Source organism: Azorhizobium sp. AG788, from assembly GCF_004364705.1.
GTDB classification, from domain to species: domain Bacteria; phylum Pseudomonadota; class Alphaproteobacteria; order Rhizobiales; family Xanthobacteraceae; genus Azorhizobium; species Azorhizobium caulinodans.
Window position 1 is genome coordinate 57,494 of sequence record NZ_SOBM01000011.1, and the last position, 57,671, is coordinate 115,164.

General features: G+C 65.6%; 41 protein-coding genes and 1 pseudogene (1 of these 42 cut by a window edge). 24 read left to right on the forward strand and 18 right to left on the reverse strand.

All coding sequences use genetic code 11. The annotated features are described in order from the left end of the window. Positions 1-4,677: the 5' portion of an ATP-binding sensor histidine kinase gene (locus tag DFO45_RS23405; protein WP_133866745.1), read on the reverse strand. The gene continues 477 nt to the left of window position 1, outside the view; 4,677 of the gene's 5,154 nt are visible here — the first part of the coding sequence; the start codon lies at positions 4,675-4,677; the stop codon falls past the left edge of the window. 215 nt (positions 4,678-4,892) lie between these two features. Between DFO45_RS23405 and DFO45_RS23410 the strand changes: the two genes are divergently transcribed. Continuing rightward, positions 4,893-5,783 carry an AraC family transcriptional regulator gene (locus DFO45_RS23410; protein WP_133866746.1) on the forward strand — a complete coding sequence of 297 codons (891 nt, stop codon included), beginning with the start codon at positions 4,893-4,895 and terminating at the stop codon, positions 5,781-5,783. 72 nt (positions 5,784-5,855) lie between these two features. Here the strand turns inward: DFO45_RS23410 and DFO45_RS23415 are convergent, their stop codons facing one another. The 3 genes from DFO45_RS23415 to DFO45_RS23425 form a co-directional block, all read right to left on the reverse strand. Continuing rightward, positions 5,856-6,698: an alpha/beta hydrolase gene (locus tag DFO45_RS23415; RefSeq protein ID WP_012169874.1), complete on the reverse strand. Its 843-nt coding sequence runs from the start codon at positions 6,696-6,698 to the stop codon at positions 5,856-5,858. 553 nt (positions 6,699-7,251) lie between these two features. Next, entirely contained in the window at positions 7,252-8,880 is a 1,629-nt protein-coding gene (locus DFO45_RS23420) for a Na+/H+ antiporter (protein WP_133866747.1), read from the reverse strand. Between the two features lie 239 nt (positions 8,881-9,119). Continuing rightward, on the reverse strand, positions 9,120-10,253 hold the full coding sequence (locus DFO45_RS23425) for a cupin domain-containing protein (RefSeq protein ID WP_133866748.1): 1,134 nt from the start codon (positions 10,251-10,253) through the stop codon (positions 9,120-9,122). A 451-nt stretch (positions 10,254-10,704) separates the two neighbouring features. On the opposite strand from DFO45_RS23425, the gene DFO45_RS23430 reads away from it, so the two are divergent. The 4 genes from DFO45_RS23430 (at position 10,705) to DFO45_RS23445 (ending at position 14,170) form a co-directional block, all read left to right on the forward strand. Continuing rightward, on the forward strand, positions 10,705-11,469 hold the full coding sequence (locus DFO45_RS23430; RefSeq protein WP_166657237.1) for a YoaK family protein: 765 nt from the start codon (positions 10,705-10,707) through the stop codon (positions 11,467-11,469). Positions 11,470-11,535: 66 nt separating this feature from the next. Then, on the forward strand, positions 11,536-12,096 hold the full coding sequence (locus tag DFO45_RS23435) for a redoxin domain-containing protein (RefSeq protein ID WP_081434115.1): 561 nt from the start codon (positions 11,536-11,538) through the stop codon (positions 12,094-12,096). After that, on the forward strand, positions 12,093-12,623 hold the full coding sequence (locus DFO45_RS23440; RefSeq protein WP_133866750.1) for a DsbA family protein: 531 nt from the start codon (positions 12,093-12,095) through the stop codon (positions 12,621-12,623). The genes DFO45_RS23435 and DFO45_RS23440 overlap by 4 nt, the downstream gene beginning before the upstream one ends. 488 nt (positions 12,624-13,111) lie before the next feature. Beyond that, a complete protein-coding gene (locus DFO45_RS23445) occupies positions 13,112-14,170 on the forward strand; it encodes a flagellin (RefSeq protein ID WP_133866751.1) in 1,059 nt (352 codons plus the stop codon). 277 nt (positions 14,171-14,447) lie between these two features. On the opposite strand, the gene cydB is transcribed toward DFO45_RS23445, so the two are convergent. The 7 genes from cydB to DFO45_RS23480 form a co-directional block, all read right to left on the reverse strand. Beyond that, entirely contained in the window at positions 14,448-15,431 is a 984-nt protein-coding gene (cydB, locus tag DFO45_RS23450) for a cytochrome d ubiquinol oxidase subunit II (RefSeq protein ID WP_133866752.1), read from the reverse strand. Positions 15,432-15,433: 2 nt separating this feature from the next. Next, entirely contained in the window at positions 15,434-16,846 is a 1,413-nt protein-coding gene (locus DFO45_RS23455; RefSeq protein WP_133866753.1) for a cytochrome ubiquinol oxidase subunit I, read from the reverse strand. Positions 16,847-16,908: 62 nt separating this feature from the next. Next, positions 16,909-18,645, reverse strand: coding sequence for a ubiquinone-dependent pyruvate dehydrogenase (gene poxB / locus DFO45_RS23460; protein WP_133866754.1), 1,737 nt, complete (start codon positions 18,643-18,645; stop codon positions 16,909-16,911). 272 nt (positions 18,646-18,917) lie between these two features. Next, a complete protein-coding gene (locus DFO45_RS23465; protein WP_133866755.1) occupies positions 18,918-21,218 on the reverse strand; it encodes an FdhF/YdeP family oxidoreductase in 2,301 nt (766 codons plus the stop codon). 188 nt (positions 21,219-21,406) lie between these two features. After that, a complete protein-coding gene (locus DFO45_RS23470; protein WP_133866756.1) occupies positions 21,407-22,351 on the reverse strand; it encodes an HlyD family secretion protein in 945 nt (314 codons plus the stop codon). Positions 22,352-22,414: 63 nt separating this feature from the next. After that, positions 22,415-22,621 carry a DUF1656 domain-containing protein gene (locus DFO45_RS23475; protein WP_012169886.1) on the reverse strand — a complete coding sequence of 69 codons (207 nt, stop codon included), beginning with the start codon at positions 22,619-22,621 and terminating at the stop codon, positions 22,415-22,417. Between the two features lie 9 nt (positions 22,622-22,630). Then, on the reverse strand, positions 22,631-24,688 hold the full coding sequence (locus DFO45_RS23480; protein ID WP_133866757.1) for an FUSC family protein: 2,058 nt from the start codon (positions 24,686-24,688) through the stop codon (positions 22,631-22,633). A 292-nt stretch (positions 24,689-24,980) separates the two neighbouring features. Between DFO45_RS23480 and DFO45_RS23485 the strand changes: the two genes are divergently transcribed. The 3 genes from DFO45_RS23485 (at position 24,981) to DFO45_RS23495 (ending at position 27,738) form a co-directional block, all read left to right on the forward strand. Next, positions 24,981-26,600 (forward strand): ATP-binding protein, encoded by a 1,620-nt coding sequence (locus tag DFO45_RS23485; RefSeq protein WP_133866758.1) that lies wholly within the window; start codon positions 24,981-24,983, stop codon positions 26,598-26,600. Further along, complete coding sequence (locus tag DFO45_RS23490; RefSeq protein ID WP_133866759.1) at positions 26,597-27,253, forward strand: response regulator transcription factor; 657 nt, start codon at positions 26,597-26,599, stop codon at positions 27,251-27,253. The genes DFO45_RS23485 and DFO45_RS23490 overlap by 4 nt, the downstream gene beginning before the upstream one ends. A 98-nt stretch (positions 27,254-27,351) precedes the next feature. Then, entirely contained in the window at positions 27,352-27,738 is a 387-nt protein-coding gene (locus tag DFO45_RS23495; RefSeq protein WP_133866760.1) for a response regulator, read from the forward strand. 212 nt (positions 27,739-27,950) lie between these two features. Here the strand turns inward: DFO45_RS23495 and DFO45_RS23500 are convergent, their stop codons facing one another. Together DFO45_RS23500 and DFO45_RS23505 are read right to left on the reverse strand one after the other, a co-directional pair. Further along, a complete protein-coding gene (locus DFO45_RS23500; RefSeq protein WP_133866761.1) occupies positions 27,951-31,070 on the reverse strand; it encodes an efflux RND transporter permease subunit in 3,120 nt (1,039 codons plus the stop codon). After that, positions 31,067-32,188: an efflux RND transporter periplasmic adaptor subunit gene (locus DFO45_RS23505; protein WP_245518241.1), complete on the reverse strand. Its 1,122-nt coding sequence runs from the start codon at positions 32,186-32,188 to the stop codon at positions 31,067-31,069. Before DFO45_RS23505 ends, DFO45_RS23500 begins: the two co-directional genes overlap by 4 nt. An 819-nt stretch (positions 32,189-33,007) precedes the next feature. Here DFO45_RS23505 and DFO45_RS23510 point away from each other — a divergent pair. Further along, positions 33,008-34,777: an N-acetylglutaminylglutamine amidotransferase gene (locus DFO45_RS23510; protein ID WP_133866763.1), complete on the forward strand. Its 1,770-nt coding sequence runs from the start codon at positions 33,008-33,010 to the stop codon at positions 34,775-34,777. Positions 34,778-34,839: 62 nt separating this feature from the next. Beyond that, entirely contained in the window at positions 34,840-35,682 is an 843-nt protein-coding gene (locus DFO45_RS23515) for a class II glutamine amidotransferase (protein ID WP_133866764.1), read from the forward strand. Here DFO45_RS23515 and DFO45_RS23520 read toward each other — a convergent pair. Continuing rightward, positions 35,672-36,859 carry a DUF3443 domain-containing protein gene (locus DFO45_RS23520; protein WP_133866765.1) on the reverse strand — a complete coding sequence of 396 codons (1,188 nt, stop codon included), beginning with the start codon at positions 36,857-36,859 and terminating at the stop codon, positions 35,672-35,674. The genes DFO45_RS23515 and DFO45_RS23520 overlap by 11 nt on opposite strands. Positions 36,860-37,481: 622 nt before the next feature. On the opposite strand from DFO45_RS23520, the gene DFO45_RS23525 reads away from it, so the two are divergent. After that, the gene (locus DFO45_RS23525; RefSeq protein WP_133866766.1) at positions 37,482-38,786 is read left to right on the forward strand and encodes an ABC transporter substrate-binding protein; all 1,305 of its coding nucleotides are present in this window, start codon (positions 37,482-37,484) and stop codon (positions 38,784-38,786) included. Here the strand turns inward: DFO45_RS23525 and DFO45_RS23530 are convergent. Both DFO45_RS23530 and DFO45_RS25030 read right to left on the reverse strand, forming a co-directional pair. Next, a complete protein-coding gene (locus DFO45_RS23530) occupies positions 38,771-39,532 on the reverse strand; it encodes an FCD domain-containing protein (protein ID WP_133866767.1) in 762 nt (253 codons plus the stop codon). The two genes, DFO45_RS23525 and DFO45_RS23530, sit on opposite strands and share 16 nt — an antisense overlap. A 2-nt stretch (positions 39,533-39,534) precedes the next feature. Next, positions 39,535-40,233: a hypothetical protein gene (locus tag DFO45_RS25030; RefSeq protein WP_166657239.1), complete on the reverse strand. Its 699-nt coding sequence runs from the start codon at positions 40,231-40,233 to the stop codon at positions 39,535-39,537. Between the two features lie 261 nt (positions 40,234-40,494). Here DFO45_RS25030 and DFO45_RS23540 point away from each other — a divergent pair, with 261 nt between their 5' ends. The 11 genes from DFO45_RS23540 to DFO45_RS23590 all read left to right on the forward strand — a co-directional run bounded on the left by DFO45_RS23540 (position 40,495) and on the right by DFO45_RS23590 (position 54,237). Continuing rightward, on the forward strand, positions 40,495-42,270 hold the full coding sequence (locus tag DFO45_RS23540; RefSeq protein ID WP_208299860.1) for an APC family permease: 1,776 nt from the start codon (positions 40,495-40,497) through the stop codon (positions 42,268-42,270). 71 nt (positions 42,271-42,341) lie between these two features. Continuing rightward, on the forward strand, positions 42,342-42,947 hold the full coding sequence (locus tag DFO45_RS23545) for a dimethylamine monooxygenase subunit DmmA family protein (protein WP_133866770.1): 606 nt from the start codon (positions 42,342-42,344) through the stop codon (positions 42,945-42,947). Next, positions 42,944-43,909: a PDR/VanB family oxidoreductase gene (locus tag DFO45_RS23550; protein ID WP_133866771.1), complete on the forward strand. Its 966-nt coding sequence runs from the start codon at positions 42,944-42,946 to the stop codon at positions 43,907-43,909. The genes DFO45_RS23545 and DFO45_RS23550 overlap by 4 nt, the downstream gene beginning before the upstream one ends. Before the next feature lie 56 nt (positions 43,910-43,965). Further along, positions 43,966-45,006 carry a DUF3445 domain-containing protein gene (locus tag DFO45_RS23555; protein ID WP_133866772.1) on the forward strand — a complete coding sequence of 347 codons (1,041 nt, stop codon included), beginning with the start codon at positions 43,966-43,968 and terminating at the stop codon, positions 45,004-45,006. A 111-nt stretch (positions 45,007-45,117) separates the two neighbouring features. Next, a complete protein-coding gene (locus DFO45_RS23560; RefSeq protein ID WP_133866773.1) occupies positions 45,118-46,479 on the forward strand; it encodes an NAD(P)/FAD-dependent oxidoreductase in 1,362 nt (453 codons plus the stop codon). Beyond that, on the forward strand, positions 46,476-48,845 hold the full coding sequence (locus DFO45_RS23565; RefSeq protein ID WP_245518242.1) for a DUF1989 domain-containing protein: 2,370 nt from the start codon (positions 46,476-46,478) through the stop codon (positions 48,843-48,845). The genes DFO45_RS23560 and DFO45_RS23565 overlap by 4 nt, the downstream gene beginning before the upstream one ends. Before the next feature lie 27 nt (positions 48,846-48,872). After that, positions 48,873-49,817, forward strand: coding sequence for a formyltetrahydrofolate deformylase (gene purU / locus DFO45_RS23570; protein WP_133866774.1), 945 nt, complete (start codon positions 48,873-48,875; stop codon positions 49,815-49,817). 100 nt (positions 49,818-49,917) lie between these two features. After that, entirely contained in the window at positions 49,918-51,051 is a 1,134-nt protein-coding gene (locus DFO45_RS23575; protein WP_133866775.1) for an aminomethyltransferase family protein, read from the forward strand. A gap of 264 nt (positions 51,052-51,315) precedes the next feature. Then, complete coding sequence (locus tag DFO45_RS23580) at positions 51,316-51,894, forward strand: TetR/AcrR family transcriptional regulator (protein ID WP_133866776.1); 579 nt, start codon at positions 51,316-51,318, stop codon at positions 51,892-51,894. Between the two features lie 132 nt (positions 51,895-52,026). After that, positions 52,027-52,836 (forward strand): SDR family oxidoreductase, encoded by an 810-nt coding sequence (locus tag DFO45_RS23585; RefSeq protein WP_133866777.1) that lies wholly within the window; start codon positions 52,027-52,029, stop codon positions 52,834-52,836. 21 nt (positions 52,837-52,857) lie between these two features. Continuing rightward, a complete protein-coding gene (locus tag DFO45_RS23590; protein WP_133866778.1) occupies positions 52,858-54,237 on the forward strand; it encodes an MATE family efflux transporter in 1,380 nt (459 codons plus the stop codon). Positions 54,238-54,639: 402 nt separating this feature from the next. Here DFO45_RS23590 and DFO45_RS23595 read toward each other — a convergent pair whose 3' ends face one another. Beyond that, positions 54,640-55,041 carry a DUF1398 family protein gene (locus DFO45_RS23595; protein ID WP_012169909.1) on the reverse strand — a complete coding sequence of 134 codons (402 nt, stop codon included), beginning with the start codon at positions 55,039-55,041 and terminating at the stop codon, positions 54,640-54,642. A 42-nt stretch (positions 55,042-55,083) separates the two neighbouring features. Continuing rightward, the gene (locus DFO45_RS23600; RefSeq protein ID WP_348633851.1) at positions 55,084-55,674 is read right to left on the reverse strand and encodes a MarR family transcriptional regulator; all 591 of its coding nucleotides are present in this window, start codon (positions 55,672-55,674) and stop codon (positions 55,084-55,086) included. An 85-nt stretch (positions 55,675-55,759) separates the two neighbouring features. On the opposite strand from DFO45_RS23600, the pseudogene DFO45_RS23605 reads away from it, so the two are divergent. Beyond that, a pseudogene (locus tag DFO45_RS23605) lies at positions 55,760-56,741 on the forward strand (alpha/beta hydrolase). Between the two features lie 87 nt (positions 56,742-56,828). Next, positions 56,829-57,656 (forward strand): alpha/beta hydrolase, encoded by an 828-nt coding sequence (locus tag DFO45_RS23610; protein WP_133866779.1) that lies wholly within the window; start codon positions 56,829-56,831, stop codon positions 57,654-57,656. Positions 57,657-57,671: the final 15 nt, after the last annotated feature.

Sequence of the window (57,671 nt, forward strand, 5' to 3'; positions counted from 1 at the left end):
CACCAGCGCGCGCAACGCGGTGATGATGTCGGCGGCGCGCCGCCCGGCCTGGCTGATGCTCTGGAGGCTCTTCGTCACCTCGCCGAGATCGGGCTGAGGCCGATTGAGCCAGCGCAGGCCCGCCTCCGCGTGGGCGACAAGGGTCGCGAGCGGTTGGTTGATCTCATGGGCTATGGAGGTGGCGAAACTGCCCATGGCGGTGAGTTGGTTTGCCTGGGCGAGTTCGCTGCGCGCCTCGCGCAGTTCGAATTCCGCCTGCGCGCGGCGCAGATTCTCATCCATGAGGTCGCCATAGAGCCGCGCGGCGTCCAGCGATATGGCGGCTTGCGGCGCCAGAACTTCGAGCATCGCCATCCGGCGGGGCGTGAAGACGTCCGCGCTCAGGGCATTCTCCAGATGGAGCATGCCGATGAGTTCGCCGCGCTTGATCAGCGGAATGCAGGCGAGGGAGCGGACGCTGCGCCCGCCCATGGACAGGCCGCGCTGGGCGGCCTCCACGGCGGCATCGGCGAGGGTGATGGGCCGCGCCGTCCGCATCACCGTCTTCAGCACGGAAGCCGGCATCAGCTCTTCCGGCTTTGCGGCGGGTTGGAGTTCGATGCAGATGTCTTGGGATCTGACCCGCGCCACCGCCTCCACGACCGGCTCGCCCTGGCGCAGGAGGAGCAGCAGGCCGAACTGCGCGCCGGCATGAATGAGCATGCTCTTCATCAGGGTCCGGATGACCTGCTCGAGGCCGACTTCTTCCGCCAGCGTCTGCGAGGCCGCCGTCATCACCGTGAGGTCCAGCTCCTGCTGAATCCCCTTGGGCGCGGTTACCGGTCCGTCGATGCCGGAGGGCACGGTGAGATGTTCCGCAAGCCGGGCCGCCTTGGCCTGTGCGCCCCATTCCCGATAGCCGCGAACGGCCGCCTGGAAGCACCCCTGCGCCGGCGCAGAGAGGTCGAGCCCGCGGTAGAAATGGGCTGCAAGTTCCTGGGCAAGCGCCTGGTCGTGGATGAAGTTCGCGGTCGCGGCGGCAGCGGCGGCGCGCTCGTACAGCGCCATGGCCTCGCCGCGCCGATCCTCTAGGCGGGCCGCTTCCGCTTCGAGGAGGAGATGCTTGGGGGAAAAGGTCTCGGGATTGAGCCTGGCCCATGACCTGAAACGCTCCCGCGCCGCGGCCATCCGTTCAAGGCGGACCGCCGCCGTCCGCTCGGGTTCCTGCCATTGCGCGTGGGCGAGAGCCAGGAAGAAGCTGTTGTTGGCCGTGTCGATATGGGCCGGCGCCGCCCATGCCATGGCTTCCGCTTCCTCCAGACGGCCGATCGCCGCTTCCATCTCGCCCAGGAAGAAGGCTTGCAGCCCGTCATAATGCTTCACCCAGAACTGGGTGGCGACGGAGGACTGGAGGAGCTCAGCGTGCGTGGTGGTTTCGGCCGCTTCCCCGGCACTCAGCGCTTCGGCGAGGCTGAGCTGCGCGATCAGGATCAGCTCGATATCCCTGTAGCCGATGTCGCGGGTCATGGAGATGCTGTCCATCAGCTCCGAGCGGACCCGGTCGAGCCGCGTGCCGATGACCAGCATATCCGACGCGATGTGGTTGCGGGCATAGCAGGTCATGCCAAGGTCGCCGGCCGCCTGACCGACCCGCGCGCCTTCGCGGGCATGGCTGAGGGCCGTGCGCATGGGCTGCGTCCACACGCTGACCTGATCGAGCGCGATGAGTGCGGCCGTCCGCTGCGCTTCGTACCCGTCGCGCTGTGCGAGCGTGCAGGCGGCGGTGGCATAAGCTGCGCCTTGCTCGTAGGCACCGAAATAATGGGCGCTGAGGACGCCGAACCACGCCAGTCCGTAGGCTGATTCCGGCGCGCTGCCGTGGGCGAGGGTGAGCTCCATGATCTTGATGACGTGGAGAAGCCGTAACTCACCCTTGACGAAGAAGGAGGAGATCAGGGTCGAGAGCAGCGCCAAGGTGGAACGCGCCCGCCGGTCGGTCATTTCGGGAAGCGCGATCAGTTCATCCATGCCGAGGGCGTCGAGTCTCGTTTGGCAGGCCGCGTAAGCGGCGTCCAGCTCCGGGCGTCCCGGTGCGGGGTCGAGCTCCAGATCGAGTGCCCTGAGGCCCGCGAGCGCGGCCTCGATGGCAAGGGTGTAGGCGTTCTTCACCGTTAGCGCGAAGGCCTTCAGGCGATAGACATCCGCCGTGCTGATGGGATCAGGGCTGAGCCGAGCCAGGGCGTCCATGCCCGCGAGCGCCTCGTCCACGCGGCCGAGCGCGAGCAGGCAGTCGCATTGCAGCCATTCGGTGGCGAACGCCAGTGCGGCGAGACTGTCGCCATCGGCGGCCACCAGAATGCGCCGGATCAGCTCCACGAAATGCAGCGCCCGATGGGCCTCGCCGGCGGAGCGGCAGGTGCGTGCCGCCAGCAGCAGGGCCTGCGCAAAGCGCGGACGTTCGTCGGGAGCGAGATCGTTCGGATCGCAATGCTCGATCTGCGCGGCGATGTCGAACGCCACATCCGGATCGGGATCGGTATGGCTTGCGGACAGCGCGCGGGCGTTGCCGAGATGCTTGCGGGCCCTCTGGACGGGCGACATCGTCGCATAGGCCGCCTCCAGCACGCGGTCATGGGCAATGGCGAAATCGGCGCCTGCGCGCGCGAGGAGGCCCGCCGCCACCAGCGCATTGGCTGCGCGAACGGTTTCCGCGACGCTGGCCCCGGAGAGCTGCGCCGCGAACAGCACCGAGCAGCGCCCGCCGAGGCTCGCGCACCGCTGCAGAAAGCTGCGTTGCAGCGCGGGCAGGGCGTTGACGCGCTCGGGCATCAGCTCCGCAATCTCGCGCGGATGGCCGCGATGAGGGTCGTTCCAGATCCATTGCTGCCGGTCGGCGTCGAACTGGAGCACATGCTCGTCCTGCAACCTGCGCAAGAGCTGGCCGACATAGAAGGGATTGCCGCGCGTCTCGCTATGAACCCTCAGCGAGAGCGGCCGTACATCCTCCGGCATGCTCCTCAGGATCAATGCGACCAGTTCGGTCGTGTCGCGCTCCAGGAGCGGCTCAAGATTGAGCTCCTGCGCGAAGGCCGGCGAGCTTCTGGCGGTCTCCAGCAACTCTCTTACCGTCTTGCGGTTCTCGGCCTCGGTGCGGAAGCTGCCGATGAGAAAGACGTGCGCCGGGGTATCGCTGCAAAGCTGCCGGACGACATTTAGGCTCGCGTGATCGAACCATTGCAGGTCGTCGAGAAACAGCACGAGAGGTGACGCTTCCGAGGCGAGCGCTGCGAAGGTCTCCGCGATGATCCGGGCGGCGCGCGTCTGTGCGACGTGGGCCGACACATCGGCCAGGGCCTGTGGTTCCGGGGGCAGGATAGCGAGATCCGGGACCAGCTCCGCCAGCACCCGCCCGCTCCCCGTGACGGTGGACAGGCGCCGGCGCGCATCCTCCAGCGTGCGTTCGTCACCGCCCATCAATTGGGCCAGCGCGGTGCGCAGCGCCTGCGCGATGGGGGCGAACGGCGTGCCCTGGCGAATCTGCACGCCCTTGCCGGAGGCGCGGAGCACACTCGTGTCGTCGAGGGTGGTCAGAAGGGCCTGCACGAGCGTCGATTTGCCGGCGCCCGGTTCACCTGACACCAGCACGATCCGCTGGTGGGATGCGGTCCGGAAGGCCGCATAGAGATCGGTGAGCGTCCTCAGTTCACGCCGCCGGCCGACGAGATGCTCGGACGCCTTTGGCGGCTCTGCGAACTCGCCGCGCGCGAGCACGAAATCCTCGGCGTGTCCCGTTGCAGCGATGGTCTTTGCGACGCGCTGGAAATCAGCATGGAGTGCCCGCGCCGTCTGGTAGCGCTGCTTGGGATCCTTGCTGATGAGCTTGAGCAGGATCCGGTCGATGATGGCCGGGATGTCCGGCCGTGCCAGACGGGCGGACGGGGCCTCCATGGCGACATGGGCATGGAGCCAGCCCGGCAGACTGGCGGCGGTGATGGGAAGTGTGCCGACGAGATATTCGTAGAGCACGACCCCCAGCGCATACAGATCGGTCCGGGCATCCACGGGGGAGGGGTCGGTCCGGATCAGCTCCGGCGCCGCATAGGCCACCTCCGGGCCTGAGTTGCGCAGATCGGTAGCCGCGCCCGCCTCGGCCGCGGAGAGCCACGCAAATCCCGTCAGACGCACCTTGCCATCCGGCGCCACAAGCAGACGGGCGGGCGAGAGGCCGCCATGGATCACGCCCGCTTCATGCACCTGCATCAGGGTTAAGGTCGCGGCGAGGGCGAGGTCTAGGAAGGCGGGGACGTTGGCCGTTCCCGTCGGCCGTTCGGCGAGGGGCTCTGCCCTACGGGGCGCATAAGCGAGCGCGAGGCGCTCCTGCTCCCCAATGAAGGCCGGCACTTCCGCCAGCTCCTCGCCCAGCGTGAGGGAGAGGGTGGCATCCACCTGGAGCTGATAGGCCTGCGGCGTGTTCCAGTCCGCCAGCAGGATGCGCCAGTCCCGCCCGGCGGCGTCCGTCACGTGAACATGGTCGATGCCTGCCTCCGACGTGCGGAAGGTAACAGTCAGCTCGGACCACCAGTCCGTGGCCTTCTTCTCAAGTCGGCTCGCCAGCTCGTTGCTCAGGAAATAGGATGCCTGGGGTGCCGGCACGATGCCCTGGAGCGAGACGCCAGGCACATGACTTCGCGAGTTCATGGTCGCCACTCACTGAGCTTCGTGTGTCCTGCGTGCCGCAGCGGCGCGCAAGGGTCTGCCGATGATCCGGGGGGAGTGTGCGGCGTACCGCCGGGCCATGTCTTTGCCCGGACTGGCATTGTCTTTGCCTGAATTGACATCCTTGCCCGGCGAAGTCTCAGGCCCCACAATGGACGGCCAGGCGAGCTGGTGCCCTGCAGATCGAGGAGTCGAACATGGCGGGTGTGCACGAGTTTGGCCGCATGAAATTCCCGAGGGGCGAGGTGCTGGCGAGTTCCGCGCGGCGGAACTGGACGTGCATGGCCGCCGAGATCCGAAACCATCCGGCCGGGGAGATTCCGCCTCCTGTTCCGCAGCAGATGGAGGTCACGCTCGCCCTGCGCGGATCGGATGCCGGGCGCGTGGAGCGCCGGGGAAACGGTGAATTCCAGGATACAGCGGCCCGCGCGGGGACGCTCTGGCTGTGCCCGATCGGCGTGGTCGAGGATTCGATCCGCATTACCCAGGATCTCGGCAGCATTCTGCACATGTACATTGGGCATGAGATATTCAGGGATATATCGGCTTCAGTGTCGCGTGCCGTCTCGCCGGAGAACATCTCCTACCGCGCGGACATCGACGACGACTTCCTGAGGCAGGTGGGCTACCGGATCAACGCTGAACTGGAAGAGGAGACGTCCGTCGGCCGCTTCCTGGTGGATAGCCTTGCCCGGTCCATGGCCGCCCATCTCGTCACCACATACGCAGACGCCTCGCTCCCGCACCGGCAGAGCCCGATCGTCGAGCATGCCAAGATGCGCCGGGTGATCGACTACATAAACGACAATCTGGCGTCCGAGATTTCGCTGTCGGACCTGTCCGACATCGCGTGCCTCAGCCACCATCATTTTGCGCGGGCGTTTCGATCGGCTGTGGGTGTCCCTCCGCATCGGTTCATCAGCTCACTTCGGTTGCAGCGCGCCCAAGAGATGCTCGCTCACACGCAATCAAGCTTGACGGAAATTGCTTATTCTTGTCGGTTTTCGTCCCAGTCCACCTTCACCCGGGCCTTCCGGCGCCATGTCGGTGTGTCGCCCGGCGAATATCGGCGGAAGGCAGCCGGCTAGAACGGCAGCGCTCTCGGCATTGAAAAAGGGGCGGCGGACCACCGGGGGGAAATGATCCGCCGCCCGCCGGCCTCAGCCCTTCACGAAGGCGAGGAGGTCCGGATTGATGACGTCGGCGTGCGTCGTCAGCATCCCGTGCGGGAAGCCGGGATAGATCTTCAGGGTGCTGTTCTTGATCAGCTTCGCCTGGAGCAGCGCCGCGTCCTTGTAGGGCACCACCTGATCGTCGTCGCCCTGCAGGACCAGGGTCGGGACGGTGATGGCCTTGAGATCGTCGGTCTGGTCGGTCTCGGAGAAGGCCTTGATGCCTTCATACTGGGCGACGGCGCCGCCCATCATGCCCTGGCGCCACCAGTTGAGGATCACGCCCTGCGAGACCTTGGCGTCGGGACGGTTGAAGCCGTAGAACGGGCCCGAAGCCACGTCCATGTAGAACTGCGAGCGATTGGCGGCGAGCGCGCTGCGGAAGCCGTCGAACACCGAGAGCGGCGTGCCTTCGGGATTGTTGGGCGTCTTGAGCATCAGCGGGGGGATGGCGGCGACGAGAACCGCCTTGGCGACCCGGCCCTGCGGCTGGCCGAACTTGGCCACATAGCGCGCGACCTCGCCGCCACCGGTGGAATGGCCGATGTGGACGACGTTCCGCAGGTTCAGATGCTCGACCACCGCAGAGGCGTCGGCCGCATAGCGGTCGATGGTATTGCCGGTGTCGACCTGGGTGGAACGGCCATGGCCGCGACGGTCATGCGCTACCACCCGGTAGCCCTTGGAGAGGAAGAACAGGAGCTGCGCGTCCCAGTCATCCGCCGAGAGCGGCCAGCCATGATGGAAATGGATCGGCTGGGCATCCTTCGGACCCCAGTCCTTGAAGAAGATTTCCGTCCCGTCGGCCGTCTTCACAAAGCCGCTGCTCATCCGAGTCTCTCCATTGGTCTTCGTCGCGCCGGAATTGGCAGTGACGGTGCTTGCGATGGCGCTTGCCGAGAACATCGTGGTCGCCGCAAGGCCGGCGGCCATGCCAACCAGCTCGCGGCGGTTCATCTGAAGGCGCTCCGTCTGAACCGCGACCGGCCCACCGGAATGAATGTTCGACTCGTCTGCGCGTCCGGGAGGGGTTGGGAACATGCCCATGGCCGTGATGTCCTGCTGCCATTGCTTACCTGATCAAGCTAGACAGAACGGCGGGGGCGGAAAATTGTACGGGCATATCACCCCCGTATACGTAGGTTTAGGTCTTCTCTCCGGTTACGTGCCGTCCCGTTTGCACAGAAGAACAATGTGCCAGGGTGTCGGTTCTGACGTCATGACGATCCGATCGTCTCATCCAGAAGTGGTGGGAGACAACGGACTTGGAGTCCGGAGGCGGCAACGGACCTTGCGGCCCGCGAAATGCATTTGCATTACACAAGGTAAGGGGTGAGACGGGCATCCGCGGCGTCTCTTTCTCGGGAGATAATGGCGGCGGCGTTCAGCTCGCCAACCAGGCTTCCTGGCCATCCAGCTCCAGCAGCAGGCGGCGCGCGGCTTCATTGTCGATGAGATGCTCGGCCACCATCACCGCGATCTCGGCCCGCTGCGCGTGAAGGCCGGCCAGCCGGAGACGCCGTTCGGCGGTGCCGCGCAGCTCTGCGGCGCTCCGGTCGCTGTCCGATGCGCTCAGCCGCTCCACCTGCCGGCGATAGGACGACAGGACTGCGGCGGACGCCTCCTGCCAGAGCAGCGGTTCGCCGTTCACTTCGTCGCCCTGTTCCTGCGCCATCCGCTCCACTGCGGCGATCGCGGCCTGTGCCGTGCGCAGCCGTGCCGCGTGCTGTTCGGCGTCCTCGTCCTCGGCTGCCGCCGCTAGCTGCCCCGCGAGCAGGGGCAGTGCGATATTTGCGACGATGAGCGAGGTCAGGATGACACCAGCGGCAATGGCGATGACAAGATCGCGGGCGGGGAAGGGGAGGCCGCCGGGCAGCGTCATGGGCAGGGCAAGCGCGGCAGCGAGCGTGACCGCTCCGCGCACGCCGGAGAATGTCATCGCGAGGGCCGTCAGCACGCGCACTTTTGTGCCGGCCGCGTCCCGTTGCTGGCGCTCGTGCCAGGCCACCATGGCGCCCACCCACAGCAGACGCACCAGCGTCAGCGCCGTGGCGGCCGCGGCGATATAGAGCCCCAGCCGAAGAGCGGGCAGGTGCCCCCCAAGCGCGATGCTCGCGAGTGCCTTCTCGACGATGCCGGGCAATTGCTCTCCCAGAAGGACGAAAATGACCCCGTTGAGCGTGAATTCCAGTGTCTCCCAGATGGCCGCCCGGCGGAGCCGCGTGACCGGGAGAGCGTTGCCGCCCAGTTCCCACCGCCCCATGGCGACGCCAGCCGCGACGGCTGCGAGGATGCCGGAAGCGCCGAGTGCGACGGCTGCGTGATAGGCCGCATAGGGGAACAGCAGGCTGATGAGGATCTGCGTTGCCGTAGTTTCTCCAAGGCGCGCGAGGATCGCATTCTTGAGCATCAGGATCATCACGCCGACGCCAGCGCCGATCGCCAGCCCGCCGGCGCCGATCCAGATCATTTCTCCCAGGATGAAAGGGCCGGAGGGAGCGGCCGTCGACCCAAGGACGACAACATAATGCAGACAGATGAGGGCCGAGGCGTCGTTGAGGAGCGCCTCGCCTTCGATGATCCGGCCGGCACGGCGGGACAAGGGCGCCCGCTTCAGCAGGGACGTTCCGGCGATGGCGTCGGTGGGAGAGAGCACGGCCACCAGCGCCAGTGTCGCGACGAGCGGCATATGCGGAATGAGCGCGTGCAGGCCGGGCCCGACACAGAGCACGGTCACCAGAACGAGCCCCACGGCCAGCGAAGCGATGGGTCCGGCTCGCGATATGAGTTCGTGGCCGGAAAACCGCCAGCCATCCACGAAGAGCAGCGGCGGCAGGAAGAGCACGAAGAACAGGTCCGGGTTGATGCTGACGGCATCGATCCCGAGGCGACCCATGGCAGCACCCAGGGCAATCTGCACCAGGGGCGGTGCCACGCACGGCAGCAGCCGGCTGATCCAGTTGCTCATCACCACTGCGATGACCAGGATGAGAACGAGATTGAGTGTCGCCATGATTGTGCCGTGCGCCTGATGGCCGGACGTGCCCCGCCGCCCCAACGTGAGCTGTCAGAAATGGTCGCCGGAGATCCATGGAGGTCAGCCATGTGAAGCCCGCCCACCTGTGCGCCGGACCTTGGTCCGATCTGTGGCAGCGGAGGACGATCAGAACGCGGCCTCCAGGCGCGGCGACATCCGGCCGTTCGGCCACTCTCGGGATGCGCGGTCTTCCCGCGCATCCCTTTGCTGCCGGTTCAGCCCTTTACAACCGCTTGGCGGGTCGCCCGGAGCGACGACAGGAGCGGATCACCCACGTCGAGATGGCCCTCGACGAGATGGCGCGGCGTCAGCGCCAGCCAGTTGTTGAGCGAGACGTCCTTATACTCGCCGGTGTGGAAGACGTTGAGCACGCGCACCGGTTCATCGCCGATGTTCTCGATATAATGCGCGAGCGTCTTGGGCACGTAGCCCACATCGCCCGGCACGAAATCGAAGGTGCGGGCATTGGCCACCGCATCGAACACGGTCATGCGCGCCTTGCCGCTGATGTAATACTGGATCTCGTCCGCGTCCGGATGCCAGTGGATCTCTCGCATGCCGCCGGGTTCCAGATCGATGAACAGCGCCGCGAGGTTGGTGACGGCGAAGCTCTTGGAATCCACCACCTTGGTGGCGCCACCGGGGAACGGAGTCGCGGCGATCTGCGAGGCGCGGAAGACATATCTGTCCGTGAAGGTCACGGCGCCCAGCGCCTTCCGCACGTCCTCGAGCGGCGGCGGCACGGGCTGACGGAAGATGTACTTTTCGTGCGCCGGGATGCCGTCGAAGGCTTCCACGGGAACGCCGAAGTTCTTGGCCAGAACGTCCCTCGGAGTATGGGCGAACAGCTCCGTGACCAGAAGCGTCTGGTTCTCGGAGAAGTTGCCGTCGTTGAAGACGAGGACGAATTCCGTCCCTTCCTCAAGGCCCTGGATGGCATGCGGGAAGCCTGCGGGTGCCAGCCACAGGTCGCCGGGACCTAGGTCCTCGACCAGTGTCTGGCGCTGGTCATCGACGAGATAGAAGCGCACCCGCCCGTTGAGTACATAGGCCCATTCGGCTTCCTTGTGCCAGTGCAGCTCGCGCACCACGCCGGGCGGCAGGCGCATGTTGACCATGGCGAGTTCCTTCAGCGTGCCGAGCTCGCGCTGCGTGACCTCGCGGGCCCAGCCGCCGTCCTCCAGGCGGTTGTGCGCCATGGCGAAGGGGAACTTGAGGTTCGGGATACCCCCGTGGTCGGTGAGGGGCGGGATGAGGATATCCGGGTTCTGGGCTTCGACCTGCGGGTTGCGGGGGCCGACGATATCGGCGCCCATGGTGCCGACGATGGGCTGCTTCAGGATCGTCATCGGGAACTCCTTGCCAATCGACTGGTGTGGTGGGCGGCGGCCCATGCAGGGCCCGATCGTGCCCCGCCGTGTGGTGGCGCAGGGACGCAGCCTTGGATGGTCGGATGCGGCGATGCCCATCTGCGCCAGGACCGCCCTAAGCAGCCGAACAATGACCGGAGTTCAGCGGGCTTCCCAGATGGATGCCCATATAGCCAAGGCATACGCTCGTATGCCGGTGTGAGGGCCGGTCCGAGGCCGGTTCGCCTTGCGTATGATGGCGACGGCCCCCGCCGGGTGCGACCGTCATGAGGTTCGTGCCCGCTGATTTCCGCTCCGCGATGGGGCGCACAGAAGCGGATCCGCGGCATCAGCATGTGCATCCGGTCACCGGCGAACTGTCCGAACCTGTGTCAGGGGGCGTGGCCGCCGGATGCGTATCCTCTGGCTACGTAAGGCTCGGATGACGGACATGACGTCGAATATCTCTCCTCAGACAACGGCGCGGTCACAGGCCGGAGCCGGAAAGCGGGTCACGCCGGTTCGCAGCGACGCCGGCCTCGATCGCGCGACACCGCGTCATCCCTTGACCTTCGCCCTGACGCTCACGGGTCTCGCCGGCTTCCTCGATGCCGCGGCCTATGTCCGGTTCGATCACCTCTATGTGTCCTTCATGAGCGGAAACAGCACCCATCTGGGCATGACGCTCGCGGATGGGGCCGTTCCGGACATGCTGGTCATCCTCGGTGTGGTGGGCGCCTTCGTCGCGGGCGCAGCCGCCGGCACCAGAATCGCGGATCACGCCAGCTCGGGTCTCGTCCCGCGGGTGCTTGTCCTTGAAGTTGCATTGCTGGTCATGGCCCTCGGTGCTTCGCTCGCCTCCTGGTCGCTCATCTGTCTGATGAGTGTCGCGTTCACCATGGGCCTTCAGAACGTTCTGCATCAGGCGGTGGGCGGTGTGGATGTCGGCAAGGGGTTTGTCACCGGCATGCTGTTCCGCCTCGGCCAGTCGATCGCACGTGTGCCGGAGGGGCGGGCGACGCTGGCCAGCGCCCTGATGTCGCTGCTGAATTGGTTGGCTTTCATCGCCGGTGCCGCGACGGGGGCCCTGGTGGTTCGCCGGCTGGGATTTACTCCATGCCTCGGCGCAGCGGTGGCCCTGATCGCCGTCATGCTCCTGATGGCGCGAGCCGCAGATCGAAAGCGGAGCGGATCTGCTTCGCCCGTCCAAACCTAGGTATGGCCCCGATACGCCAAGAGCCAATTCACCGCTGCCGGCATCGCCTCGACAATGCGGGTGTCAATGCGCCGCCTCGACCGGAGCCGGAGCATTGTCGCGACAAGGAGCGGCACAATGACAGAGCAGTCCGTCCCCCCAACCGGGGCCTTACCGGCTGGCGTGCAGGCGCCAGATTTCACCCTTTCCGCGACGCCGGACCAGACCTTGTCCCTCTCCGAGATGAGAGGCCACCCGGTCATTCTCGCCTTCTATCCGGCGGACTGGAGCCCGGTCTGCGGCGATGAGATGAGCCTGCTCAACGCGGTTCTGCCTGAGTTCCACCGTCTGGGCGCTCAGCTCGTCGGCATTTCGGCGGATGGTGTCTGGTGCCATGCGGCCTTTGCGGCCGAACGCAAGCTGCATTTCCCGCTGCTGGCCGACTTCGAGCCAAAGGGCGAGGTCGCCCGACGCTATGGCGTGTATCGTGTGCAGGACGGCGTTGCAGATCGCGCGCTGTTCGTGATCGACGCCGAGGGTGTCATCCGCTGGTCCTATGTGTCGCCGCTCGGCATCAATCCTGGCGCGGACGGAATTCTCGAGGCGCTGGAGAAGCTGAGCGTTCGCACGGAAGGAGCGGTGTCATGAGCCGGCCCATCCCCCCTCTGGCGGCCGACGACCATATTCTGGGCACTCCCAGCTTCTCCGTTACGCTGGTCGAATATGGCGATTACCAATGCCCCTATTGCGGCGAGGCCTATCCGGTCCTCAAGGCTGTGCAGCGGGCCATGGACGCGGACCTTCGCTTCGTGTTCCGGAACTTCCCGCTCGTCGAAGTACACGCTCATGCTCTGCGTGCCGCCCAGTTCGCCGAGGCCGCCGCCGAAGCGGGCCTGTTCTGGGAAGCGCACGACATGCTTTACGAGAATCAGGATGCCCTCGGCGACCGCCACCTTGAGGCCTATGCTGATCAATTGGGGATCGACCGGGCCATCCTGGCGGCCGCGTTCGAAGGGCGTCACGACGAGAAGATCCAGCGGGACTTCCTCGGCGGCGTGCGGGGCGGCGTGAACGGCACGCCGAGCCTGTTCATCAATGGCCAACTCTATGAAGGGCCGCCGGAACCGGAAAGCCTCATCTCTGTGCTCCGGCGGGCGGCGACGACGCGCGCGTAGCTCGTCTCCAGAGTTCGCTGCGCGCTCGCGACAGGGCAGGCGGCTGGTCTTCAGGCCGCCCGCCGCCACCGCTTCATGTGGCGTGGCGGATGGAACGACGGGCGGCCGCAGCAATCGGTATCCTTTGGTGCCGAGAGCAGCGGCGGCGCATCTCCGCTGTAGGATAATACAGATGTCTTCCGGTTGATCGTCATTCCTGAACGGTCATTAAGTCATTTGTCGTGAAGATAGATTTTGGCCTTCTCGTCAATCGGTGGTTGTGTATTCGGCAATTTGAATTTTTTGAGCTGTTCTCGTGCAGAACGTCTGGCGTTCCGCGAAACGATCCGCTAGTGTCTCTGCGTAATAGCAGATTGATCGCCCGCTCATCGGGCGGCGAGGTCCGACCTCAGGATCTCTGGATCAAAGGCATGATGCCGCTTCTGCTATGCCGGTGAGAACCCGGTATGTCCCTACATCATGTTCATTCCAATGATGGGACATCAGTCATGACCAGCATCATCACCAACAATGCCGCCAGCGTCGCCCTCGCGACCCTGCGCTCCATCAACGACAGCCTCAACACCACCAACGACCGCGTCTCCACCGGCAAGAAGATCAATTCTGCCGCTGATGGCGCCGCCTACTGGAACATCTCCACCACCCTGACGTCGGACAACGGCGCGCTCGGCGCGGTGAAGGATGCCATCAACCTCGATCTGGCCTCGGTGAAGACGACCAACACCGGCGTCACCCAGATCATGAACAGCCTGAACACCATCAAGCAGGCTCTCGTCAGCGCCCAGTCCTCCACGGCTGATCGCACCTCCCTGCAGAAGAACATCGCCAACGCCGTCTCCGACATCAAGTCGGCGGCTTCCTCGGCGGTGGTGAACGGCGCCAACTGGCTCTCGGTCGACAGCTCGGCCACGGGCTTCAACGCCAACAAGAGCCTGCTCGCGAACTTCTCGCGCACCAGCGGCGTCGTGTCGGTCGGCTCCACCACGCTCGATACCGGCGCCTTCGCCGTCTATGACGCGAAGACCAACGGTACGGCGACGGGCACCAGCTCCACGATCGACAAGGCCGTGACCGCGGTTGCCACCAGCGCGTCCGTCGCCGGCGGTCTGACCGTCGCCGTCGGCACCAACGCCGGCAACCTCAAGGGCTTCATGGACACCACCTACTCGATCAGCGGTTCCGTCGGCGGGACCACGGTCGCGGCGTTCACGGCGTCCATCGCCGACATCGACATCTCCGCTCTCACCAGCAGCGACGTCGACCTGGCGAAGCTCTCTTCCTACATGAAGATCGTGTCCGCCACGATCGACGGCCTGCAGAACGGTTCGACGGCTCTCGGCACCACCCAGACCCGCCTGACCTCGCAGCAGAGCTTCGCTCAGTCCCTGATCGACATCAACACGTCGTCGATCGGCTCGCTGGTCGATGCCAACATGGAAGAAGAGTCCACGAAGCTGAAGGCCCTGCAGACCCAGCAGCAGCTGGCGGTGCAGTCGCTCTCGATCGCGAACAACTCGACCTCCAACATCATGACCCTCTTCCGTTGAGACTTGAGCCGGCAGCTCGCTGGTCCGCCATCGCGGGCCAGACGCCGCCGGGTGAAGGTCAACGGCCGGGAACAGGTGTGGTGGGTATTTTCCACACTGGCCGGCGCGTAACTGCCGGCGCCCAACGGGCCATGCTCCGCAAGGAGCATGGCCTTTTCTTTTGCAGTTGAGGGCCCGGCAAATGCCCGTGCCCGATACGGCGATCCAAACGAGGCGGCCGCCTCATTCCGGAGCGGCCGCCTTTCTGCTCATAAGCCGGTGGTTGATACGGGGCCGCTCAGTATTCTCCCTCCTCGGTCATCTTTCCGCGAAAGACGAAGTAGACGATCAGCGTATAGGCGAGCGTCACGGGGAGGACGAAGAGGCCCGCCCCCCAGAAGAGGAAGGACAGGGAGGAGGGTGGGGAGGCCGCCTGCCAGATCGTCATTGAGAAGGGCAGCATGTAGGGCAGGAAGGATCCGGCCAGTGTCGTGAACGCGGCAATGAAGATCGTCGCCCCACAGAGGAAAAGGAACCGCTCGTTCCGCCGCCGAACAGACAGCACCAGCCCGGTGAATGCCACGAGGCCCAGGAGCGGGCAGACGAGCAGCGCGGGACGATCAATCCAGCGGTGAAGGACCTGGAGGCGGATCTGGACCGACCAGATGAAGACCACCACCAGGAACACCAGCAGCGCCGCCATCAGCGCCGGCAGGACGCGAAAGCTGAAGTCGCGTAGCGGCCCGGTGGACTTTCCGGCGATCCAGCAACTGCCCATCAAGGCATAGCCGATGCACAGGCCGAGGCCGCAGAACAGGGAGAAGGGGCTCGCCCAGCTCAGCGCATGGCCGGCGTAGAGGCCGTTCTCGATGGGCAGACCCTGCACGATGGCGCCGACCGCGGTGCCCTGCACGAAGGCGGCCACATAGGAGCCAACCACAAAGCCTGCGTCCCAGAGCGGGCGCGAGGTCGTCGCCTTGTAGCGGAACTCGAAGGCCACGCCGCGGAGAATCAGTCCCGCGAGCATGAGGAAGAGCGGCAGATAGAAGGCCGACAGGACGACGGAAAAGACGGCCGGAAAGGCGCCGAACAGGGTGGCGGCGGAAACCACCAGCCAGGTTTCGTTGCCGTCCCACACGGGCGAGATCGAACCCAGCATGCGGCGGCGCTCGGCTTCGCCGGGCGCGAACGGAAAGAGCATTCCGACGCCGAGATCGAAGCCATCCAGCAGGATGTACAGGAGGATGGAAATCCCCAGAACAAAGGCCCAGAACTCGACCATGGTCATTCTCCGGTCTTGGCGGCGCCCGAAACGCCCGGGCTGGCGCCCGGAATGGACAGGGGGCGCTTGGGATTGGTGCCGTAGAGTGAAAGTGCGGCGGCGGGGATCGGGCCGGCCCGCAGGAGCCGGTAGATGTAGAGGACGCCGAACCCGAAGATGAGCGCATAGACGGCGGCGACCAGGGCGAAGGTTGTCGCGACCTCCTGCGACGTCAGGAACGGTGTTGCGGCCTCCGCAGTCCGAAGCTGGCCATAGACCACCCAGGGCTGCCGGCCGACCTCTGCGGTGAACCACCCGGTCAGGGTCGCGATGAACCCAAGCGGAAATGACAGGAATGTCGCGACGAGGAAGAGCCGCGCTTTGAGCAGGCGCTCGCTGAAGCTGAGCCACGATCCGATCCAGGCGAGCGCCAGCATCACGAGGCCGCAGCCGACCATGATCCGGAACGCGAAGAACGGGATGGCGACGGGCGGGCGATCCTGCGGCGCGAAGCTCTTGATGCCCAGTTCCTTCGATGTGAGGCTCATGGAGCCGATCACGCTGCCGAGATAAGGCACGGAGATCTCGAAGAGATTGCGCTCATTCTCGGGGTCCGGCCAGGCGACGAGAATTTCGCTCGCCGGCTGCTGATCGTTCCAGCGTCCCTCGATGGCCGCGAACTTCGCGGGCTGCTTGTCGTGGACGAAATCGCCCACGAGATGGCCGAACCCGAGCTGGACGGGCACCAGGATGGCCGCCAGCCGCAGGCCCATGACCGCCATCGCGCGGCCCTCCTGTACGGCCGTGCCGCGGAGCATGTACCATGCGCCCGTGGCGGCCACGCAGAAGGCGGACGTCACATAGGCCGCGATGATCATGTGCGGGAAGCGCGTCCAGACGGCCCGGTTGAAGATGATGGCGGACCAGTCCGTGGGCACGAAGACGCCTTCCGGCGTCAGGCTGAAGCCGGTCGGGTACTGCATCCAGCTGTTGTTCACCATGATCCAGAAGGCCGACAGGCTGGTGCCGAGCGACACCATCAGACAGGCGCCGAGATAGGCCCAGCGTGGCACCCGGTCCCGTCCGAACATCAGCACGCCGAAGAACGCCGCCTCGAGCGCGAAGGCGGTGAAGCTCTCATAGCCCAGTAGCGGTCCCTGGATCGGGCCGGTGCGGCGCGAGAGCTCGCTCCAGTTGGTTCCGAACTGGAAGGCCATGACGATGCCGGAGACCACGCCGAGGCCGAAGGCCACGGCGAAGATCTTCAGCCAGAAATCCGACAGCCGGCGATAGATGCGCTCGCCGGTGAAGAGATGGCACGCCTCCAGAAAGGTGAGCCATGCTGCAAGACCGATGGTGAAGGCCGGAAAGATGATGTGGAAGGAGATTGTGAACGCGAACTGGATTCGCGACAGCAGAAGGGGGGTGAGTTCCATGGGAGTATCCCGCGTTCTGAGGAACCGGCACGAGCAGGGGCGATGCGAGGAGCCGGTCGGGCTCAGCGCGGCAGCAGGTTGGTGCTGGCGAGGTCGATCACCTCTGTGCCGTGCCCGCTGAGGACGGCACGCAGCATCCAGAGGCCGAAGCCCTTCGCCTGCTCGACCCCGATGGTCGGCGGCATGGACAGTTCCTGCGTCGCGGTGACCACATCGAGCACCGCCGGGCCGTCATGGGCCAGCACCTGGTCGATGGCGGCGGGAAGCTCGCCGGGGTCCTCCACCCGCACGCCGAGGATGCCCATGGCATTGGCCATGGCCGCGAAATCCGGGTTCTGGAGATCGGTGCCCAGCTCCACGAAGCCTGCCGCCTTCATCTCCAGCGCCACGAAGCCGAGCACGCCATTGTTGAAGATGACCGTCTTCACCGGGAGCTTTTCCTGCACCAGCGTGACCAGATCGCCCATCAGCATGGTGAAGCCGCCATCGCCCGACAGCGAGATGACCTGCCGATCGGGATGGGAGGCCTGGATGCCGATGGCCTGCGGCAGGGCATTCGCCATGGAGCCGTGCGCCAGCGACCCCACGAGGCGGCGTTTGCCGTTCATTTCGAGATAACGCGCGGCCCAGATGGTGGGCGTTCCCACATCGAAGGTGAAAGCTGCGTCCGAGGCGGCGCGCTCGCTGATCAGCCGTGTGAGATACTGCGGATGGATCGGCTTGCTGCCGGGCTTGCCCTGCGCCAACGCATCGAGGCCCTTGCGGGCGTGCTTGTAACGCGTGACGCTGTCATCGAGGTGCAGGCGGTCGGCCTTGGCGGTCAGGCGCGGCATGAGGGCAGTGATCGTCGCGGCCACATCACCGACCACGCCGAGATCAAGCTTGCAGCGCCGCCCGAGATGCTCTGGCCGGATGTCCACCTGAGCGATCTTGATGCCCGTCGGCAGGAACTGCTTATAGGGGAAGTCGGTGCCGAGCATCAGCAGCACGTCGCAGGCGTGCATGGCTTCGTAGCCGGACGAGAAGCCGATGAAGCCCGTCATGCCCACATCATAGGGATTGTCGTATTCCACGTGCTCCTTGCCGCCAAGCGCGTGGACCATGGGGCTCTTGAGCGCCTCCGCGAGTTGCATGAGCTGGGGGTGGGCACCCGCGCAGCCCCGGCCGCAGAACAGCGTGACGCGCTCGGCGCCGTTCAGCAGATCGGCGAGGGCATCGAGTTCGCTCTCGGCGGGCACCACCACCGGCGCTGCGGGAACGAGGCCCCGGCGCTCGGAGATCGGGCGGTCCGGCGCCGGCTTCAGCGCAACGTCGCCGGGAATGACTACAACCGCCACGCCGCGTTGGCCGACGGCGGCGCGGATGGCATTCTCCAGCACGAACGGCATCTGGGCGGGATCGGAGACGAGTTCGCAATAGACGCTGCATTCCTGGAAGAGGTTCTGCGGGTGGGTCTCCTGGAAGTAGCCGCCGCCGATCTCGGCGGACGGGATCTGGGCGGCGATGGCGAGGACTGGCGTCCGGCTCCGCTGCGCATCGAAGAGGCCGTTGATCAGGTGCAGATTGCCCGGACCACAGGAGCCGGCGCACACCGCGAGCTGTCCGGTGATCTGCGACTCTCCGGCCGCCGCAAAGGCCGCAACCTCCTCGTGCCTGACATGCACCCATCGCATCTTCCCGGTCGTGCGCAGGGCCTCCGTCAGGCCGTTGAGGCTGTCGCCCACCACGCCATAGATACGCTCGACGCCCGCTTCGCCGAGCGTGTCTACGATAAGTTCCGCAACGTTCCGAGAGAACATGGCCATCTCCTTCCAAGTGAATGCCAAGAAACGAGGCTCGGGAAAGATAGAAGGCGTCGTTCGTCTGCGCTGCCAGACATCGCGCTATCGGCGGCATACGTTTGGATAGTGCCGGCGCGCAACGTATGGATTCGTTTTGCTCGCCAGAGGTGGGTGTGGTTATAAAATACCGACAGATCGTCGTGCGCCGACTTGCGGAGTGCTGAGCGACGGCGCATCGGGCGGCGATCCGGCAAAGGATCGCCCGCGTCCGCGCGCCGCCGCATCCGACCTCACTGAACGGCGGGCGTGGCCGTGGATTTCACGAGACGGACCGGCACACCCTTTGAGGCCGGCGTGAAGCTCTGGGGATCGTGCGCATAGAGCGGCACCAGAGGATTTGTCTCGGGGTAATAGGCGGCGCACCCGCCTTCGGGGAAGGCATAGGGCACCACGCGGAAGGCCCGCACGGCCCGTTCGACCCCGTCCTGCGAGACCGTGACGATATCGACCCGGTCGTCGGCCTTGAGCCCGCGCCTGTCCATCTCCGCTTGGCTGAGAAAAATCACGTCGCGCTGGCCATAGACGCCGCGATAGCGGTCGGAGAGGGAATACAGCGTGGTGTTGTACTGGTCATGGCTGCGCACGGTGGTGAGCCACAGAACATCCTCCTCGCTCACCTGCGGATCTTCGCAGAGTCCGTCGCAGACGAGGAAGTTCGCCTTGCCGGTTGCCGTGGCCCAGATGCGCTCGCGGGCGAGCGAAGTGAGGTGGAAGCCGCCCGGCTCGCGAATGCGGGCATTGTAACCCTGGAAGATGGGGAACACCGCCTCGATCTCCTCGCGGATCCGCGCATAGTCTTCGGTAAGTGCCTCCCAGTTCACCTTCGAGCGGTGGCCCAGCGTGGCACGGGCCATGCCGGCGATGATGGCGGGCTCGCTCTTCAGGTTTTCGGATGCGGGCAGATTGTGGCCGGTGGAGGCGTGGACCATCGACATGGAGTCCTCCACTGTCACTGATTGCGGGCCGCTCGCCTGCATATCGATCTCGGTTCGGCCGAGGCAGGGGAGGATGAGCGCATCGCGTCCATGGACGAGATGGCTCCGGTTGAGCTTGGTGGCGATGTGGACGGTGAGGTCGAGCCCGCGCATGGCCTGCTGGGTCAGCTGCCAGTCCGGGATGGCGGCGGCGAAATTGCCGCCGAGGCCGATGAAGACCTTGGTCTCGCCCCGCACCATGGCCTCAAGCGCGGTCACCACATTGTGGCCGTCGGCTTTCGGGGGCGAGAAGCCGTAGCGCGCTTCGATGGCATCGAGCAGCGCCCGGCTCGGCGTTTCGGTGATCCCGACGGTGCGATCACCCTGCACGTTGGAGTGGCCGCGCACGGGGCAGATGCCCGCGCCCTCGCGGCCGACATTCCCCCGCAACAGCGCCAGATTGGCAATCTGCTGCACATTCTGCGTGCCGTGGCGGTGTTGGGTGATGCCCATTCCATAGACGAGGATGGCCCGCTCCGCCTTCATATAGGCCTGTGCGGCGATCTCGATCTCCGTGCGCGAAATGCCGCTCTTGCGCTCGACGTCGCTCCAGGAGGTCGCGTTGAGGTCCGCAACGAGCGCCTCGATCCCGGCGGTGTGGCCCTTGATGAAATCCCAGTCGAGGACGGGAGCCGACTCGCGTGCGCGGGCCTCTTCGTCCGCGGCGAGGAGGCATTTCATCAGCCCCTTGATGAGCGCGACGTCGCCGCCGACCTTCACCTGATAGAGCCGCGACGAGATGGGCGTCGAGGAGAGGGTGGCCATCTCCACCGGGCTCTGCGGCGCCTGGAAGCGCTCCAGCGCCCGCTCACGGAAGGGATTGAAGGACATGATGGTGGCGCCGCGGCGCGAGGCGTTGCGCAGTTCCGTCATCATGCGCGGCGAATTGGTGCCGGGATTTTGCCCGAAGATGAAGATGCAGTCGGCGCGGGCGAAGTCCTCCAGCAGCACCGTTCCCTTGCCCACTCCGATGGATTGGGGCAGGCCGACGCTGGTGGCCTCGTGGCACATGTTCGAGCAGTCTGGGAAATTGTTGGTACCGTATTCGCGGGCGAAAAGCTGGTAGAGAAAGGCCGCCTCGTTGGAGGCGCGTCCTGACGTGTAGAACTCCGCCATGTTCGGATCGGGCAGGGCGTTGAGGTGCGCGCCGACCAGGGCGAAGGCCTCATCCCAGCTCACCGGCAGGTAGCGATCGCTCATGTCGTCATAGCGCATGGGGTGCGTCAGGCGTCCCTCCATCTCCAGCTCGTAATCGTTGAGGGCCGAGAGCTCGCTGACCGTATGGCTTTCGAAGAAGGCGGGCGTGCAGCGCCGGGTCGTCATCTCCCAGGCCACCGCCTTGCCGCCATTCTCGCAATATTCGAACGGCGACGTGTGCTTCGGGTCGGCCCACCCGCAGCCGGGACAATCGAAGCCGCCCGGCTGGTTCATGCGGGCGAGCGTCGCCATGCCGTGCACGGCGACGTGCTGCTCGACCAGCGCGGTGCCCATTGCCTTGAGAGCCCCCCAGCCGCCGGCGGGCTGGTGATAGGGACGGATGGTCTTGGCGACGCCCATGGATTGCTCCTGCCGATGTGGATACACAAGGGGCTGAGAGACCGGTCGGATGGACTGACGTCCAGGTGTTGGACCGACGATCAGCAGTTCATGGATGAACTATGGTGCGTTCGGCTGGAAATTGAATCAGATCGACAGATGCACCCGCCATACATGGGTATGCGCGGGCAGAGCGGCGCACAGGCCGCTCATCGGTGCGCCGATTGAGCAGGCGCGGCGGCGCTCGTGGGCGCGGTGCCGTCAAGGATGGTGATGCTTGCGGTGAGCCCCGCCGACAGGACGACGGACGGCGGGACGTCATCAAGCACGACGCGGACCGGCACGCGCTGCGCGAGGCGCACCCAGGTGAAGACGGGATTGACGGTGGCGAGGCCCGATCCATCCGGCTGAGCGTTGGGGACGGCAATGCCGCGGCCGATGCCTGTCACGTGTCCGCTAAGGCGCTCCGGATAGGCCATCAGCGCCACCGCCGCCGGGTCGCCCACATGGATGGCGTTGAGCAGCGTTTCCTCGAAATAGCCGTCCACCCAGAAGCTGTCGCTGTCTACGACCGAGAGCGCCCGCTGGCCGGTTGTGGCGAAGTCGCCGACCTGGGTGAGCAGGTTCGTGACATAGCCGTTCACCGGCGAGACGATGCGGGTCCGGCTGAGGTCGAGTTTGGCCTTGTCGCGATCCGCGAGGGCCTGCTGATAGGCGGCGAGCGCCATGTTGGCGGTCGCCGCGAAGCTCTGCTTTTCCTCGTCGGAGACGGCCAGGGCGCTGAGGTGCAGCCGGCGCTCCGCCTCGGCCTGCTTGTTCTCGAGGTCCGCCTTGGCGCGGGCGACATTGGCCTCCGCATTGGCAAGGGCGATCTGATAGTCATCGGGTTCGATCACCATCAGCAGGTCTCCCTTGTGGACGAACTGGTCGGCCTTCACCGGCAGTTCGACGATGCGGCCGGAGACCTGCGGCGCGACCGTGACCACATAGGCCCGCACCGTGCCGTCGCGGGTCCAGGGCGTGGACATGTAGGTGTCCCACATCCTCCAGCCAAGCCCGCAGGCGAGGGCGGCGGCGATCAGCGTCGCCAGCACCCGCAGGATCTGGCCGATATACGATTTCTGGTTCCCGGCAGGCATGTCGATGGCGGTCATGGTGGGCTCCCACGGCGAGGATTCAGGCAGGATGGATGGGCTGCTTCGTACGCGGGGCGGCGGTCACGGACGGCCCCCGTAGGCGATCACGATGAGCGAGAGGACGATGATGTAGAGGCAGAGGTTGAAGAGGCCCGGATGCCACACGCGGCGTGAGAGGCCGATGCGCTCGCCGAGCATGTTCAGCGGCATCATGACTGCCCAAGCCAGCAGCAGCATTACCGCGAAGGGCGCGACATAGATGCCGAGGATGTTGATCTCCGAGAACATGGAAGCCTCTCATTGGCCGGAAGGGGGCGTCCGCCCGGGAGCAAGCATGGCGAGGAGCGCGCCGTTGGTCCTGATCGCATCGGCGAGCACCGCCATCTCAGTCTGAACGTCGACAGGCAGAGCATTTGACGCGGTGGAAGACGTGTCGGTGCCGATCTGGCGTTCCACGATCTCCAGACACTCCAGGGCGACGGATGGCTGGCCTTCCGCAAGCGCCGTGAACGCGGTCACCAACGCACGAGCGCCCTCGCCGGAGGTCACCGCGGCGCGCAGCCGATGGACGGCATGCCCTATCGCCAGCAGCGCCAGCAGGGCACCGTGCTGCTCAAGCGTGGCCTGCGCAGGGATGCTCTCGAGCCGCCGGCTGAGCAGGGCGCGCCAATGCCGCTCATCGTGTCGGTCCTGGTCGAGGAGCAGGCGGCGAAGATCGCGCGCCGAGAGGCTGATGAGCCGGCGCGCGCGCCGCTCCGGTCCGAGCGGCGGCAGAATGACGAAGAAGAGCGTTCCGACCGCGCTGCCGGTGAGGATGGCCAGAGCGATGTTGAAATATCCCGCCGGATCATACGCTACGGGGTTGCCGATCCCCAGCAGCGGGAGAGACGCGATCGACATGGCGAGGAACAGCACGCTGTGCCAGGTGCCGACCTGCATCATGCCGAGCGGGACATAGAGGAGGAACAGCAGGCCCATGAGGGCCGGGAAGGTGGAAAGCGTCGGCAGCACGTAGAAATAGATCACGCTGCCCAGAACCGACATCACGGCGACACCGATGGTGTAATCCGCCGCCCGCGCCCGTGCCTCTTCCGCGAAGGAGGCGAAGATCAACGTCGAGATGACGGCGAAGGCGATGGCAAAGGGACCGGTCGGCCAGGCCGAGGCGACCCAGAAAAGCGCCACCGTCACCACCGAAAGAAAGGCCCGCGCACCCGCAAGCCAGGCCGGCAGACTGTCGGCGATGACGAGCGGCTGGGATTGCGGTGGCAGACGCCCGCCCGCCCCGGTGCGCAGGAGCGTGATTGCCTGCATGAACTGCGCAAGACAGATCGCCACCTTGTGGGCGGCGTCCACCAGAAGGCGGGCGGACAGGACGTCCTTCGCGCTCTCCGGACGCTGGGTCTCGATTTCCGCGATGATGTCTCGAACGGCATCGGCGTCCGAGCCGTACCGCTCGGCGGCCGCGGGATTGATCCGGGAGATGCGGGCGGCCAGCGCCTGCTGGATGGAAGGAGCGTCACTGCCATCGGGGAACGGGTGATGGCTGACATTGCGCCAGCCAACGAGCGCGTCGATGAGCGAGGCGATGGCGATCCGGAAATTGCCCCGGCGCGCATAGAGGGGGCCGGATTCCCCCGTGGCGGCGTCGATCGCGATGTGGAGCGGTGTCAGGGTCTTCACCACATTGCGCCGTGCGGCCTGCATGTCGGGCGTCTCGCCTTCGGTGGCGAGGGTATCGAGGAAGCCGGTGCGCAACTGCTGGGCGATGCGCTCCATCAGGCTGGCGAGGGCGAGCCGCGCCGTGCCGGGATCGGTGATGAGCAGGACGGCTGCGGCGGCGAGGATGCCGATGCAGATCTCGCTGACACGCGTGATGCCGAGAAAGAAAGCGGAGGTCGGGTCCGAAATGCTGTCGGCGAAGAGGATGGCGGCGGTGATGCCCGACAGGCCCGCCGCATAGGCCGCGGAATTGCGCAGAAGCACCACCGCAAAACCGCACAGGCCGCACCAGAGTGCGAGGCAGAGGAGGAGGGCGATGCGCTGCTGCGGAAACAGCGCCAGCAGGCAGACGAGCGCCAACGCGCCTATGGCCGTGCCAAGCGCCCGGAACCGCCCCTTCTGGAGCGAGGCGCCAAGGTTCGGCTGGCAGACGATGGCGGCCGTGGTGGCGGCCCAGAACGGATTGGGCAGTTCGAGATAATAGGTGACGTAAAGAGCGAGGCACACGGAAGCTGCAAGGCGCAGCCCGAAGAGCAGCCGGGGAACAAGGGGCAGCAGAGCAGCAACGGCCGCACGCGCATCTGGGCGAGCGGGACGTTCTGCGATGCTGCGAATTTCACTATCCGCGCTCATGGCCGCCGTCGGGTCTGATACCGGGAGGCCTTGAAGATAAACGCGCAGCCAACAGGCGAAATTATACGTCCAATCCGCCGATTAGAACCTTGGTTTGTGAGCCCGGATTGGGAGGCAACAGAATGGGAGATTGCGGCGCCCCGGCGCGCGGAGCGCGTCTATATCCTCAGAGGGTGCGGACATACTTTGATATGGGGCGAACGTTACGGAACGATCTGCATAATGGCGTTCAGGATTTCCGGCCCGCCTCCGAAGCGGCGGCGGACCGGGCTCCGGCAGGCCGCCAGCGCCGATGCTCGACAACGCCGCCTCAGGCACGCGGTCGGCGGGCGCCGCCTCGGCGGACGCCCGCTTGCTTCCGCAAGCGGCGCGTCGGACCTGCCCTCCTTCCAGATGGCGATTGACCGAGGACCCAATGTCCGGCCCGCGAAGTGCCTTGTTGTCCGAACCGCCCCGCGCCTGCTCCGGTTGGCAGGGACAGGCTCTGGTGAGCGTGTTGTGTCTGGCGATCTTCCTCGTCGATACCCTGTCGCCGCTCGATATGGCGATCGCTGTCCTTTACGTGGTCGTCGTCCTGGTTTCGTCGCGCTGGTTCCGGAGTCGGGGCCTGATCGTCATCGGGGCGGGGTGCATTGCACTGGCGGTGACCAGCTTCCTCGTCATGCACGCCGACGATTTCAATCTCGCCGCCGTCATGCGCTGTGTCGTGAGCATCGCGGCCATCGCCGTGACCACGCTGCTGTGCCTGCGCAATGAGGCGGCGACCGCTTCTCTCCGCTATCAGGCCGCCTTGCTGGACCTGTCCTACGACGCCATCTTCGTGCGCGATCCCCTGGGCAGGGTCGTTTACTGGAACGTGGGTGCCGAACGCCTTTACGGGTGGTCGCGGTCGGAAGCGACGGGGCAGGTGGCAGACGCGCTGCTGCGCTCCGTGCTCCCCGCCCCGCGTCATGAGATCATGGGGACGCTGGAGGCAACGGGACAGTGGGAGGGGGAGGTGATCCACGCCACGCGGGACGGCCGGAAGGTCACCTGCCTGAGCCGCTGGTCTCTCCAGCGCGACGACCGCGGACGCAGCCTCGGCATCATGGAAACGAACCACGACATCACGGGCCGCAAGACGGCCGAGAACGAGCTTCACGAGGCCCAGGCGCACCTGGCCCATGTCACGCGGGTGAGCACCGTCGGGGAACTGACGGCCTCCATCGCGCACGAGGTCAATCAGCCATTGGCGGCGGTCGTCACCAACGGGGAGGCCTGCCTGCGCTGGCTGCGGCGGCCCGTGCCCGACATCGGCGAGGCGGAGAAGACCGTCACCCGCATGATAGCGAATGCGCGCCGGGCGAGCGATGTGATCGCACGCCTGCGGGCGCTGGTGCGGCGCGGAGAACCGGATCATCTGCCAGTCCATCTGGCGGATCTGGTGGAGGAGAGCGTCACCCTTCTGGAGCGCGAACTGGCCAGTCACGACGTCCGGCTCGTGCTTGAGCTCGCCCCTGACCTGCCGGAGATCCGGGGTGACCGCGTTCAACTGCTGCAGGTCCTCATCAATCTTGCCCTCAATGCCGTCCAGGCGATGGATACGGTGCCGGAGGGACAGCGGACCCTGACGATCCGCACCGCGCCGATGACTGACGGCCCGCAAGGACTGGCGGAACGTTTCGTTGCCGTGTCCGTGGAGGATACGGGGCCGGGCGCGCCGTCCGAGACGCTGGCCTCGCTTTTCACGCCGTTCGTCTCGACGAAGAAGGATGGCATCGGTATCGGCCTCTCCATCTCGCGCTCCATCGTCGAGGCCCATGGCGGCCGGATTCTGGCTGAGCCTGCGCCGCAAGGCGGCCTGCGCCTGACCTTCACCCTCCCGCTCGCCGACGATCTTCCGCCTGCGCCTCTCAAGGAACCTCTCTCGTGATCAGCCGTACCCAGGGCCGAAGCCCGGCCTCTCCTCAGGGACCCGTCGTCATCGTCGTGGACGACGACGCAGACCTGCGCGATGCCTTGACCAGCCTGTTCCGCTCCATCGGCCTGGAGGTGGTGTCCTTCGGATCGGCTCCGGAACTGCTCGCCGCCAAGCTGCCGGACACGCCCCGCTGCCTCGTTCTGGACATCCGCTTGCCTGGCGTCAGCGGTCTTGATTTCCAGAGCCAGCTTCAGAGGTCCGATCTGGACCTGCCCATCATCTTCATGACCGGGCACGGCGATATCCCCATGACGGTGCGGGCGATGAAGGCGGGCGCGGTGGATTTCCTCACCAAGCCCTTCCGGGACCAGGACATGCTGGATGCGGTTTCGGCCGCCATCGAGATCGACCGCACCCGGCGCGCCGAGCGGGAAGCCGCATCGCACCTGCGCGCCCTTTACGCCACGCTGACCGAGCGTGAGAGGCAGATCATGGCTCTCGTGACGTCCGGCCTCATGAACAAGCAGGTGGCGGGCGAGGTGGGCCTCAGCGAGATCACGGTGAAGATTCACCGCGGCAACGTCATGCGGAAAATGGAAGCCCAGTCCCTGGCCGATCTCGTACGCATGGCGGAGGCGCTGGGCATCCGCGCGGCGAAAGGATAGCGGAGCAAACAAGTGTATGGTTCAGATTGTGGACGGGCCCGCCTATGTTGGGGACAGGACGGCGCTGGCGCCGTCAGTGCCATAGAGGTGTGTTTCGCGTGTCCCACGTTCCGATGATTTCGATCATCGACGATGACGAGTCCGTGCGTCTCGCCACAGAAAGTCTCGTCCGCTCCCTTGGACTGGGCGCCAGCGCTTTCGCCTCCGCCGAAGCCTTCCTGAGTTCGCCGGAGCGGCAGAGTACCGCGTGCGTCATCACCGATGTTCAGATGCCCGGCATGAGCGGCATCGATCTGCAGGCGCGCCTGCGCTCCGATGGCGATGGCCTCCCGCTCATCTTCATCACTGCCTTTCCCGAGGAGAGGATCCGCAGCCAGGCCCACGCCGGCGGCGCAATCGGCTTCCTGGCAAAGCCCTTCGAGGGCGACGAGATGATCCGGTGCATCGACGATGCCCTGCGGACGACGGGGCAGGTGCGCCCTTGAGCCGGGCGCGGCGCGGACGGCTGACGCGGGTCATGTCCCTCCTGTCGACGGCGCATGTGAAATCACGCGACGGACTATCGATCGACGGAGGTTCAGATCGACGCGCGGGTCTGTGAGCCCAGGCGCACGCTCCCGCTTACGCGCCTCCACCTTGCACGCAATGTCTTTCCTCCCGCCTTGGCCCGCCGATCCTTCGGCGGGCCTTTTTGTCGTCAGCCTATGCTTTCGACGGCAGAGGGACTACGGCGTGAACGGCGGGAGATCCGGTCGAGATAGAGGTAGATCACGGGCGTCGTGTAGAGGGTGAGCAACTGGCTCACGAGGAGGCCCCCGACGATGGCACAGCCCAGCGGCTGCCGCAGTTCCGAGCCGGTGCCGGTTCCCACCAGCAGCGGTACGCCCGCGAGCAGAGCGGCCATCGTCGTCATCAGGATGGGGCGGAAGCGCAGCAGGCAGGCTTCCCGGATTGCCTCCAGCGGGCTGGTTCCCGCGCGCTCCCGCTCCAGCGCGAAGTCCACGATCATGATGCCGTTCTTCTTCACGATGCCGATCAGCAGCAGCACGGCCACGAGGGCGATGATGGAGAAGTCGAAGTGGAACACGGACAGGCTTATGAGCGCGCCGAGCCCTGCCGACGGCAGCGTCGAGAGGATCGTGAGGGGGTGGATGTAGCTCTCGTACAGCACGCCCAGAATGACATAGATGACCAGCAGCGCGGCCGCGACCAGATAGGGCTCGCTGCTGAGCGAACTCTGGAAGGCTTGCGCATTGCCCTGGAAAGCCGCGCTGAGCGTCGCCGGCACGGCAAGATCGGCTTTTGCCCTCTCCACCGCAGCTACGGCCTCCCCGAGCGAGGTGCCCTGGGCGAGATTGAAGGACAAGGTGACTGATGGGAATTGGGACTGGTGGTTGATGGCCAGAAAGGTGCTCGGCACGCTCGACCATCGGGCCACGTCGCTGAGTGGCACGGACGCGCCGGTGATCGCCGATTTCAGATAGATCCGTTCCAGCGCGTGCGGCGAATTCTGAAGCTCCGGCAGAACCTCGAGGATGACGTGGTAGCTGTTGAGCTGGGTGAAATATTGTGTCACCTGCCGCTGGCCGAAGGCGTCATAGAGCGTGGCGTCGATGTCGGCGAGGCTGACGCCGAGGCGAGCGGCCTTCTCGCGGTCCACGGTCAGCGTCAGGGTCGCCCCGGAGGATTGCTGATCGGTCGCGACATCCGTGAGCTGTGGGAGCGTGCGCAGGCGGGCGAGGATCTTCGGCGCCCAGATGTTCAGTTCCGCGAGGTTCTCGTCTTGCAGCGTATATTGGAACTGGGTGCGCGCCACGCGGCCGCCCACGTTCAGATCCTGCGCCACCTGTAGAAACAGCGCGGCGCCTTCGACGTTGCGCAGCCGCCGTTCCAGCCGGTCCACGATCTCGAAAGCCGAGGCTTGCCGCTGGTCGCGCGGCTTGAGGGTGATGAACATCCGCCCCTCGTTCACCGTCTGGCCTGCGTTGGCACCGATGGTCATGCCGACCGTCGCCACATCCGGATCGGAAGCCACGATCTCACCGAGCTGGCGCTGGTGGGCCGCCATTGCGGCAAAGGAGGAATCCTGCGCCGCCTCGGAGATGCCGATGATGAGGCCGGTGTCCTGCTGGGGGAAGAAGCCCTTGGGGATGGTGTAGAACAGCCAGCCGGTGGCTGTGACAGCGCTGATGAAGGTTGCGAGCGTCATGGCGCGGTGTGCCAAAGCGATGTCGAGCGTCCTGCGATAGGCCGCGAGCAGCGCATCGAAGCAGCGCTCCGCAAAAAGGTACAGCCGGCCATGGCGGTTCTCCTGCCGCGGCTTCAGCACCAGTGCGCAGAGCGTCGGCGTCAGGGTGAGCGAGACGAAGGCCGAAACGGCGATGGTGATCGTGACGGTGACAGCGAATTCCTGGAATAGCCGTCCGACGAGACCGCCCATGAGCAGAAGGGGGATGAAGACGGCCACCAGCGAGAGGCTGATGGAAAGGATGGTGAAACCGATCTCCGCCGAGCCGTCGAGCGCTGCCTGAAGCGGTGTCTTGCCCATTTCCAGATGCCGCTCGATGTTCTCCAGCATGACGATCGCGTCGTCCACCACAAAGCCGATGGCGATGCTGAGCGCCATGAGCGAGAGGTTGTCGAGGCTGTAATGCAGCGCATACATGGCGCCGAACGTGCCGATGAGCGCGAGCGGCACGGCGACGGACGGAATGACCGTGGCCCAGAAGCTTCTCAGGAAGACGAAGATCACCGCCACCACGAGCACGACCGTGATGATCAGCGTCTTCTCCACGTCGCTCACCGAGGCACGGATCGTCGAGGTGCGGTCGCTGAGGACCGAGATGTCGAGCCCGGCCGGCGCGCTGGCTTGAAGCGCCGGCAGCCGCTGCTTGATGCTCTCGACGGTCGCGATGACGTTGGCGCCGGGCAGCTTGAAGACCGGCAGAAGAATGGCGGGCTTGCCATTCGCCCAAGCGGCCAGCTGGGTATTCTCCGGAGCCTCGACCGCCCGGCCGATGTCACGCACGCGGACGGGCGCGCCGTTACGATAGGCGAGGACGGCGTCCTGCCAGGGACCGGCCTGCGTGATCTGGTCGTTATCCAGCAATGTGAAGGTGCGGCGCTGGCCCTGCACGGTGCCCTTGGGGCCGTTCACGGTGGTCGAGACGATGGCCTGCCGGAGGTCCTCCAGCGAGAGCCCGAGGCTGGACACCTTGGCCGGATCCACCTGGATGCGCACCGATGGCTTCTGCTGTCCGAACACCAGCACCTGCCCGACGCCCTCGATCTGGCTGATGTGCTGTTCGAGCACGTTCTCGGCGAAATCGTCCACGCGGATGATGGGGAGGGTCTGCGAGGACAGGGCGAGGACCAGAATGGGCGGATCGGCGGGGTTCACCTCCCGATAGGATGGCGGGGAGGGCAGGTTGTTCGGAAGCTGGCCGCCGGCCGCGTTGATCGCGGCCTGCACGAGTTGCGCGGCGGCGTTGATATTCACCTCGAGGTTGAATTGCAGGGTGATCGAGCTGTTGCCCTGCGTGCTGATGGACGTCATCTGCGCCACGCCGGGAATCTCGCCGAACTGCCGTTCCAGCGGCTGGGTGACCGAGGAGGCGATGATTTCCGGGCTCGCGCCGGGAAGCTGCGTCGAGACCTGAAGCGTGGGGAAGTCCACGTCCGGCAACGGTGCCACGGGCAATTGGAAAAACGCCGCAAGGCCCAGCACCAGAAGGCCCGCCATGAGCAGGGAGGTGCCGATCGGATGGCGGATGAACCAGGCGGACAAGGAGGCGCGCTTCTCGCTGCTCGCACTCATCGGCCTGCTTCCCCGCTGACGGAGACCGTGACGAGGCTTCCCGGTCGCACGCGATACTGGCCGCCGGTGATGACGCGCTGGCCTGGCGCAAGGCCAGTCTCGATCACTGCCGTGCCATCGGCGATCTGCCCAGCACTCACCGGTACGGTCTGCGCGCGGTCGTCGGGGCCGACCGCGAAGACGAACAGGCCTTGTGGGCCGCGCTGAAGCGCCGAGGCGGGGATGGTGACTGCATGGGGCAGGACATCCACCCGCACCTTGATATCCACGAACTGGCCGGGCCAGAGGGCATCGCGCGCATTGGGGAAGTCCGACTTCAACTTCACCGTGCCGCTGTTCGGGTCGATCTGGTTGTCGATCAGCGACACCGTGCCGGTCGCCAGAACGCGCCCGTCCTCCCGAGAGAGGGCCTGGGCCTGAAGCGCACCCGCGCGCATGGCCTCGGCCACCGCCGGGAGGCTCTGCTCCGGCAGCGTGGAAATGACCGAGATGGGGTCGATCTGGTTGATGACCACGAGCCCCCCTGCGTCGCCGGCGTGGACGATGTTGCCCTGATCCACCAGCCTCAGGCCGGCGCGGCCGGAGAGCGGCGAGACGATCCGCGTGTAGGAGAGCTCGGTCGCGGCGCTGGAGATGGCGGCCTGATCCGACGCCACCTGCGCCTCGAGTTCGGCGACCTTCGCCCTTTCGTTATCGAGCGTCTGGACGCTCACGAAGTCGCTTTTGCCGAGCTCTGTGTCGCGCGTGAGATTGAGCCGGGCGTTCGACAGGGTCGCTTCATGCTGCTGGAGTTGCGCCTTCGCGGATTGGAGCTCGGCCTCGTAGGTGCGCGGGTCGATGAGCGCGAGGAGCTGCCCTTCGGCGACGTCCTGCCCCTCCTTGAAGAGAATTTGTTGCAGCTCACCATCGACCCGGGTGCGAACGGTCACGGAATTGTAGGCGGTGACCGTTCCCGGGCTGGTGACGAAGACGGGAACGTCCCGGGTCTCTGCCGTCGCCAGTTGGACCGGCACCGGCTGTTCCGAAGCCGCGCGAGCAGGATGCGGGGCTGCAAGGGCGAGCCCGCTGGCGATCCAGATGAGGGTGATGGCGGCGGGGATCCCCTTCGTGCGGGCCATGATGTCATCCATAGGTAGCAACGGCGAGCTGTCGTTCCGCGTTCAGATCGAGGAGGCACTTCGCACCGGATGCGCCTGACCGATCCGGCTGCAACGGGCTCTTCGCCGGAAAGCGGGCGCCAATGGACAGCAGGGCGCGCCGCGGCAGCAGAAAACTGCGCGCTCAATGCGGCGACCGGCGCTCGGTAAAGCTGGTCTGACGCTCAGCTGCATGAGGAGCAGATCGGCTTCACCTGTCCTGCCAGCCACGCGTCAACGGTCCTCTCTGTCCGATGCCAATAGTGCTGCGGCAGAGACGAGACGAACATCATATTCATGTATGGTGCGGTGTGATCTTGGTTTCTCGCGAGCGGAGCGTTGGAAGACCGGAGCTGCCCGCTGCTCATCGTGCACACGCGTCACCAGCCTGTTCCCGCAGCGTGTTCGTCCGGCGCGCGCCGGAGTTGACACGCCCCGCGGCTTCGGAACATCCGTGGCCGAGCGTCTCAGGTCCCGGCGCTGAACCCCAGCCGGAATGATAGGGGCGCGGGCGACCGCCACCACCCCGAGGCTGTAGACGGGAACGCAGGCGGAGCTGGGGCGTTGGGGGAGAGAGCATTCCGTTCGCGACCGCGGCTTGTCTTTGCATCCGCGCCGGACGGCAACGGGAACAGACATCTCGGTGGTCCGGCTGACACTCCATGCGTGGCCGGCTAAGGCGGCCTCGCGATCCCCGTCGCGTGCCGCCTGCTAACCCCCTGGCACTTCGGCCTATGGCCTGCCCCTTCTAGGGTACTGGGGGAGCCCTTCGCCGGGACGTCAAGCACAGGCAGGATGATCATGTGCGGGATCTGCGGTGAGGTGAACAGGAACGGCTCGGTCCGGATGGGTCCGCTCGAGGCCATGTCAGAGGCGCTGTCATCGCGGGGACCGGACGGTTTCGGCCTGCTTGCCCAGGGCGACGTGGCGCTGGCCCATCGCAGGCTCAGCATTCTCGATCTCAAGGCCACCTCCCAGCAGCCGATGGTGGACAGCCAACTGGGGCTCGCCATCGCTTTCAACGGCTGCATCTACAATTTTCGCGACCTCCGTCACGACCTGAAAGCCAAGGGCTACACCTTCTTCTCCGAAGGCGACACCGAGGTGATCCTGAAGGCCTATCATGCTTGGGGCGCCGATTGCGTTCTGCGGCTGAAGGGCATGTTCGCCTTCGCCATCTGGGAGATGTGGACAGGGCGTGTCGTGCTGGCGCGGGACAGGCTGGGCATAAAGCCGCTCTATCTCGCGGACGTGGGCTCTTCCTTGCGCTTTGCCTCCACCTTGCCGGCCCTGTTGGCGGGCGGCGGGGTGGATACGGCCATCGATCCCGTCGGCCTTCACCATTACATGAGCTTTCACAGCGTGGTGCCGGCGCCCCGGACCATCCTGCGAGGCGTGCGCAAGCTGCCCCCGGCGACGCTGCTGACGCTGGAGCCCGATGGCCAACGCAGCGAGCGGCAATACTGGTCCGTCCGCATGGGAGGCGATACCGACACCGACGATATGGGCGAGGAGGAGTGGCGCGAGACGCTCATCCACTGCCTTCTGCGGGCCGTGGAGCGGCGGACGGTCTCAGACGTACCGGTGGGCGTCTTGCTCTCCGGCGGGCTCGACAGCTCTCTTCTCGTGGCCCTGCTGGCCCAACTGGGGCATGAGGACATCCGCACCTTTTCCGTCGGCTTCGAAGCCGTGGGCGGGCTGAAGGGCGACGAGTTCGAATATTCCGATCTCATGGCCCGCACTTACGGCACAGACCACACCAGGATCGTGATCTCGCCGGAGCGCGTGCTCTCGGCGCTGCCGGGCGTCATCGGCGCCATGTCCGAGCCCATGATGAGCCACGATTGCGTGGGCTTCTATCTGCTGGCGGAGGAAGTGTCCCGGCATGTGAAGGTGGTGCAGAGCGGGCAGGGGGCGGACGAGACCTTCGCCGGCTATCACTGGCATGAGAAGATGCTCACCGCCGCAGATCCGCTGGATGATTACGCCCGGCTCTATTTCGACCGGGATCATGCGGAGATGGCCCACGCCCTCTCTCCGGACATGATCTCGGGGGACCACAGCCGGATATTTGTAAAGGACTTCTTCGATCGCTGCGGCGAGACCTCGCCCATCAACAAGACCCTGCAGATCGACACGGAGATCATGCTGGTCGACGATCCCGTAAAACGCGTGGACAACATGACCATGGCCTTCGGCCTCGAGACCCGCGTCCCCTTCCTCGACCATGAAATGGTGGAGCTGGCCACCCGCATCCCTTCGGAACTGAAGGTGAAATCGGGTGGCAAGCACATATTGAAGGAAGCTGCGCGCCGCATCCTGCCGCCCGAGGTGGTGGATCGGCCGAAGGGCTATTTCCCGGTGCCAGCGCTCAAGTACATCCGCGGCCCCTATCTCGATTTCGCTCGGGACGTGCTGAACCAGCAGGCCGCGCGCGATCGCGGCATCTTCCGGCAGGACTATGTGGCGGGCCTGCTCGGAGACCCCGAAGGGAGCCTCACGCCAAAGGGGCATTCCAAGCTCTGGCAGGTCACCGTGCTGGAACACTGGCTCCAGGCGCACGGGGTCTGACGGGGCCTTAGCGTGTGCAGCGCCCGCCCCACGCCTGAGAGATTTGGAAAAGGAGGAGGCCCATGTGCCGGTGGATGGCCTATTCCGGTGAGCCGATTGCCCTTGATCGTTACGTGACCCGCTCCTCCCATTCGCTGGTGGTCCAGAGCCAGATGGCGCTGGAATCCACCATGGCCATGAATGGCGATGGTTTCGGCCTTGGCTGGTATGACGATCTGCCCGAGCCCGGCCTGTACCGCGAAATCCGACCTGCCTGGTCGGACGACAATCTGCGCAGCCTCAGCCGGCATCTGAAATCACGCCTGTTCTTTGCCCATGTGCGGGCGGCCACGGGAACGCCGGTGACACGGCCCAACTGCCACCCTTTTGCCCATGGGCGCTGGCTCTTCATGCACAATGGCTATCTCGCCAACTGGACGTCCGTGCGCCGGGAGGTGGAAGCCCTCATCCCGGACGAAATTTATGGCGCGCGGGCTGGCTCGACGGATTCCGAAGCGCTGTTTCTCGCCCTCCTCGGGCAAGGACTGGCGGATGGGGCAGGCGAAAGCCCGATTGGGGCGGTGACGCGTCTTCTGGAGACGATCACCGCGCTGGCAGGCGGCGAGCCCTTCCTCTTCACTGCCGCGCTGTCGGACGGCGTCGACCTTCATGCCTTCCGCTATGGGGTCAACGCCCACGCGAACTCGCTCTATTACCGGGCGGCAAAAGACGGCGTCCTCATCGCCTCCGAGCCTCTGGACGATGACCGCGCCACCTGGCTCGAGGTGCCGCCCCAGTCGGCCCTCTCCGCCCGGTCCGGCCACGACGTTGAGGTGATGCCTCTTCCGCTGAACCGCCCACCACATGACGCCGCACCGGCGCCGCATGACGGAGCCGGAAGGCCGCTCTCCGGCGTCAGGGTGTGAAGGCGTAAAGCGGACCCTTGATGTCAGGCTGCCCCGGCGGCGACATGCCCTGGATGAGGACGGACACGCGCCGTCCCATGAAGAAGGGAGCGCCCCAGACGAATTCCGACCGGCCACCATTGGCCGCGACCGCCGCTCCGGCCACGGCGCCGAGCTTGAGATCACGGATCGCCTCGAAATTTCCGACACGGAAACGCACGTCGACCGGTGCTGCATTGCCGCCAGACACCGCCGCTTGCAGGGAGGTCTCCGGCGCCATGCAATAAGCCCAGTTCACGCGGGCGCATCGCGGCAACGCCGGATCGGTGAAAATATAGCTCTCCGTTCCGCTGTCGATGTAGCTGTCCGTGATGGTCTGCCCCTTGTAGAGCGTCGTGAAGCGCCCGTCCGGCCGGAGCGGCAGCAGGTGGGCGCGTCCGAGCTGGTTGTTGCCGGCCGTTCCCACACCGAACGTCAAGGTGCCGTGCACCTCACGCGCGCCGGGGGCGGTGGGAGCGGGCAGATCGATGACGATGCCGTTGTTGTGTAGGGGAAGCCGCGTGACCGGATTGGGCAGCCGGTTGGCCGGGGGAACGGCACCGGTCAAAGGCAGGCAACCTCCGGAGCCACATTCGAAGAAGCGCGGATGGGGGGCTCCTGCACTCTGAATGCAGTCGCCGTGACAGTCACTGGGCGCTGAGCCGATGCCGAGAGTCCCGTTCGATGTGGGGTGAACGTTGGAGGTCTCGCAAGAGGCGGGCCGGGCAGGGGATGGCCCCTGCTCGATCACCTGGACCGGCAGCCTCTCCGCCGTCAGGCCCCCAAAATGCACGTCCGCCGTCCGCAGCGGCCCCCAGGCGCTGCTGCTGACGAACCGCAGGCATTCGCCCATCGGCTGACCCGATGGGCCGGCCAGGGCCGGCAGGCGTAAGTTGTCGGGCAGCGCGGCGGCCTGAAGACGCAGGCCCGTGGAACCCGTATCCACCATGATGTTGTCGATCGTCGCGCAGTGGCGGGTGCCCGGCTCGCAGACGGTGACCTGCACCACCAGGCGGTTGTAGCCGGAAAGCGGCATGCGGACGCTGAGCGGCATGACGTTTTCAGCCGATGATCGGGACGGAGCCTGGGCTGGGGCGGCCGTCGGCGCGAACTGGGCGAGCAGGGCGAGCGCGCAGACCAATGGGCGGAAACGCAGCATGTGACGGAGTGTCCCTCGGCAGCGGCCATCAACGGCGCAGCTGTGGAAGATGGCCGACCCATTCCGGCTCGGGAAAAGTCGCACGCAGTCGCGCCACCACAATAACAGGAGGCCTTGATGCCGAAAATCTTGATCTCAGTCCAGAGTCCAAGATGAAAAATACGATTATACCATCTGCCGGTGCCCTTGATCGAGCAGTGCGGAAGAGGCGCCTCTAATAGAGCGTTTTGAATTATATGCTATGACCTCACGTGACTAACGGCCTTCGGCATTCCTGACGGCATGGAACTCGCCTGTCGATGTGCCGGGTTAAGGCGACGCTCAAGATTGGCTTCGGATTTGGGTCTGTTCGCCCCGGATATGGCTCGCATGGTTGGGTCCGGCGGATCGTAAGGTTCTCGATCCGCTCGCCCATGGCTCCGGGCGGATGGCGGGCCCGCGAGGTCGAGAGACTTGCGATGCCTCGGTTGTGATCCTTCGGCTTCAGCGGCCCTCTCATGCCCCTTCATCGGCTCCCCGCGGCGTCCTATGGTGACGGCGGATGACCGTCGGCGGATCGGGCCGGCGTACAACCCATGTGCCCGCGCGGCGGGACGCATGCGGGTCGGGAGACAACGTCGAAATGCGTGATGGCGCAAAGAATCCCCTGCTGTCGGCTCTGTCCGTGGCGATGGTGGATCACGGGATCGAGGCGCGCACGACGCTCAAGATCGGCTTTCTCGCCCCACTCAGTGGCAGCCTCAGGGCCTGGTCGGAGCCCGGCCTGTTCGGCTGCATGATCTGGCGCGACCGGATCAACGCCATGGGCGGCGTGAAGATCGGCATGCGCCGGCACATGGTGGAGATCATCCCCTTCGACACGTGCTATGAGCCGGACCGCGTGCTGGAAGGCATCCGCACGCTCATCCACCAGCACAATGTGAAGTTCATCCTCATGAACGGCGGCAACGACCTGACCGCCGAGGTGCGCGATGTCATCAGCGCCAGCCGCATGCTGGTGGCTTGCCTGCTGCCCAGCGATCTCTCCCCCGACGTGCCGACCCTGATCGCGCCCAGCGAGGTGCATCCCATCTACAACGTGACCGGTGTGGACTGGCTGAGCCGCAATGCCCAGCACCTCAAGACGGTGAGCCTGTGTGGCCAGAACGACCTGTTCGGCCTTCCCTCCGTCGCCACCTATCGCGCGGCCTTCGAGGTGGCGGGCATCGATATCGTGCGGGAGGAATTCTTCCCCGTGGATACGACGGACTTCGAACCCATCGTCTCCCGCATGCTGGAGCCGAAGCCGGACATTCTGTGCTGGGACACCGCCTATGAGCCCTTCGTGGACGCGCTGACGCGTGCCGCCTACCGACAGGGCTTCAAGGGGCAACTCCTCTCCTGCACCTGCGACAATTACAGCCAGCTCATCCGCCAGACGAGCCCGGAATTCATGGAGGGCTTTGTCTTCCAGTTTCCCGATTTCGACGATCCGGCACTGGCGGACTCGCAGGTGAACTTCGAGAATGCCGACGCCTTCTACCGAGAATATTGCGAGCGTTTTCCCGGCTCCTGGAGTGCCGTGTCGTGGGAATATGCTTCGACCCTCGAGCTGTGGCGCATGGCGGTGCAGCGCGCCCGCTCGGCGGAGCCCTTCTCGGTCCTCGCCATGATGAAGTTCGGCGGTGTCGGCCACCATGCCTTTGGCGAGGCCATCTGGTGGGGGCACGAACTCTTCGGCATCGACAACGCCCTGGTGGGCGACTGGCCGGTGGTCCAGATCGAGGCGGGCAAGGCCCGCATTCAGGAGATGGTGTCCATTCATGGCTGGCTGGAGCGCCACACCGATGTACTGGTGCGGCACCTGCGGGCCATGAACCTCATGTGGGACCAGCGCCATGCCCACGCCCTGCGCGGGCAGGAGGCCTTCGCTCAGGACGACGTATAGATCAGTTCTTCCTGCATGTTTGAGATGTAGAGCCGCATGCATTCCACCGCGCTCTCGATGTTGCGCCGCTCCAGCGCCGCATAGATGGAGCGCAGGCCCTGCTTGGCCTCCTTGATGCGTGCCGGCGTGAGCGATCGGGTCTTGTTGACATACCACTGCGGCTGCTGGCGGATGTCGTGCATGATCCGGTACATGGCGATCAGCAGGGCATTGTGCGTGCCCTCGCACAGCGTCATGAAGAACGCCCGCTCCAGATCCGCAAAGCGCCCGGCCTCGGTGACGATCTCGTCCAGTTGCTGGAGCACCGCCCCGAGCGCCGTCTGGTCGCGGTAGGACATGTAGATGGCGGCGAGGCGCGCGATCTCCGGCTCGAAGATGGCGCGGGTGATGTTGATCTCGAAGGGCGAGACCACATCGGCGAGCGGAGGCTCCTTTTCCGCGGGCTCTTCGTCCCGCGCTCCGGCCGCCACCGCGCCGCGCCAGATGACGAAGGTGCCGCTCCCTATGCGCTTGGACAGCATGTCGAAGCCTTCGAGGAAGGCCAGCACCTGGCGGATTGTGGCGCGTGACGTGCCGAGCTCCTCCGCGAGGTTTCGCTCAGCCGGGATGCGGGTGCCGTAGGGGTATTTACCGCTCCGGATGCGGAGGAACAGGTCCTTCGCCAGGAGCTTCACCTCCTGCTTCACGAAAGGAGGAGTCGCGTCATCCTCTTCCCACGGTGCCAGCGGCGCGTCCTTGTCCGTCACGTTTAGGTCTCCCTGGTGATGCGGTCGCCGGGTCGCGCAAGGGCGTCCGCGAGCGGTGCGAAGGCGCAGAAGCCAAGGCAGGCTTCAAGCTGTGCCGATAAGGTCACCGGCAGGCCAGTGGTCGCCCGGAAGGAGTGGATATGCTCGATCTGGGCGGTGAGAAGATTGCATGCCGCCGCGCGATCCAAGGTCTGGTCGCGGGCCATCCTCACCGCCCGCTCCAGAAAGGTGGGCAGCGTATCGAGCGGCTGGTCATTCGCGTGCAAATGAACTGGTAAGGTTTCCAGCGCGGATGCGCGCGCCCGCGCATTGGTCTCGCTGAGCCAAAGGCCGAGGCCGGCGAGTGCAAGATGGCGGCGGCGCAAGAAGGCGGCGAAGGGTTCCGCGTGCTGGCTCGCGAGGCGTAGGTGAAACACGGAACTGCGGGCAGGCAAGGGGACATCCTCCAGCGTCACCCTGCGCAGGACTGCATTCCAGGCGGCCGACACATCGTGGAAGCCGGAAATGGAGACGGGATCAGTATCGGCAACCGCCAGATTGTTGAGCGTCACCGCATGAAAGGCGGTGGCCGGCCCCCCTTCCGCGCTCAGACAGGCTGCCGCCCGCCGCCAGTGCGCCGCTGCGGCAGTCGTGTCCAGTTCCCGCCAGGCGAGAAAGCCGGCGAGGGTGGCGTCGAGCCAGATTTCGAGGTGGTCACCCAAGGGAAGACTGTCTCCACCATTCAGACCCAAATCTAACCAAAATAGACCAATGTGCAAAAGCCCCTGGGCAAGGGTTTCGCTGAGCCAAATTTAGGCAAATCTGCCCCTTCTTGCCGAAGAATCGTTCTTGAAGGGAAATAATTTTTATCTGAGAGTAATCGAGTGAGCCGCACCGAAGTGACGGCCCCAACCATAAACAACCAATAAAATAAAAACTGGTCCAGATTGGTTTTGCCAACCTTGAGGGGTCACCACATGACAATGGAAGCGACTGTGCCCATCGCGCTTGGGCAGACGAGTGAGCTGAAGCGCGCCATCGACTGGCGCGGGGCATTCTGGGTGGCGAGCGGTGTGCCGGCGCTGGTCCTGTTCTCCATCGGCGGCATTGCGGGCACCACCGGAAAGGTGGCGTTCCTCGTATGGTTCGTCTCCATGGTGATGGGCTTCATCCAGTCCTTCACCTATGCGGAAATCGCCGGCCTCTTCCCCAACAAGTCCGGCGGCGCCTCCGTCTATGGCGCGGCGGCCTGGGTGCGCTATTCCAAGCTGATTGCGCCCCTCTCGGTCTGGTGCAACTGGTTCGCCTGGTCGCCCGTGCTCTCGCTCGGCTGCTCCATCGCGGCGGCTTACATCCTGAACGTGCTGGCGCCCATTCCCGGCGCCGACAATCCCGACGTGGCGAAATGGATCGCCGCCCATGCCGGTTCGGTGGCGGCGGATTCTCCCCGCGTCGCCGAATGGCTCGCGCTCAACGCCGGCAAGACGGCGCAGGATGCCGTCACCGCTCTCGTCGCGCAGGATGGCATCGCCGCCTTCACGCCCGCGCTGCGGAGCTGGACGCTGTTCTCCCACAGTCTCGGCCCGGTCAGCTTCTCGCTGAACGCCACCTTCTGGATCGGCGCGGTGTTGATGCTCGTCACCTTCGCGATCCAGCACCGCGGCATCCTCGGCACCGCCAACGTGCAGAAATACATCGGTCTTCTGGTCATCATCCCGATGCTGATCGTAGGCATCGTCCCGATCATCACCGGCCAGATCAACTGGTCGAACTACACGCCGCTCGCGCCTTTGGCCGTAGCCTATGCGCCAGGCCTCGGGGAGTGGAACATCGGCGGCTGGACGCTGGTCCTGGGTGGCCTCTTCATCGCGGCCTGGTCCACATACGGCTTCGAAACCGCGATCTGCTATACCAGCGAGTTCCGGGACCCGAAGACGGACACCTTCAAGGCCATCTTCTATTCCGGCCTGCTGTGCCTGCTGCTCTATACCCTCGTGCCCTTCACCTTCCAGGGTGTGCTCGGCGTCGACGGGATGCTTGATCCCACCGTGGTGGATGGCTCGGGTGTTGCGGCGGCCATGGCCGGAATGGTTGGTGGCGGCGGTTTCGTCACCAGCATTCTCATCCTGCTGATGATCCTGGCGCTCATGCTCTCCATCATGACGGCGATGGCAGGCTCCTCGCGCACCCTTTATCAGGGTTCGGTGGATGGCTGGTTGCCGCGCTACCTCAGCCATGTGAACGAGCATGGCGCGCCGACGCGGGCCATGTGGACGGATCTTGTCGTCAACCTGTTCGCGCTCGCCATCGCGGCGGCGGATGCCACCAGCTTCTTCTTCCTGCTGGCGGTTTCCAATGTGGGCTACATCATCTTCAACTTCCTGAACCTCAATGCGGGCTGGATTCACCGGATCGACAATGCCCACGTGAAGCGGCCGTGGAAGGCGCCCAATATTCTCATCGCGCTGGGCACGCTCTTCGCCTTCGTCAATGCCGCCTTCATGGGGGCTGGTGCGAAGGTGTGGAACCCCTCAGCACTGACGGCCGGCTTCATCACGGCGGCCCTCATCATCCCCGTCTTCGTCTATCGCCACTACATCCAGGACAAGGGCGTCTTTCCGGACCACATGCTGGAAGACCTGCAACTGACCGAGAAGGAGATGACGGTGCGCAAGGCCGGGATCTGGCCCTACGTGACCCTCATTGCCGGTGTTGCCGTGGTGCTCATCGCCAACCGCATCTTCGTCCTGCCCGGCTGACCGGGGCCTTGTGAACCGGCCGGAGGGACGAAGTTCTCTCCGGCCGACCTTCCAGAGCAGGGAATGTGTCCATGCTGTCGCCGAGCATCTTCAGCAGGCCGGTGTATCCGGGCCTGCATGCGGATCGGTTTGCCAAAACCAACCTCATTCTGGCGGAAGAAGAGGGGGCGCAGGCCATCCTCGATCTCGCCCGCCATCCCGATGTGGCGTCGCCCTTCTTCGCCCGCGCCATCATCCTGTTCTGCCAGGGCCGCGCGGCCGATACGGTCCCGGCGCTGGAGGCACTGGCGCCCCAGGCGCTTTGGGTGCTGCCCACCATCGAGACCACCCTGTTCCGCCTGCGCGGCGTGCTCCAGACGGCCACCATGGGTACGCGGCTCTATGTGACAGGCACGGAGCCCTTCATCGGCCGCGTGGTGGCGGAGGCGGGAGCCTTCGGTGTCGATCCGCGCTCCGTCATCACCGAGCATCGCGGTTCGCTCCGCCGCCGGGTCCAGTGCGTGCATTGCAAGGGCATGATGGAGGAGGTGACGCATAGTCCCGTCACCTGCGCGCATTGCGGCCTTAGCCTGTTCGTCCGCGATCATTACTCGCGCCGTCTCGGCGCCTTTCAGGGCGTGTGCATCGATGCCGAAGTGCCCGGCGATCGCCCCGCTGTCGAGGAGCTCTATCCATGAGCGGCGCGCCCACCCTGTCCGTCCGCGTGGCGGAAACGGAACTGCTCACCCCCGACATCCGCCGCGTCCGCTTCGTCGCGACAACCGGCGCGCCGCTGCCGCTGTTCTCTGGCGGCGCCCATGTGGTGGTCAGCCTGCCGACGCCGCGCGGCGTCCTTCGCAATCCCTATTCCCTGACGAGTTGCCCAACCGACGGGTCGGGCTATGAGATCTGCGTGCAGAAATCCGCCACCTCGCGCGGCGGCTCCGGCTTCGTGCATGAGGGACTGGAGGTGGGCGACGAACTCGAAATCTCCTGGCCCGTGAACCTCTTCGGCATGGACCGTCGGGCCCGCAAGCATCTCTTCATCGCCGGCGGCATCGGCATCACGCCTTTCCTCTCCATGATGCAGCAACTGGCCATGGAGGGCGGCACGTTCGAGCTGCATTATGCCATGCGCAGCCCGGACACCGGCGCCGCGCGGGAGATGGTGGCGGAGCGCTACGGTGCCCACCGGGTGCGCACCTATGTCAGCTCCCATGGCACCCGCATCCCGCTGCCCGATCTGCTGGACGGTCAACCGCTGGGCACGCACCTCTATGTTTGCGGACCCACACGCCTGATCGACGACGTGCTGCTTCAGGCCCGCGAGGCGGGATGGCCGGACGAGAACGTGCACAGCGAGCGCTTCGCCGCGCCGCCGCCCGGCAAGCCGTTCCTGCTGGAACTCGCGCGCAGCGGCCAGCGCATCGAGGTCGGTTCGCACCAGAGCGTTCTGGAGGCCATGGAGGCGGCCGGCCTGTCCGCCCCCAATCTCTGCCGGGGTGGGGCGTGCGGCCAGTGCGAGACGGGCGTTCTGGCCTGTGATGGCGCGCTCGAACATCACGACCATTTCCTGTCGCCCGAAGAGAGGGCGGAGGGGCGCAAATTCATGATCTGCATCTCGCGCATCGCCGGCGAGCGACTGGTGCTCGACCTCTGACTTCCAATCCGTGCCTGCCCCTGCGCGGGCGTTCGGGCCAGCCCGAGGAGTTGCCGATGACCATCGTGTTCAAGGACGAGAGCTTCCGGGGCGACTACCGCTTCGCCAACAGCCCCGGGGCGATCCTGCGCTTTCCCTTCCCGTTCAACGAAGACCGGTACATGTATTCGGTGAACATCGAGCCGCATGCGCCCGGCCCGAAGGGCTCGGTCTATGAATTCCCAATCGACATCGACGAGCATTATGTCGCCGACATGCGCGACCGGGCGCTGACGCTGCGCGAAGACCCGCTCCGCTGCCAGTCCCTGCCGCACATGCTGACCGCAGAGTGGGATCTCCTCGAGCTGCTCATGGTCTCGCTGTCGGAAAGCTATCCGGAGCTGTTCTCGCTGACGCGGGACGGGAACCGCTGGCACTGGATCAACAAGCCGCTCGGCATCGAGCAGCGCTTCATCTTCGGTGACGTGGCCACCCTGCCGCAGCGGCCGATGGAATACATCACCCGGCAGGTGCAGGGCGATTTCTGTCTCCTGGATCAGCGCAATGGCGATCTGTTCGTCGATTCCGGCATGGTCACGTCGCAGGCCGACTGGTCGCTCGATTTCGACATCGGCATGAGTTTCAAGGAATGGCACGCGCCGGTGCCGCTGGCCCATGAGATGGGCATCTTCGAGCGGGCGCAGAAGTTCCTGCTGGCGTTGCCCATGGGCCGCCCGGTGCGGCGGCTCAACTGGACGATGACCATCAATCCGCGCCTCGACACGGCGCCCGAAACCTATCCGCTGTGGGGTGCCGACCGCACCACCGTGACGCAGGAAAATGTGGGCGACAAGGTGCATCTGCGGGTGGAGTTGCAGGCGCTGTGGCGGCTGCCACGCTCCAACGCCATCGTCTTCTCCATTCGCGGCTATCTCATCAAGCTGTCGGAGATCGCCACCGTGCCGAAATGGCGGCGGCGCCTGCATCGCGTGCTGAAGACCCTGCCGCCGGAAATCGCCGCCTATAAGGGCCTTACCCGCTACATCGACACCACCATCGGCTGGCTCGCCGAACGCGACAATGGCGCGCCGACATCCCCCGGCTTCGGCCCCGAATAAACCTTAGGGGCCGTCCGCGGCGCACCCGCACGAACCATCGCCCCAGCGCCGGACCGCTCCGTCCGGCGAACGGGAACCCATGCCTTCAATCAGGAAAGAGGGGAAACCACCATGTCCAAGCGCATTGCCATTCTGGGCGGCGGCCCCAGCGGTCTCGCTGTGCTCCGCGCATTCGAGAGCGCCCGCCGGAAGGGAGCCGAGATTCCGGAAATCGTCTGCTATGAGAAGCAGAGCGACTGCGGCGGCATGTGGAACTACAACTGGCGCACCGGCCTCGATGAATTCGGTGAGCCGGTTCATGCCAGCATGTATCGCTATCTGTGGTCCAACGGGCCGAAGGAATGCCTGGAATTCGCCGATTATTCATTCGAGGAGCATTTCGGACGGCCGATTCCCTCCTTCCCGCCGCGCGCGGTGCTGCATGATTACATCAAGGGCCGCATCGAGAAGAGCAATGTGCGCGGCTATATCAAGCTCAACCATGCGGTCCGCCACGTAACCTATGACGCGGGAACGGAGAAATTCCTCGTCACGGTGAAGGATCTGAAAGCCGACGTGCTGGAGACCTCCGCCTTCGATTATGTGGTCTGCGCCACCGGCCATTTCTCCACCCCCAACGTGCCCTATTTCGAGGGCGTGGAGGCCTTTCCGGGCCGCGTTCTGCATGCCCACGATTTCCGCTCGGCGGACGAGTTCGCGGGCAAGAATGTGCTGCTGATCGGCGCCAGCTATTCGTCCGAGGACATCGGCATCCAGTGCATGAAGTATGGCGCGAAGTCCGTCACCTTCAGCTATCGCACCAAGGCCATGGGCTTCGACTGGCCGGAAGGCTTCTCCGAGGTGCCTCTGCTGGAGAAGGTGGTCGGAAAGGTCGCCCACTTCAAGGACGGGACGCGCAAGGAGGTGGATGCCATCGTGCTCTGCACGGGCTATCTGCACCATTACCCCTTCCTCGACGATGATCTGCGCCTCAAGTCGCGCAACCGCCTCTATCCGGAAGGGCTCTACAAAGGCATCTTCTGGGTGCCCAACCCGCGCTTTATGTATATCGGCGCGCAGGATCAGTTCTTCACCTTCAACATGTTTGACGCGCAGGCCTGGTACGCCCGCGACGTCGTCCTCGGCCGCATTCCGCTGCCCGATGTCGCCGCCATGGAGGCCGACATCAAGGGCTGGGTGGCCAAGGAAGAGGCGCTCGAAGACGCCTCGCAGATGATCGACTTCCAGACCGAATATGTGCGCGAACTGATCCTCGCCACCGACTATCCGCGCCTCGACGTGGACGAGGTGGCCCGCATGTTCAAGGAGTGGGAGCACCACAAGATCGAGAACATCCTCACCTATCGCGACCGCAGCCACCGCTCGACCCTCACCGGCACGCTGGCGCCCAAGCACCATACGCCATGGATGCAGGCGCTGGACGACAGCCTGGAAGCCTTCCTCGCCACCCTGCCCAGCCAGGCCGCGGAATGAACAGCGCGGGTCTGTCCATGGCTCAGGCGGCGGCGCCCGTCTTCACGACGGGCGCACCGCCCCGGAGCCGGCCCGCGCTGGCGCCGGGTGTGGAGCGCTATGTGGTGGCGGGCGGTGGGGCGCAGGTCTTCACCCTTGAGCCGGGCGATCGGATCGAGATCGCCCAGATGGAAGGCGGGCAGCCGGTAGAACTGCTCGCCTTCGATGCCGCCGGCCGACCCGCCACTGAGGCTCTGGGGCTGGCAGGGCAGGGGCGGGCTGAGGGGCTGCTGCGCATCCTCGCTTCCGGCGCGCCGGACGCCGAGCGCGTGCGCTTCGGCCTGTTCCGTCGGCAGATCGACCCGGCGGCGGGCCATGCGGCCCGCCTGTTCGGGCCGGACGCGGTGGCGGGGCAGTCCGTGCTGCTGGTGGCCGAACAGATGCTCCACGTCATCGTGGCCGCACCGGCGGAGGCCATGCTGGTGTGGGAGCAGAACCCGGCCACCGATCTCCTCGTCTTCCTCGCCCGCGCCGTGCTGCGCCGCGGGGCCGATGCCCGCCTGCCGGAACCGCTGGCGGAACCGCGCCTTGATCTGCGGATCAATGTCGCCTCCGCCATCAGCTTTGAAGTCTTCGAGGGCGAGACGATCCAGATCATCGACATCGAAGGCAGACAATGCTCCGACTTCATCGCCTTCGGTCGCAGGGCGCTGGACAGGGGCCGCATCCTCGGCCTCGACGCCACCACCACCCGCACCATGAATGGGGCCGCCTATCCGCGCCCTGGCCTCTATTCCAAGTTCTTCGATCAGGACCGCAACGCGCTGGTGGAAGTCGTGCAGGACACGGTGGGGCGGCATGATACGTTCAACCTCGCCTGCACCGCCCGCTATTATGAAGACATGGGCTATTTCGGGCATGTGAACTGCTCGGACAATTTCAATGGCGCCATGCGGGATTATGGCGTCGGGCAATATCGCGGCTGGCCGGCCATCAACTTCTTCTACAACACCAATGTCGCCGCCAATAACATCATCTGGTCCGACGAGCCCTGGTCCCGGCCGGGCGATTATGTGCTGCTGCGGGCGCTGAGCGATCTCGTCTGCGGCGCCTCCGCCTGCCCCTCTGACATCGATGCCTCCAACGGCTGGCAACTCTCCGAAATCCAGGTGCGCGTCTATCCCAAGGACGTGCCCTTCAAGCGTGCGATCGGCACCCGCATGACCCCCGACACACCGACCCGCTTCACCCAGGAGTCCGGGTTCCACCCGCGCACCTCGGAACTGACCCGCGCCTTCACGGATTATCGCGGCTTCTGGGTGCCCCAGCATTTCGCCTCGACCGGCGCCATCGCCGAATATTGGGCCTGCCGCGAGGCGGTGGTGCTCATGGACCTCTCGGCCCTGCGCAAGCTGGAGATCGTGGGGCCGGATGCAGAGACCTTCCTGCAAGGCCTCTTGCCCCGCGACATCCGCAAGCTTTCCGTGGGCCAGATCTTCTACACGCCGCTCTGCTACGCGCACGGCGGCATGGTGGACGACGGCACGCTCTTCCGCCTCGGCGACAACAATTTCCGCTGGATCGGCGGGGATGATGCGAGCCTGCTCTGGATCGAGGAACAGGCCGCGAAATTCGGCGGCCGCGTGAGCCTCAAGACCGCGAGCGGCGAGATCCACAACGTGGCCCTCCAAGGCCCGCGCTCGCGCGAGACCTTGCGCAAGATCCTCTGGACGGCACCCGGCCGGCCGACGCTCGATGAACTCGGGCTCTTCCGCCTCACCATCGGACGTATCGGCGGCTATGACGGCATCCCCGTCCTCGTCTCCCGCACCGGTTATACCGGCGAGCTCGGCTACGAGGTCTTCTGCCATCCCAAGGATGCCCCGCAGGTGTGGGATGCACTGATGGAGGCGGGCGCCGAATTCGGCATCCGCGCCTTCGGCTTCGAGGCACTGGACATGGTGCGCATCGAGGCGGGCCTCGTCTTCGGCGGGCACGATTTCGACAGCACCACGGATCCGTTCGAAGCGGGCATCGGCTTCACCGTGCCGACGAAAAAGGAAGAGGATTATATCGGCAAGGCCGCGCTCCAGCGCCGCCGGGAGCATCCCGCGCAAAAGCTGGTGGGCCTTGAGGTGCAGGGCGGGGAAATCCCCGCGCACGGCGATCCCCTCTTCATCGGCCGGGCGCAGGTCGGCCTCGTCACCAGCGCCACCCGCTCGCCGCTGCTGGCCCGGACCATCGCGCTCGCCCGCGTCGATGTCGCCCATGCGGCGCCCGGCGTGCCGCTGGAGATCGGCCGCCTCGATGGCCACCAGAAGCGCCTCGCCGCAACCGTCGTGCCCTTCCCCTTCTACGACCCCGAAAAGAAGCGCGTGCGCGCCTGAGCGCGCCACAGATCGAAGGAAACAGCCATGCTCCAGGAAACCACCTTCAAAGCTGCCGGCAGGTTTGAGGACCACGGCGCCGCCGACGCGGCCAGCTACGTGCTCACCGTCTCCTGCACCACCCGCAGGGGCATCGTCGCCGCCATCTCGGGCTTTCTTGCCACTGCCGGCTGCAACATCACGGACTCCTCCCAGTTCGATGATGCGGACACGGGCCGCTTCTTCATGCGCATCCGCTTCCGCTCGGAGGAGGGCATCGGCCAGGAGGAACTGGACGCCGCTTTCGCGCCGATCGCCGGCGAGATGGGCATCGACTACCAGCTCCACAACGCGAGCCGGCGCATGAAGGTGCTGCTGATGGTCTCGCGCTTCGGCCACTGCCTCAACGATCTGCTGTACCGCTGGAAGATCGGCGCGCTGCCCATCGACATCGTGGGCGTGGTCTCCAACCATTTCGACTATCAGAAAGTGGTGGTGAACCATGACATTCCCTTCCACTGCATCAAGGTGACCAAGGAGAACAAGGCGGAGGCGGAAGCCCAGCTCCTCGCCATCGTCGAGCAGACCGGCACCGAGCTCGTCGTGCTTGCCCGCTACATGCAGGTGCTCTCCGATGCGCTGTGCCGGAAGATGTCCGGGCGGATCATCAATATCCACCACTCCTTCCTGCCGAGCTTCAAGGGCGCCAATCCCTACAAGCAGGCCTATGAGCGCGGCGTGAAGCTCATCGGCGCCACCGCCCATTACGTCACCAGCGATCTTGATGAAGGGCCGATCATCGAGCAGGACATCGCCCGAATCACCCACGCCCAGAGCCCGGACGATTACGTGAGCATCGGCCGCGACGTGGAGAGCCAGGTGCTGGCCCGCGCCATCCACGCGCACATCCACCACCGCATCTTCATCAATGGCAACCGCACCGTGGTCTTCCCGGCCTCGCCCGGCTCCTACGCCTCCGAGCGCATGGGCTGACGGACACGCCACCTCCAAGTCATGCCCGGACAAGCCCGGCCATGACAGTCCAAACGCCATTTCACGCGCCACAAACCTTTGACAGAACAGGGGAACAACGATGACGGTCAGCTGGCGTACTGCGGTCCTTGCGGATCGCCACTGGGCTCTCGGCTCGAAGCTCGAAGACTGGAGCGGCATGCCCACCGCCTGGACCTATGACAAGGACATGGCGGCCGAGCACGTGGCCATCCGCACCAAGGCGGGGCTCATGGACGTGTCGGGTCTCAAGAAGATCCATATGGTCGGCCCACATGCCTTGGCCGTGCTGGATTACATCACCACCCGCGATGTCTCGAAGATCACGCCCGGTCGCTCGGTCTATGCCTGCATGCTGAACGATCGCGGCCTCTTCACCGATGACTGCATCATTTACCGCACCGGCCCCAATGCCTGGATGCTGGTCCACGGCTCGGGTTCGGGCCATGAGGAGGTGGTGAAGCAGGCCATGGGGCGCAATTGCGCCGTGCTGTTCGACGACGATCTGCAGGATATTTCCCTGCAAGGCCCGCTCGCGGTGGACTTCCTCGCCAAATATGTCCCCGGCATCCGCGACCTGAAATATTTCCATCACATGCAGACGACGCTCTTCGGCGTGCCGGTGATGATCTCGCGCACCGGCTATACGGGCGAGCGCGGCTATGAGATCTTCGTGCGGGGGCAGGATGCGGCGAAGGTCTGGGACACCATCGTCGCGGAAGGGGCGGAGATGGGCATCATCCCCTGCTGCTTCAGCGTGCTCGATATGCTGCGCGTGGAAAGCTACCTGCTGTTCTACCCTTATGACAATTCGCAGATGTATCCCTTCGCGGACCAGCCGCCGGGCGACACACTGTGGGAACTCGGCCTCGATTTCACCGTCAGCCCCGGCAAGACCGGCTTTCGCGGAGCCGAAGAGCATTATCGGCTGAAGGGCAAGGAACGTTTCAAGATCTTCGGGATGCTGATCGAGGCTGACGGCCCGGCCGATCTCGGCGACGAGGTGTGGGCGGACGGCAAGAAGGTCGGCGTCATCACCTGCCCCTGCTATTCGACGCTCACGGGCAAATCCATGGCCATCGCCCGCCTCGACGTGGACAAGGCGGTTCAGGGCACGCCGCTTGAGGTGCGGGGCAAGTCGCTCTCCGCCAAGGCCATCGCCCACACGCTGCCCTTTGACGATCCGGAAAAGAAGAAACGCACCGCCGTCGGCTGAGCGGCCCATTCCCCTGGCTCGGCATCCCCCGCGGCCGTGGTCATCTGCCCATTCTCACAACGAAAGCCTTCCTTTCCAGAGCCGGGGAGGGAGGCTTCTGCGTTCTGGCTGCTCTCTCAATGGCGGGCGGAACATGTCGTCGCCAAGGCTTGCCAAGCCCATGTCCCCCTCGCGGTCGGCGGAACGGCGGCTGAAATCTCCGCCTTTTTGTCGTACTAAAAGATGATGAATGTCATCTAAATTCGACGTCGTGGAGAGGGCACCATGCGCAAGAGCAGGGAAGACACAGCCGAGAGCCGCAAGCGGATCCTCAAGGAAGCCAGCCGGCTCTATCGCGAGAAAGGCTTCGATGGCGTCAGCGTTGCCGACATCATGCAGGCCGCCGGCATGACACATGGCGGCTTCTACCGGCACTTCCCCTCCAAGGAAGCCCTGATCGCCGAGGCCATGGCTGAAGCGTTCACGGACCGGACGGCCCCCCTCACGCCGCAGGGGGACGTCTCGGGCACCGGCCTCATTCGCAGGTACATCGAGATGTATCTCTCGCAGTCGCATCTTGATCGTCCCGGCATGGGGTGCCCGATCGCCTCCGTCGGCAGCGAGGCTGGCCATGTGGGCGGCTCCGTTTCGGAGGTCTTCAACACCGGCATCCAGCGGGTTGTTGAGGGCATTGCTGCGGCGCTGGGCGGCCCGCGTGAGGACCACCGCGCCGAGGCCGTGCGGCTGCTTGCGACCCTCGTGGGCGCCGTCGTCATCTCCCGCGCGGTCGGGACCGGCTCCGGTCTTCGGGCCGAAGTGCTGGACGCCGTCCGCAAGGACACCGAGATCGCCCGCCTCCTGTAGCACCTGAACCGCCGCCCATCCGGACCACATCGAAACGAAGGCCTCACCGCGTGCACACCTGAGCACGCGGCAGGGCCGGCTTGACCCATCGCACGCCCGCCGGACCCCGGCGGCCATTCAAAGGAGCAGACCATGAGCACCAAGGGAACTGCCGTCGTGACCGGCGCCTCCTCCGGAATCGGAGCCATCTATGCGGACCGCCTCGCCCGGCGCGGCTATGATCTCGTGATCGTTGCCCGCAATGCGGAGCGGCTGGAAAAGCAGGCCGAGGCGCTGCGTGCCCGACATGGCGTCGCCGTGCGCACCCTCAGCGCGAATCTCACGGACAAGGCGGGGCTGCGGCAGGTGGAAGGCCTGCTGCGGAACGACACGAGCGTCTCGCTGCTCGTCAACAATGCCGGCTTCGGTGGTGCGGGCGAACTGCTGCAATCGGACGTGGACCGCATGGAGGAGATGGTGGACGTCAATGTCACCGCCGTCATGCGCCTCTCCTATGCGGCCGCGCCGGGCTTCGCGGCGCGGGGCGCGGGTGCCATCATCAATATCGCGTCCATCGTGGCCATCGGTCCGGAAATCCTGAACGGCGTCTACGGGGGCACGAAGGCCTTCGTGCTGGCCTTCAGCCAGTCCCTGCACAAGGAACTCTCGCCCAAGGGCGTTCAGGTGCAGGTGGTGCTGCCCGGCGCCACGGCCACCGATTTCTGGGACACGGCCGGCGTGCCGGTGAGCCATCTGCCCACCGAATGGGTGATGACCGCGGAGAACCTCGTGGACGCGGCCCTTCTGGGCTTTGAGCGGGGTGAGTTCGCCAGCATTCCCTCGCTTCAGGACGGGGCCGAGTGGCAGGCCTATGAGACCGCGCGGCAGGCGATGCTGCCGCACCTCTCCAGTTCCGCCGTGGCGCCCCGTTACCGGGCGGGTGCCGACGCCGGCGCGCTCTGAGCGAAACGGGAGGAGCCTGTCATGGATGCGCGCACCCGCCTTTTGCTGGAGGCTCCTCCCGGCCGCACCATCCTGCGTCTGGCCTGGCCCAATGTCCTCGTCATGGCCGCGCAGGCGGCTGTGGGATTGATCGAGACCTATTTCGTCGCCAAGCTCGGCGCCGATGCCCTCGCCGGCATGTCGTTGGTCTTCCCCGTCCTGATGCTGCTCCAGATGGTCTCGGCCGGCGCGGTGGGCGGGGCGGTGCTCTCGGCGGTGGCCCGCGCCCTCGGTGCCGATGACCGGCGGCGTGTGAACCAGGTGGTCTGGACGAGCGTCCTGCTCACCCTCGGGCTCAGCGGCGCCACCACGGTCGGCGTGATCCTGGGTGGTCCCTGGCTCTACGCGGTCATGGGGGGAACGGACGGCGGCCTTGCGGCCGCGCTCACCTATTCCGGCATCGTTTTTGTTGGTGCGGTGCCACTCTGGCTCTTCAACACCTTCGCGGCGATGATCCGGGGCACCGGCAACATGCTGGTGCCCGCGCTGGTGATCGTCGGTGGGGCACTGGTCCTCATCCCGCTGTCGCCGATGCTCATCTTCGGGGTCGGCCCCTTTCCCCAGCTCGGCGTTGCGGGCGGCGCCGTGGCGGTGCTCGGCTATTATGTGGCGGGCGCCGTGATCCTCGGCTGGTACATCTGGTCTGGGCAAGGCGTGCTGAAGCCCTCGGCACTGCCGCCCAGCCTGTCCGTGGGGCCTGCGCTCGACATCCTGCGCATCGGTGCGGCCTCCACCGTCAATGCCTTCTCGACCAATGTCACGGTGGCAGCGACGCTCTCGCTGGTCAGCGCGGTGAACCCGGCCCTCGTGGCGGGCTATGGCGCCGGCGTGCGGCTGGAATATCTGCTGGTGCCGCTCGTCTTCGGTATCGGCGCCCCGGCCGCGGCCATGGCGGGCGCGAGCATGGGCGCGGGCAATCGCCGGCGTGCCGGGCAGGTGGCCTGGATCGCTGCCGGCATGGCGGCTCTCATCACCGAGGCCATCGGCCTTGGCGCGGCCCTTGCGCCTGAGCCCTGGATCCGCCTGTTCTCCACCGAGCCGGATATCGTCGCAGGCGGCGCGGCCTATCTTCGGGCTGTGGGGCCAGCTTACGGCTTCTTCGGTGCCGGCTTCGCGCTCTATTTCGCCTCGCAGGGGGCGGGCCGCATCGGCATTCCGCTCATCGCCGCCATCCTGCGCGTCGCCGTCACGGTGGGGCTCGGCCGCCTGGCCATGCAGGCTTTCGGAACCGGCGGTCTCTATCTCGCCCTTGCCTCGGGTCTTGCCCTCTATGCGGCCACCAACGCGGTCGCGGTCCGCCTCTGGTCTCGGCCGGCGCCGAGGGCGGCACGGTCGCCGGTGCCGGAGGCCTCGAAATCCTGATCCTGGCCGTCCGCCTGTGGCGCGGCAGGCTCTGGATGGCATCGCCCCTCATCGGCACATGGCTTGTGTTCGCAACCATGGCGCATCAGGCCCGAGCGCGACGCGGTCCGGGCCCGCGTGGAGCAGGCATTCCCCCGCGACTTTTCCGACATCACCACCCGCGTCTCGCCGCTGGAGCTGGGGCCACCGGTGGGCTGGCCGCTCAAGGTCCGCGTCACCGGGCCGGACGATGCGAAGGTGCGCGAGATCGCCGCGCGGGTCGATGCCGACGGCCGGACACGCGACGTCAACATGACGGCGGGCGAGCCGCAGCGCGGGATCATGGTGGAGGTGGACCAGGTAGAGGCGTGGGCGCTCAGCATCAGTTCAGAGACCATCGCCTCCACCATCGCCGCCCGTGTCTCACTGCGGAAACAGCTCCACGTGGGTCTCGCCCGTGCGGCCGAAATAGACCGCGCGCCGGCCGCTGAACGAGACGAGGTAGCCGGCACAGCCGGCGGCCTTCGCTTTCCGGCAGAAGCCCTTGTAGCTGTAGCCCGGCGCGCGGGACTGGGCCTCCCTGATGGCCTCCAGCAGGTCCGCCGTATTGAAATGCTCCTCAACAGGCGTCGGCTCGGTGGCGATGGCAAGTTCGATGCTCTCGCCGGAGGGCAGATAATAGAGCGCCGAGCCGCGGCGGAAATCGATCGCGTAGCTTTCGAAGCCGGCGCCAATGAGCTTGCCGACGATGTCCGGGAAGGCCATGGCATCGGTCTCGGCGGCCTCCAGGCACGCACGGGCGCACGTCGTCTGTTCCGCGTTCATGCCGAAGGCCTTTCGTGTCTTCGAGTGATGGGTGAAAGCGGCTTATGCCAGTGGCATCGCCTTCAGCCCGCGCTTGAGGGCGATGGTCTTGAGCAAACCCTCCAGCGCAGCACGCTCCTCGCGCGTCAGATGCCCGAAGAAGGCAGCATCGTTGGTATCGGCATGGGCCGCGAGCCGCGGCACCAGGTCCCGGCCGGCGGGGGTGAGGGCGAGCAGATGTGCGCGGGCGTCATCCGCGCGATCCTCGCGGACGACGAGCCGCTTGCGGATCAGCCGATCCGCGAGTTTGCTGACGGCGCCGCGGGTGAGGCCCATCGTGTCCGCAAGGCGGCTGGGCCCAAGGGAGGGCACGCCATACAGCTCCCGCAGCAGCACCCATTCCGCCACCGTCACACCCTCCGCTTCCAGCTTCCGGGCGAAGGCATGGGAGACGTGATTGGACACCAGGCGGAGCCAATAGCCGAGGTGTGACGTTAGATCGGCAACCGGCGCAGCTTCCAGCATCGCATCCTCTTTGTTGACTAGGAAACTAGATGAAGAATGTTTCCTAGTCAACAAAATGCTGAGCGCACATGCACCTGCCCGGCGAGGGGCCGAGGCCCGCTGGCGTCCGGCGATGACGCGCCCGGTCATGTCCCGATCTTGCGTGTCTATGTCCGAGACGTTGCCGGGGAGTCCTGTATTCATAGGCGCACCTAAATATCACGGGTGCATTCCGATGACCCTCACAGATCACGAACACAGCCGCCGGGCATTCCTGGCGGGAGCGGCGAGTATTTCCGCCATGGCGCTGCTCCCCATCGGTGCTGATGCTGCAACTCCACCCGAGACGACAAATCCGAAAGGAACAGAAACCATGACTTCCGCTTACGTCACGACCAAGGACGGCGTCGAGATCTTCTATAAGGACTGGGGTCCGAAGACCGCGCAGCCCATCGTTTTTCATCACGGCTGGCCCCTGTCCTCGGACGATTGGGACGCCCAGATGCTGTTCTTCGTGAACCAGCGCTACCGCGTCATCGCCCACGACCGGCGCGGCCATGGCCGTTCCTCGCAGGTCAGCGAAGGGCATGACCTCGATCATTATGCCGCCGATGCCTCCGCTGTCGCCGAGGCGCTGGACCTGCGCAACGCCGTCCACATCGGCCATTCCACGGGCGGTGGTGAGGTCGCGCGCTATGTGGCCAAGTTCGGCCAGCCGCAGGGGCGCGTCGCCAAGGCCGTTCTCGTGGCCGCCATTCCCCCCGCTGATGCTGAAGACGCCGGCCAATCCGGAAGGGACGCCCATCGAGGTGTTCGACGGCTTCCGCGCCGCGCTCGCCGCAAACCGCTCGCAGTTCTTCCTCGACGTTCCCACCGGCCCCTTCTACGGCTTCAATCGTCCCGGCGTGACGCCCATTCCCGGCGCCATCCAGAACTGGTGGCGGCAGGGCATGATGGGCTCCGCCAAGGCCCATTACGATGGCATCAAGGCCTTCTCCGAGACCGACCAGACCGAGGATCTGAAGACCATCACCGTGCCGACGCTGGTCATGCACGGCGATGACGACCAGGTGGTGCCCTATCAGGACGCCGCGGTGAAGGCGGTCAAGCTGCTGAAGCACGGCACGCTGAAGCTCTACAAGGGCTATCCGCACGGCATGCTCACCACCCATGCCGATGTGCTCAATCCCGATCTCCTCGCCTTCGTGAAGGGCTGATCACCGGACGGCGGCGCCCCGCCGGAGCGCTGCCGTCTCCGAACGCGACTGGCAATTGACCTCATGTGGAATGGGGAAGGATGACGCATGTCCAAAAGCCTTGAACTCGCGCCGACGCTGTATGTGGAAGCGGCCGGAATCCGCTTTGCCTATCGGCGGCTGGGACCGGACAGCGGGGTGCCCCTCGTGCTGCTCCAGCATTTCACCGGCACCATGGATGCGTGGGACCCGGCGGTGGTCAATGCCCTGGCGCAGGACCGGCCGGTGATCGCGTTCGATAATACGGGCGTCGGGTCATCCTCTGGCGAGACGCCGGATACGGTGGAGCAGCAGGCGGCGGACGCGGAAGCCTTCATCGCTGCGCTGGGCCTGAAGGAGGTGGAGCTCCTTGGCTTCTCGCTCGGCGGGTTTCTGGCGCAGGTCATGGCTGGGCGTAACGCCGTGAAGGTTCGTCGCATCATCCTTGCCGGCACCGCCCCGCGGGGAGGCGAGGAGCATCTGCTTCAGGTGGTCGAAGAGGCCTTCGCCCGCAACGCCCGCGATGTGCGGCTGCCGCTGTTCTTCACGCCGTCCGACGCCAGCCAGGCCGCCGGTGCTGCCTTCGTCGACCGCGCGATGCTGCGGCAAGCGGATCGCGATCCCGACCGCGGCGAGGCGGTCAGCACGCCTCAGGCCCAGGCGATCATCCGCTGGTGCGCGGAAGCGGACGGGCACGCAACGCTCCGGGCGATCCGGCAGCCGACGCTCATCGTTCATGGCAGCGACGACACCATGTTTCCGTCCATCAATGCCTACGAGATGTTCAAGAACATGAGCAGCGCGACGCTCATTCTCTACCCCGATTCCGCCCACGGCGCCCTGTTTCAGTATCCCGAAACATTCGTATCCCACGTCAAGACGTTCCTTGACGCCTGATGCCAGACAAGAACT

Excerpts from the sequence above, each read along its gene's own strand:
- DFO45_RS23410 (WP_133866746.1), top strand. The coding sequence starts at position 4,893 with ATGGCGGGTGTGCACGAGTTTGGCCGCATGAAATTCCCGAGGGGCGAG.
- DFO45_RS23415 (WP_012169874.1), bottom strand. The coding sequence starts at position 6,698 with ATGAGCAGCGGCTTTGTGAAGACGGCCGACGGGACGGAAATCTTCTTC.
- DFO45_RS23420 (WP_133866747.1), bottom strand. The coding sequence starts at position 8,880 with ATGGCGACACTCAATCTCGTTCTCATCCTGGTCATCGCAGTGGTGATG.
- DFO45_RS23425 (WP_133866748.1), bottom strand. The coding sequence starts at position 10,253 with ATGACGATCCTGAAGCAGCCCATCGTCGGCACCATGGGCGCCGATATC.
- DFO45_RS23430 (WP_166657237.1), top strand. The coding sequence starts at position 10,705 with ATGACGTCGAATATCTCTCCTCAGACAACGGCGCGGTCACAGGCCGGA.
- DFO45_RS23435 (WP_081434115.1), top strand. The coding sequence starts at position 11,536 with ATGCGCCGCCTCGACCGGAGCCGGAGCATTGTCGCGACAAGGAGCGGC.
- DFO45_RS23440 (WP_133866750.1), top strand. The coding sequence starts at position 12,093 with ATGAGCCGGCCCATCCCCCCTCTGGCGGCCGACGACCATATTCTGGGC.
- DFO45_RS23445 (WP_133866751.1), top strand. The coding sequence starts at position 13,112 with ATGACCAGCATCATCACCAACAATGCCGCCAGCGTCGCCCTCGCGACC.
- cydB (WP_133866752.1), bottom strand. The coding sequence starts at position 15,431 with ATGGTCGAGTTCTGGGCCTTTGTTCTGGGGATTTCCATCCTCCTGTAC.
- DFO45_RS23455 (WP_133866753.1), bottom strand. The coding sequence starts at position 16,846 with ATGGAACTCACCCCCCTTCTGCTGTCGCGAATCCAGTTCGCGTTCACA.
- poxB (WP_133866754.1), bottom strand. The coding sequence starts at position 18,645 with ATGTTCTCTCGGAACGTTGCGGAACTTATCGTAGACACGCTCGGCGAA.
- DFO45_RS23465 (WP_133866755.1), bottom strand. The coding sequence starts at position 21,218 with ATGGGCGTCGCCAAGACCATCCGTCCCTATCACCAGCCCGCCGGCGGC.
- DFO45_RS23470 (WP_133866756.1), bottom strand. The coding sequence starts at position 22,351 with ATGACCGCCATCGACATGCCTGCCGGGAACCAGAAATCGTATATCGGC.
- DFO45_RS23475 (WP_012169886.1), bottom strand. The coding sequence starts at position 22,621 with ATGTTCTCGGAGATCAACATCCTCGGCATCTATGTCGCGCCCTTCGCG.
- DFO45_RS23480 (WP_133866757.1), bottom strand. The coding sequence starts at position 24,688 with ATGAGCGCGGATAGTGAAATTCGCAGCATCGCAGAACGTCCCGCTCGC.
- DFO45_RS23485 (WP_133866758.1), top strand. The coding sequence starts at position 24,981 with ATGCTCGACAACGCCGCCTCAGGCACGCGGTCGGCGGGCGCCGCCTCG.
- DFO45_RS23500 (WP_133866761.1), bottom strand. The coding sequence starts at position 31,070 with ATGAGTGCGAGCAGCGAGAAGCGCGCCTCCTTGTCCGCCTGGTTCATC.
- DFO45_RS23505 (WP_245518241.1), bottom strand. The coding sequence starts at position 32,188 with ATGGCCCGCACGAAGGGGATCCCCGCCGCCATCACCCTCATCTGGATC.
- DFO45_RS23510 (WP_133866763.1), top strand. The coding sequence starts at position 33,008 with ATGTGCGGGATCTGCGGTGAGGTGAACAGGAACGGCTCGGTCCGGATG.
- DFO45_RS23515 (WP_133866764.1), top strand. The coding sequence starts at position 34,840 with ATGTGCCGGTGGATGGCCTATTCCGGTGAGCCGATTGCCCTTGATCGT.
- DFO45_RS23520 (WP_133866765.1), bottom strand. The coding sequence starts at position 36,859 with ATGCTGCGTTTCCGCCCATTGGTCTGCGCGCTCGCCCTGCTCGCCCAG.
- DFO45_RS23525 (WP_133866766.1), top strand. The coding sequence starts at position 37,482 with ATGCGTGATGGCGCAAAGAATCCCCTGCTGTCGGCTCTGTCCGTGGCG.
- DFO45_RS23540 (WP_208299860.1), top strand. The coding sequence starts at position 40,495 with ATGGAAGCGACTGTGCCCATCGCGCTTGGGCAGACGAGTGAGCTGAAG.
- DFO45_RS23545 (WP_133866770.1), top strand. The coding sequence starts at position 42,342 with ATGCTGTCGCCGAGCATCTTCAGCAGGCCGGTGTATCCGGGCCTGCAT.
- DFO45_RS23550 (WP_133866771.1), top strand. The coding sequence starts at position 42,944 with ATGAGCGGCGCGCCCACCCTGTCCGTCCGCGTGGCGGAAACGGAACTG.
- DFO45_RS23555 (WP_133866772.1), top strand. The coding sequence starts at position 43,966 with ATGACCATCGTGTTCAAGGACGAGAGCTTCCGGGGCGACTACCGCTTC.
- DFO45_RS23560 (WP_133866773.1), top strand. The coding sequence starts at position 45,118 with ATGTCCAAGCGCATTGCCATTCTGGGCGGCGGCCCCAGCGGTCTCGCT.
- DFO45_RS23565 (WP_245518242.1), top strand. The coding sequence starts at position 46,476 with ATGAACAGCGCGGGTCTGTCCATGGCTCAGGCGGCGGCGCCCGTCTTC.
- purU (WP_133866774.1), top strand. The coding sequence starts at position 48,873 with ATGCTCCAGGAAACCACCTTCAAAGCTGCCGGCAGGTTTGAGGACCAC.
- DFO45_RS23575 (WP_133866775.1), top strand. The coding sequence starts at position 49,918 with ATGACGGTCAGCTGGCGTACTGCGGTCCTTGCGGATCGCCACTGGGCT.
- DFO45_RS23580 (WP_133866776.1), top strand. The coding sequence starts at position 51,316 with ATGCGCAAGAGCAGGGAAGACACAGCCGAGAGCCGCAAGCGGATCCTC.
- DFO45_RS23585 (WP_133866777.1), top strand. The coding sequence starts at position 52,027 with ATGAGCACCAAGGGAACTGCCGTCGTGACCGGCGCCTCCTCCGGAATC.
- DFO45_RS23590 (WP_133866778.1), top strand. The coding sequence starts at position 52,858 with ATGGATGCGCGCACCCGCCTTTTGCTGGAGGCTCCTCCCGGCCGCACC.
- DFO45_RS23595 (WP_012169909.1), bottom strand. The coding sequence starts at position 55,041 with ATGAACGCGGAACAGACGACGTGCGCCCGTGCGTGCCTGGAGGCCGCC.
- DFO45_RS23600 (WP_348633851.1), bottom strand. The coding sequence starts at position 55,674 with ATGACCGGGCGCGTCATCGCCGGACGCCAGCGGGCCTCGGCCCCTCGC.
- DFO45_RS23610 (WP_133866779.1), top strand. The coding sequence starts at position 56,829 with ATGTCCAAAAGCCTTGAACTCGCGCCGACGCTGTATGTGGAAGCGGCC.